The organism is Vibrio clamense (assembly GCF_050337905.1).
GTDB classification, from domain to species: domain Bacteria; phylum Pseudomonadota; class Gammaproteobacteria; order Enterobacterales; family Vibrionaceae; genus Vibrio; species Vibrio cortegadensis.
Window position 1 is genome coordinate 115,343 of the sequence record NZ_JAKJTJ010000020.1, and the last position, 57,671, is coordinate 173,013.

At 43.6% G+C, this 57,671-nt stretch carries 52 protein-coding genes and 1 pseudogene (2 of these 53 running past the window's edge); 8 read left to right on the top strand and 45 right to left on the bottom strand.

Annotated features, from left to right (window positions below):
• The 4 genes and pseudogenes from L4C39_RS05630 to fabB form a co-directional block, all read right to left on the bottom strand.
• A pseudogene (locus L4C39_RS05630) lies at positions 1-3,849 on the bottom strand (FimV/HubP family polar landmark protein); it reaches 851 nt to the left of the window's first position.
• 199 nt (positions 3,850-4,048) lie between these two features.
• A complete protein-coding gene (locus tag L4C39_RS05635; RefSeq protein ID WP_017052450.1) occupies positions 4,049-5,062 on the bottom strand; it encodes an aspartate-semialdehyde dehydrogenase in 1,014 nt (337 codons plus the stop codon).
• A gap of 8 nt (positions 5,063-5,070) precedes the next feature.
• A complete protein-coding gene (locus L4C39_RS05640) occupies positions 5,071-6,213 on the bottom strand; it encodes a 4-phosphoerythronate dehydrogenase (protein ID WP_429744932.1) in 1,143 nt (380 codons plus the stop codon).
• Between the two features lie 271 nt (positions 6,214-6,484).
• Positions 6,485-7,696 carry a beta-ketoacyl-ACP synthase I gene (gene fabB / locus L4C39_RS05645; protein WP_429744934.1) on the bottom strand — a complete coding sequence of 404 codons (1,212 nt, stop codon included), beginning with the start codon at positions 7,694-7,696 and terminating at the stop codon, positions 6,485-6,487.
• Between the two features lie 56 nt (positions 7,697-7,752).
• Here fabB and mnmC point away from each other — a divergent pair, with 56 nt between their 5' ends.
• Positions 7,753-9,900, top strand: a complete 2,148-nt coding sequence (mnmC, locus tag L4C39_RS05650) for a bifunctional tRNA (5-methylaminomethyl-2-thiouridine)(34)-methyltransferase MnmC2/FAD-dependent 5-carboxymethylaminomethyl-2-thiouridine(34) oxidoreductase MnmC1 (protein WP_429744935.1) — start codon at positions 7,753-7,755, stop codon at positions 9,898-9,900.
• Positions 9,901-10,056: 156 nt separating this feature from the next.
• Here mnmC and L4C39_RS05655 read toward each other — a convergent pair whose 3' ends face one another.
• The 3 genes from L4C39_RS05655 to L4C39_RS05665 all read right to left on the bottom strand — a co-directional run bounded on the left by L4C39_RS05655 (position 10,057) and on the right by L4C39_RS05665 (position 11,561).
• Entirely contained in the window at positions 10,057-10,587 is a 531-nt protein-coding gene (locus L4C39_RS05655) for an NADPH-dependent FMN reductase (protein WP_017052455.1), read from the bottom strand.
• A gap of 166 nt (positions 10,588-10,753) precedes the next feature.
• On the bottom strand, positions 10,754-11,017 hold the full coding sequence (locus tag L4C39_RS05660) for a YfcL family protein (protein WP_017052456.1): 264 nt from the start codon (positions 11,015-11,017) through the stop codon (positions 10,754-10,756).
• A 13-nt stretch (positions 11,018-11,030) separates the two neighbouring features.
• A complete protein-coding gene (locus L4C39_RS05665; protein ID WP_017052457.1) occupies positions 11,031-11,561 on the bottom strand; it encodes an elongation factor P hydroxylase in 531 nt (176 codons plus the stop codon).
• 230 nt (positions 11,562-11,791) lie between these two features.
• Here L4C39_RS05665 and L4C39_RS05670 point away from each other — a divergent pair, with 230 nt between their 5' ends.
• Complete coding sequence (locus L4C39_RS05670; protein ID WP_017052458.1) at positions 11,792-12,415, top strand: trimeric intracellular cation channel family protein; 624 nt, start codon at positions 11,792-11,794, stop codon at positions 12,413-12,415.
• A 258-nt stretch (positions 12,416-12,673) separates the two neighbouring features.
• Here the strand turns inward: L4C39_RS05670 and aroC are convergent, their stop codons facing one another.
• Entirely contained in the window at positions 12,674-13,759 is a 1,086-nt protein-coding gene (gene aroC / locus L4C39_RS05675) for a chorismate synthase (protein WP_429744938.1), read from the bottom strand.
• A 255-nt stretch (positions 13,760-14,014) separates the two neighbouring features.
• A complete protein-coding gene (gene prmB, locus L4C39_RS05680; RefSeq protein WP_113796817.1) occupies positions 14,015-14,947 on the bottom strand; it encodes a 50S ribosomal protein L3 N(5)-glutamine methyltransferase in 933 nt (310 codons plus the stop codon).
• Positions 14,948-15,009: 62 nt separating this feature from the next.
• On the opposite strand from prmB, the gene smrB reads away from it, so the two are divergent.
• Complete coding sequence (gene smrB, locus L4C39_RS05685) at positions 15,010-15,540, top strand: endonuclease SmrB (RefSeq protein ID WP_017052461.1); 531 nt, start codon at positions 15,010-15,012, stop codon at positions 15,538-15,540.
• 6 nt (positions 15,541-15,546) lie between these two features.
• Here smrB and sixA read toward each other — a convergent pair whose 3' ends face one another.
• Positions 15,547-16,011, bottom strand: a complete 465-nt coding sequence (gene sixA, locus L4C39_RS05690; RefSeq protein WP_017052462.1) for a phosphohistidine phosphatase SixA — start codon at positions 16,009-16,011, stop codon at positions 15,547-15,549.
• A 320-nt stretch (positions 16,012-16,331) separates the two neighbouring features.
• Between sixA and L4C39_RS05695 the strand changes: the two genes are divergently transcribed.
• Positions 16,332-19,109 carry an insulinase family protein gene (locus L4C39_RS05695; protein WP_429744941.1) on the top strand — a complete coding sequence of 926 codons (2,778 nt, stop codon included), beginning with the start codon at positions 16,332-16,334 and terminating at the stop codon, positions 19,107-19,109.
• Positions 19,110-19,269: 160 nt separating this feature from the next.
• Here the strand turns inward: L4C39_RS05695 and fadJ are convergent, their stop codons facing one another.
• A complete protein-coding gene (gene fadJ / locus L4C39_RS05700) occupies positions 19,270-21,387 on the bottom strand; it encodes a fatty acid oxidation complex subunit alpha FadJ (RefSeq protein ID WP_371712400.1) in 2,118 nt (705 codons plus the stop codon).
• On the bottom strand, positions 21,387-22,694 hold the full coding sequence (fadI, locus tag L4C39_RS05705; RefSeq protein ID WP_017052465.1) for an acetyl-CoA C-acyltransferase FadI: 1,308 nt from the start codon (positions 22,692-22,694) through the stop codon (positions 21,387-21,389). Before fadI ends, fadJ begins: the two co-directional genes overlap by 1 nt.
• A gap of 478 nt (positions 22,695-23,172) precedes the next feature.
• Between fadI and L4C39_RS05710 the strand changes: the two genes are divergently transcribed.
• From L4C39_RS05710 to L4C39_RS05725, 4 genes are all read left to right on the top strand, one after another.
• Positions 23,173-23,721, top strand: a complete 549-nt coding sequence (locus tag L4C39_RS05710) for a sigma-70 family RNA polymerase sigma factor (RefSeq protein WP_017052466.1) — start codon at positions 23,173-23,175, stop codon at positions 23,719-23,721.
• Positions 23,714-24,439: a DUF3379 domain-containing protein gene (locus L4C39_RS05715; protein WP_429744944.1), complete on the top strand. Its 726-nt coding sequence runs from the start codon at positions 23,714-23,716 to the stop codon at positions 24,437-24,439. The genes L4C39_RS05710 and L4C39_RS05715 overlap by 8 nt, the downstream gene beginning before the upstream one ends.
• Positions 24,440-24,717: 278 nt before the next feature.
• Positions 24,718-25,998 carry an outer membrane protein transport protein gene (locus L4C39_RS05720; RefSeq protein WP_429744946.1) on the top strand — a complete coding sequence of 427 codons (1,281 nt, stop codon included), beginning with the start codon at positions 24,718-24,720 and terminating at the stop codon, positions 25,996-25,998.
• 296 nt (positions 25,999-26,294) lie between these two features.
• The gene (locus tag L4C39_RS05725) at positions 26,295-27,560 is read left to right on the top strand and encodes an outer membrane protein transport protein (RefSeq protein WP_429744948.1); all 1,266 of its coding nucleotides are present in this window, start codon (positions 26,295-26,297) and stop codon (positions 27,558-27,560) included.
• A gap of 159 nt (positions 27,561-27,719) precedes the next feature.
• Here L4C39_RS05725 and L4C39_RS05730 read toward each other — a convergent pair whose 3' ends face one another.
• The 33 genes from L4C39_RS05730 to fliI form a co-directional block, all read right to left on the bottom strand.
• Positions 27,720-28,526, bottom strand: coding sequence for an MlaA family lipoprotein (locus tag L4C39_RS05730; RefSeq protein ID WP_429744950.1), 807 nt, complete (start codon positions 28,524-28,526; stop codon positions 27,720-27,722).
• 117 nt (positions 28,527-28,643) lie between these two features.
• The gene (gene ccmI, locus L4C39_RS05735) at positions 28,644-29,864 is read right to left on the bottom strand and encodes a c-type cytochrome biogenesis protein CcmI (protein ID WP_429744952.1); all 1,221 of its coding nucleotides are present in this window, start codon (positions 29,862-29,864) and stop codon (positions 28,644-28,646) included.
• Positions 29,864-30,349, bottom strand: coding sequence for a cytochrome c-type biogenesis protein (locus L4C39_RS05740; RefSeq protein WP_017052472.1), 486 nt, complete (start codon positions 30,347-30,349; stop codon positions 29,864-29,866). The genes ccmI and L4C39_RS05740 overlap by 1 nt, the downstream gene beginning before the upstream one ends.
• Complete coding sequence (locus L4C39_RS05745; protein WP_113796801.1) at positions 30,346-30,897, bottom strand: DsbE family thiol:disulfide interchange protein; 552 nt, start codon at positions 30,895-30,897, stop codon at positions 30,346-30,348. The genes L4C39_RS05740 and L4C39_RS05745 overlap by 4 nt, the downstream gene beginning before the upstream one ends.
• The gene (locus L4C39_RS05750) at positions 30,898-32,880 is read right to left on the bottom strand and encodes a heme lyase CcmF/NrfE family subunit (RefSeq protein WP_017052474.1); all 1,983 of its coding nucleotides are present in this window, start codon (positions 32,878-32,880) and stop codon (positions 30,898-30,900) included.
• Positions 32,877-33,362, bottom strand: coding sequence for a cytochrome c maturation protein CcmE (ccmE, locus tag L4C39_RS05755; protein ID WP_113796798.1), 486 nt, complete (start codon positions 33,360-33,362; stop codon positions 32,877-32,879). Before ccmE ends, L4C39_RS05750 begins: the two co-directional genes overlap by 4 nt.
• Positions 33,359-33,565 carry a heme exporter protein CcmD gene (gene ccmD, locus L4C39_RS05760; protein WP_017052476.1) on the bottom strand — a complete coding sequence of 69 codons (207 nt, stop codon included), beginning with the start codon at positions 33,563-33,565 and terminating at the stop codon, positions 33,359-33,361. The genes ccmE and ccmD overlap by 4 nt, the downstream gene beginning before the upstream one ends.
• Position 33,566: 1 nt before the next feature.
• Positions 33,567-34,319, bottom strand: a complete 753-nt coding sequence (locus tag L4C39_RS05765; protein ID WP_017052477.1) for a heme ABC transporter permease — start codon at positions 34,317-34,319, stop codon at positions 33,567-33,569.
• Between the two features lie 97 nt (positions 34,320-34,416).
• Positions 34,417-35,085 (bottom strand): heme exporter protein CcmB, encoded by a 669-nt coding sequence (gene ccmB, locus L4C39_RS05770; RefSeq protein WP_017052478.1) that lies wholly within the window; start codon positions 35,083-35,085, stop codon positions 34,417-34,419.
• 1 nt (position 35,086) lies between these two features.
• Complete coding sequence (gene ccmA, locus L4C39_RS05775) at positions 35,087-35,704, bottom strand: cytochrome c biogenesis heme-transporting ATPase CcmA (RefSeq protein WP_017052479.1); 618 nt, start codon at positions 35,702-35,704, stop codon at positions 35,087-35,089.
• 233 nt (positions 35,705-35,937) lie between these two features.
• Positions 35,938-36,444 carry a DUF2802 domain-containing protein gene (locus L4C39_RS05780; RefSeq protein WP_017052480.1) on the bottom strand — a complete coding sequence of 169 codons (507 nt, stop codon included), beginning with the start codon at positions 36,442-36,444 and terminating at the stop codon, positions 35,938-35,940.
• Entirely contained in the window at positions 36,444-36,938 is a 495-nt protein-coding gene (locus L4C39_RS05785) for a chemotaxis protein CheW (protein ID WP_017052481.1), read from the bottom strand. The genes L4C39_RS05780 and L4C39_RS05785 overlap by 1 nt, the downstream gene beginning before the upstream one ends.
• A 39-nt stretch (positions 36,939-36,977) precedes the next feature.
• Positions 36,978-38,060 carry a chemotaxis protein CheW gene (locus tag L4C39_RS05790; RefSeq protein ID WP_429744957.1) on the bottom strand — a complete coding sequence of 361 codons (1,083 nt, stop codon included), beginning with the start codon at positions 38,058-38,060 and terminating at the stop codon, positions 36,978-36,980.
• Complete coding sequence (locus tag L4C39_RS05795) at positions 38,050-38,829, bottom strand: ParA family protein (RefSeq protein WP_017052483.1); 780 nt, start codon at positions 38,827-38,829, stop codon at positions 38,050-38,052. Before L4C39_RS05795 ends, L4C39_RS05790 begins: the two co-directional genes overlap by 11 nt.
• A gap of 11 nt (positions 38,830-38,840) precedes the next feature.
• The gene (locus L4C39_RS05800) at positions 38,841-39,959 is read right to left on the bottom strand and encodes a protein-glutamate methylesterase/protein-glutamine glutaminase (protein WP_017052484.1); all 1,119 of its coding nucleotides are present in this window, start codon (positions 39,957-39,959) and stop codon (positions 38,841-38,843) included.
• A gap of 13 nt (positions 39,960-39,972) precedes the next feature.
• Positions 39,973-42,219, bottom strand: coding sequence for a chemotaxis protein CheA (locus tag L4C39_RS05805; RefSeq protein WP_429744960.1), 2,247 nt, complete (start codon positions 42,217-42,219; stop codon positions 39,973-39,975).
• Between the two features lie 9 nt (positions 42,220-42,228).
• Positions 42,229-42,948, bottom strand: coding sequence for a protein phosphatase CheZ (locus L4C39_RS05810; protein ID WP_017052486.1), 720 nt, complete (start codon positions 42,946-42,948; stop codon positions 42,229-42,231).
• 123 nt (positions 42,949-43,071) lie between these two features.
• Positions 43,072-43,440 (bottom strand): chemotaxis response regulator CheY, encoded by a 369-nt coding sequence (cheY, locus tag L4C39_RS05815; protein WP_017052487.1) that lies wholly within the window; start codon positions 43,438-43,440, stop codon positions 43,072-43,074.
• 44 nt (positions 43,441-43,484) lie between these two features.
• On the bottom strand, positions 43,485-44,219 hold the full coding sequence (locus tag L4C39_RS05820) for an RNA polymerase sigma factor FliA (protein WP_429744962.1): 735 nt from the start codon (positions 44,217-44,219) through the stop codon (positions 43,485-43,487).
• Positions 44,212-45,099 (bottom strand): MinD/ParA family protein, encoded by an 888-nt coding sequence (locus tag L4C39_RS05825; RefSeq protein ID WP_017052489.1) that lies wholly within the window; start codon positions 45,097-45,099, stop codon positions 44,212-44,214. Before L4C39_RS05825 ends, L4C39_RS05820 begins: the two co-directional genes overlap by 8 nt.
• Before the next feature lie 14 nt (positions 45,100-45,113).
• Positions 45,114-46,598, bottom strand: a complete 1,485-nt coding sequence (gene flhF, locus L4C39_RS05830) for a flagellar biosynthesis GTPase FlhF (protein ID WP_017052490.1) — start codon at positions 46,596-46,598, stop codon at positions 45,114-45,116.
• A gap of 32 nt (positions 46,599-46,630) precedes the next feature.
• Positions 46,631-48,724: a flagellar biosynthesis protein FlhA gene (gene flhA, locus L4C39_RS05835; RefSeq protein ID WP_429744965.1), complete on the bottom strand. Its 2,094-nt coding sequence runs from the start codon at positions 48,722-48,724 to the stop codon at positions 46,631-46,633.
• A gap of 309 nt (positions 48,725-49,033) precedes the next feature.
• The gene (flhB, locus tag L4C39_RS05840) at positions 49,034-50,164 is read right to left on the bottom strand and encodes a flagellar biosynthesis protein FlhB (protein WP_017052492.1); all 1,131 of its coding nucleotides are present in this window, start codon (positions 50,162-50,164) and stop codon (positions 49,034-49,036) included.
• Positions 50,165-50,173: 9 nt separating this feature from the next.
• Entirely contained in the window at positions 50,174-50,956 is a 783-nt protein-coding gene (gene fliR / locus L4C39_RS05845) for a flagellar biosynthetic protein FliR (protein WP_171757016.1), read from the bottom strand.
• A gap of 8 nt (positions 50,957-50,964) precedes the next feature.
• Positions 50,965-51,234: a flagellar biosynthesis protein FliQ gene (gene fliQ / locus L4C39_RS05850; protein ID WP_017052494.1), complete on the bottom strand. Its 270-nt coding sequence runs from the start codon at positions 51,232-51,234 to the stop codon at positions 50,965-50,967.
• 13 nt (positions 51,235-51,247) lie between these two features.
• Positions 51,248-52,123, bottom strand: coding sequence for a flagellar type III secretion system pore protein FliP (fliP, locus tag L4C39_RS05855; protein ID WP_113796788.1), 876 nt, complete (start codon positions 52,121-52,123; stop codon positions 51,248-51,250).
• Entirely contained in the window at positions 52,110-52,511 is a 402-nt protein-coding gene (gene fliO, locus L4C39_RS05860) for a flagellar biosynthetic protein FliO (RefSeq protein WP_113796786.1), read from the bottom strand. Before fliO ends, fliP begins: the two co-directional genes overlap by 14 nt.
• A 7-nt stretch (positions 52,512-52,518) precedes the next feature.
• Positions 52,519-52,929, bottom strand: a complete 411-nt coding sequence (gene fliN, locus L4C39_RS05865; RefSeq protein WP_017052497.1) for a flagellar motor switch protein FliN — start codon at positions 52,927-52,929, stop codon at positions 52,519-52,521.
• Positions 52,930-52,946: 17 nt separating this feature from the next.
• Positions 52,947-53,996, bottom strand: a complete 1,050-nt coding sequence (gene fliM, locus L4C39_RS05870) for a flagellar motor switch protein FliM (protein WP_017052498.1) — start codon at positions 53,994-53,996, stop codon at positions 52,947-52,949.
• Between the two features lie 7 nt (positions 53,997-54,003).
• Positions 54,004-54,501 (bottom strand): flagellar basal body-associated protein FliL, encoded by a 498-nt coding sequence (gene fliL, locus L4C39_RS05875; protein WP_017052499.1) that lies wholly within the window; start codon positions 54,499-54,501, stop codon positions 54,004-54,006.
• Between the two features lie 32 nt (positions 54,502-54,533).
• The gene (locus tag L4C39_RS05880; RefSeq protein WP_429744969.1) at positions 54,534-56,618 is read right to left on the bottom strand and encodes a flagellar hook-length control protein FliK; all 2,085 of its coding nucleotides are present in this window, start codon (positions 56,616-56,618) and stop codon (positions 54,534-54,536) included.
• A 247-nt stretch (positions 56,619-56,865) separates the two neighbouring features.
• Complete coding sequence (gene fliJ, locus L4C39_RS05885; RefSeq protein ID WP_017052501.1) at positions 56,866-57,309, bottom strand: flagellar export protein FliJ; 444 nt, start codon at positions 57,307-57,309, stop codon at positions 56,866-56,868.
• A 6-nt stretch (positions 57,310-57,315) separates the two neighbouring features.
• Positions 57,316-57,671, bottom strand: the final stretch of a protein-coding gene (fliI, locus tag L4C39_RS05890) for a flagellar protein export ATPase FliI (RefSeq protein WP_017052502.1). 964 nt of this gene lie beyond the right edge of the window; 356 of the gene's 1,320 nt are visible here — the last part of the coding sequence; its start codon lies off the right edge, out of view; it ends in the stop codon at positions 57,316-57,318.

Consider the following 57,671-nt stretch of genomic DNA (forward strand, 5'->3'; position numbering starts at 1 on the left):
CTAACTCATCGAGTTCTTGTGCTAAAGTCGCAGGTTCAGGTTCTTGAGCGATATCCGCATCTGAACTTGGCTCTGAAAAAGCATCCGCAAGGGCATCTTCTTCACCGTATTCAGGAAGCTCTAACTCATCGAACTCTTGCACTGATGGTTGTGCTGGTACTTCTGACTCAGAATCTTCAGTAACAGGTTCATTGCTCATTGCCTCATCGACAAGCTGTTCGTCTATAAGCGGTTCATCTAGAAGCGGCTCTTGAGCGATATCCGCATCTGAACTTGGTTCTGCAAATGCATCCGCAAGGGCATCTTCTTCACCATATTCAGGAAGTTCTAACTCATCGAACTCTTGCACTGATGGTTGTACGGGTACTTCTGGCTCAGAATCTTCAGTAACAGGTTCATTGCTYATTGSCTCATCGACAAGCTGTTCGTCTATAAACGGCTCATCTAGAAGCGGCTCTTGAGCKATATCCGYATCYGAAYTTGGTTCTGCAAATGCATCCGCAAGGGCATCTTCTTCGCCGTATTCAGGAAGCTCTAGCTCATCGAACTCTTGCTCTGATGGTTGTGCTGGAGCTTCTGGCTCAGAGACTTCAGCAGCAGGTTCATTGCTTATTGGCTCATCGACAAGCTGTTCGTCTAGAAGCGGCTCTTGAGCKATATCCGYATCTGAATTTGGTTCTGCAAATGCATCCGCAAGRGCATCTTCTTCRCCRTATTCAGGAAGYTCTARCTCATCGAACTCTTGTGCTGTTGGTTGTACGGGTGCTTCTGGTGCTGGAGCTTCTGGTTCAGAGGCTACAATTTCTTGCTCTGAAACAACAGGTGCACTTTCCGGCTCAGCTTCGGTAACAAGTTCGTCGTCATCAGTGAGCCAATCATCATCTTGAGGCATTCCAAACTCATTTGGAATCGACTCTGGCATGTTCGGCTGTTTCATTTCTTCCGGTTTATCAGCCAAGCTTTCATCAGTGGTTGAAGGGGGAGCCGACAGTTGGTCATCTTCTAAATCAATGGATGATTCACTCTCAACACCTTCATCTTCCGAGTCGATACTGTCTGAAACGCCTTCAATGGTAGGCGCAAAGTCAAAGTCTGATTCTGTCTCATCTTGAGTCGATTCGACATCATCAATAGCAGCAGATAACCAATCTTCTTCAGCATCGCTGCTCTCTGACGTGAAAATATCATCAATATCTTGCGCTGCAATATCTTCGAAACGAGAAACTTCACTCTGATGATCGTCATCCGATGATATTCCGGTTTCATTTTCTGGCTCTGGCTCTGGCTCTGGCTCTGGCTCTGGCTCTGGCTCTGGCTCTGGCTCTGGCTCTGGCTCTGGCTCTGGCTCAGCTCAGTACTATTTTCATCTAGCTCAGAATCAGACGACACTTCATTAGAAACAACTGGAGCCTCATGTTCTGGCTGTTCGTTTGTTTCAATGGCGCTATTGAAAATCTCATCAAACGAAGGTTCAGTGACATCTGATGCTTTCTCACCGACGCTTGGTTCTGCATTCGCACTAACAGAATCCTCGCTCAAGTCCGTCAATTCAGAACTAAGAAGTTCATCTAAAGTATCGCTATCGTCTTGATCTACGTCGATATCACCAGCAAGGAGTTCGTCGAATAGATCAGTGCTATCTTCATCAAGTTCAAGCTCTGGTGTTTCATCGTTCGAATCCGTACCCAGTAACTCATCCAGAGTTTCTGTACTGTTCTCATCAAGGTCAAGAAGCTCATCATCGGAAAGACCTGAAAGAGACTCTAACTCAGCGATAGGGTCAAACTCTTCGTTTTCTAACTCAGCTTCCGTAGTTCCATTACTTGGCTCATCTTCACTAAGTAAGTCATCCAATAAGTCGCTACTGTCTTGCAGATCGAGATCTTGCTCATCGTCGTCACTCAGAAGTTCATCAAGTAAGTCTGTACTTTCAGCTTCAAGCGGAGCCTCGTCGTCAAGCATTTCGTCAAGTAGAGTGACATCATCACTATCCGAATCGTCTAAGTTTAAATCGTCGGAGGCTTCTGTGCTGAACTGAGCAAAAATGTCGTCAATATCATCAGACGCTAAACTTTCTGGTTCCGCACTTTTTTCCGCTGCAACTTGAGCAAAGATGTCATCGATATCATCAATAGATGCATCAGCATTGCTTGTAGGGGCTGGAGTGCTATCGGTATCATCATCTAGGTTAAATTCATCTGATGACGCTTCTTCAGCGGCGACTTGTGCAAAGATATCATCAATATCATCGGGATCAGGTGTACTACTTGGGCTTGGAGCCTGTTCAGCAATGAGACTATCAATGTCAAAATCGTCGTCATCGTCGTCTCCATTTCCGGCAAGTAGGTCATCTAAGAACGACTGATCAACCGCATCGTCTTCTAGCTCTTCTGTTGGCTCATCGCTTGCGAGAAGTTTTTCAATCTCATCTTGAGACATTCCGCCTTCATCTGATAAGTCGAAAGCGGCTTCTTCTTCCTCTGATAACTCAGGCTCAACTTCATCGAGTGCTCGTTCCATCTCTTCTAAGCCAAGCGCTTTTTCATCACCGTTAACGCTGATGCCATTGCTGCTTGAGTCAAATTCGCTGAAACTCTCATCGAGATCACCATCATCACCAATACCTGCAAATGGATCCTCTTCATCTTCACCTTCAAGGTTAAAATCAAGATCATCGTCATCTAGACTGGCAAAAATATCGTCGTCATCAGATGTCGTATCATCACCAAATAGAGCATCAGGATCGCTGCCATCACCGAATAGGTCATCATCCAATGAGAGATCATCAGACAGCTCATCCGCATCTTCACCTAAGATAATCGGTGCATCTTCAGCAACCGACTCTTCTACTGGTTTCGCTTCAGTTTCTTCACTCTTCGAACGACGGCCAAGCAGCAATACGACGATCAGACCAAGCAGTAAACCTGGAATAATGGCTAATAACGCCACTAACCATCCATTAGAAAGCAATGTATCTAATGATGTTGGCGCTAGTTTTTGCTCTTCGAGTTCTTTTGCACGTTCTTCAGCAAGAAGTTTTTCCACTTCTGACCGAATACGGCTTTCATCCCCAAGCTCACCTTTTAGTCCATCGACTTCAGATTGCACATCTGCCAGCATCAATCTTAATTGGTGGTTTTTCTCTTCAAGTGACGTTAATTCGGTTTCAGAGCTACTTAGATCCTGCTCTAATTTAACGATGTCTTGATTGCTAGGTAGCGGGTTACTAGATACTGGTGAAACGGTTTTCGAAGGCGTAGGTTTGGCAGCTGACTTTGGCGTCACCGCTTTTTCCATAACTGGTTTTTCAGCGGCTAAAGATGCACTCGGTGCACTTACGTTCGAAGATGCGGTTCGAGGGATCGGTTGCACCGCTTTCGTAACAGGCCGAACCGTTGGAGTATTGGCTAATTTGGCGGTATGCGCATCCATGATGGCAATGGCTTGCTGAGTGGTACTCGCACTGACTTGCTCTAAAGAAGGGACTCTCAAATTTTGATTAGGGAGCAAGCTGTGAATATTTTGATTTTCGAATGCTTGAGGATTCAGGCGATAAATAGCAAGAAGCGTCTGTTGGACAGAAACTCGATTCGATGGACGCAGGTTTGAAGCGATAGACCAAAGGGTCTCTCGGGCACCTGTTGGGCCATAAAAACGCGAAGGTTCATCAGGCACAACTCTACTTGCAACAGGAGCTTGAGCTCTTTGCACTTGTTCAGAGTATTGTGGAGATGTCTGAACTTCACCATTCGGCCCTAAAAGACGAATTGAATCTGCATGGACGTTTGAAACCTGAGTCGCGGCTATCAATGTGAGTGACGTTAATAATCGCTTATAAATTTGACGCATATAAGGCTCAGCTATGTGCTTAGGTATGAAAAATTATGATCTATTAAATATATCGGATAAATGCCGTAAAACTATAGAGATGAAGGCAAAAAATGTGTGGCAGGCATGATAATCGCAGCAATCTCACATAAATAGTCGATGGTATAAACGATATGATGAAAAAAGCCTCACACTGGGTGAGGCTTTATTGAATCGCTAGTTAGAAGTAATCACGAATCAAAACTTCTGCGATTTGCACGGCATTGGTTGCTGCACCTTTGCGAACGTTGTCTGCGACAACCCAAAGGTTGATACCACTATGGTGGCTAATATCATTACGAATTCGGCCAACCATTACATGGTCTTTACCACCAGCATCACGAACTTGAGTTGGGAAATCCAAATCTGGATACACTTCAACCCCATCCGTCGCGTTAAGTAATTCTGTTACTTGTTCAGCCCCGATTGGAGAGCATGTTTCAACATGTAATGATTCTGCGTGGCCGTAGAAAACAGGCACTCGTACACAAGTCGGGTTTACGGTGATTGAAGAATCATTAAAGATTTTTTGAGTTTCCCAAACCATCTTCATCTCTTCTCGTGTGTAACCATTTTCCGTAAATTCGTCAATTTGAGGCACACAGTTAAATGCGATCTGTTGGCTGAACACTTCGCTATCTGCTGGGTGACCATTTAAAAGTTTTGCAGTTTGTCCTGCTAACTCATCAATACCGGCTTTACCCGCACCAGAAACCGATTGGTAAGTCGACACGTTAATACGCTCTAAACCAACAGCATCATGAATTGGCTTAAGCGCCACTAACATTTGAATGGTTGAGCAATTTGGGTTTGCGATGATGTTACGGTTACGAAACTCTGCAATCGCTTCTGGGTTCACTTCAGGAACAACTAGAGGCACATCGTATTCATAACGGTATTGTGATGTGTTATCAATCACAACCACACCTTCATCTGCCGCAACAGGAGCCCACTTAGCAGACTGCTCAGCACCCGCAGAGAAGAATGCAATATGCGCTTGAGACCAATCAAACTCTTCTACATTTTGAACACTGATCGTTTTGCCATTGAATCGGTAGCTTTTACCTTCACTACGCTCACTTGCAAGCAAGAAGATTTCACCTACAGGGAATTTACGATCTTTTAGTACTTCAATGATGGTCTCGCCAACCGCACCTGTCGCACCTAAAATAGCAATATTAAATTCTTGGCTCATTGTCTCTCTCATTCATTCTGAAAATTGGGCTTTGTCTTAAAGCCTAACTTAGCTAGGGGCTCTAGATTGCATGAATCATCCCCAACTAATTGGATTGCACTGTACTCCCTTCTATCCCAATATTGCTTACGCATCTGATCAAAAGAGTCAGGTTTGGCAATTTCGCGACGGAACAATGCATCATCTTGGCGCACATCATAAATCAACTGAGTCAAATTGTGCAGTGTTGCTTCATCCCATTCTCTATCTAAATGCACTTTAGGGATAGGCGCGATAGGTAATAAGCGGTTTGGATCGGCTCGCTGTTCACTATTGATGAACTCACAATAAGAGTTGAAAATCATGGTTGTCCCACGAGCTTTGCCTTCTAAACCATAGCCCGCGACGTGTGGCGTCGCAAAAGCAAGATAAGGTAGCAGTTCCATATCCACTTGTGGTTCAAATTCAAATACATCCAGCGCGGCAATAAAACCATCTTGTTTTTCAAGCCGTTGCTTCAGGGCTTGGTTATCCACGACTGGACCGCGCGCGGCATTTATTAATATCTGATCAGCACGTAAAGCACTCAACCGAGTACCGTCAAGCAAATGATGACTTGGGTGTTCACCCTCTTTGGTGATCGGTGTATGCAAACTGATAATGTCGGCCTGCTCTAATAATTTATCTAATGGTGTAAAAGAACGAGCATCGCCTGCTTGCTCTTTCGGCGGATCATTCAGCAAAACTTTGATTCCAATACCGGATAAGCACTTAGCTAAGTAACTCCCCACCTGGCCTGCACCAACAATTCCGACGGTTTTATCAAAAACGGAGAAACCATGTTGCTGCGCAAGTACCATCATCACGCTAAAGACGTATTCAGCCACACCGACTTTGTTACAACCTGGGGCTGCGGTAAAAAAAATACCTTTCTGCGCTAATAACGGCTGATCGACGTGATCCATTCCTGCGGTTGCCGTACCAACGAACTTTAGCTTATTCGCTTTTTCTAACAGTGCCGAGTTTACTTTCGTCACTGAGCGAATCATCAAGGCATCAACGTCAATTAAATCATCTGCGGTTAGAGTGCGACCTGGCTTTAGTACAACATCCCCTAGCTGGCTAAAGAGTTGTTCAGCATAAGGCATGTTTTCATCAATTAGGATTTTCATAGGGAGTCATATCAATGGTATGAAAAGAGAAAATAGATTTTGCAGTAAACAGGGGCTATCTGTCGAGCAAATAAAAATGCCCAGTGGCGTAAACCACTGGGCAAAATCCAGAACAAAAGGATCCGGTCCCGCTCTCCAGGGGACAGGGTCTGCGTCTGTTCGATCAGTTAGCCTGATCAAGCTCTGGAAACCTTAAAATCTATTCCTTGATATCAGCGTTAAACGTTTACTGATTTAACGCTGAAAGGTATCGAGATGGCTAGGAACGCTCCTAGTCTTGGTATTTCTTAATCACTAGCGTAGCGTTTGTACCGCCAAAGCCAAAGCTGTTAGACATTACTGTCATCAACTCTTGTTCGCGCATTTCTGTCACGATATCTAGGCCTTCAGCCGCTTCATCTAAATTCGCAATGTTAATGCTTGGCGCTACGAAACCATTATCAAGCATCAAAGTAGAGTAAATCGCTTCATGAACACCAGCAGCACCGAGAGCGTGACCTGTCATCGCTTTTGTTGCTGAAATAGCAGGGCTGTCGCCGCCAAAGATCTCTTGGATTGCGCCAAGCTCTTTTACGTCACCAACAGGAGTTGAAGTACCGTGAGTGTTCACGTAATCAACACTATCAACATTTTGCATTGCCATCTTCATGCAACGTACTGCGCCTTCGCCTGAAGGAGCAACCATGTCGTAGCCATCTGATGTCGCACCGTAACCTACGATTTCACCGTAAATTTTTGCGCCACGAGCTTTTGCGTGCTCTAGCTCTTCGATAACCAACATACCGCCGCCACCAGAGATAACGAAACCATCACGGTCTGCATCGTATGTACGAGAAGCTTGATCTGGAGAATCATTGTACTTAGTCGACAGTGCGCCCATTGCATCGAACATCATAGTCAAAGACCAATCAAGTTCTTCACCGCCACCAGCAAATACGACATCTTGCTTGCCTAGTTGGATCAGCTCCATTGCGTGGCCGATACAGTGTGCAGACGTTGCACAAGCTGAACTCATTGAGTAGTTCACGCCACGGATTTTAAACGGTGTTGCAAGACATGCAGAAACCGTTGACGCCATAGTACGTGGAACCATGTATGGACCAACACGCTTAACGCCTTTGTTACGTAGAATATCAACCGCATTTACTTGGTTCAGTGATGATGCACCACCAGAACCCGCAACGATACCAGTACGGTCATTTGAAACTTGGTCTTCAGCTAGACCAGAGTCTGCGATTGCTTGTTCCATTGAAAGGTAAGCAAAGGCTGCCGCATCACCCATAAAGCGCACTTTTTTGCGATCAATATGGTCAGCAGGGTTCATTTTCAGGTTACCCCAAACTTGAGAACGAAGTCCGTTTTCCTTGAACTGTTCTGAAGCTGTGATACCTGATTTACCCGCTTTTAGTGAAGCTAAAACTTCTTCGACGTTGTTACCGATACTTGAAACAATACCCATACCGGTGATTACGACTCGTTTCATGTGACATTCCTATAATTCAAAATACAGCTAGATGATAACTAAGAAGCATAACAAAAGTGGTCAGCTTTCCCAGAAATTCGTACAATCAACTCTTACAGACCGTCCCATATCACAAAAACAAAGGCAATATGACTTCAATAACCAATGCTGAACTCGGCTGGAACGAGGCTGGAACACCCGTATCTGATCAATTTGATGATGTTTATTTCTCTAATGTAAACGGCTTAGAGGAAACACGCTATGTGTTCTTGCAACAAAATCACCTTCCTCAACGGTGGCAAGGGCATCAACAAAGGCGCTTTACCATTGGCGAAACAGGGTTTGGCACTGGTCTCAATTTTCTAGCGGTATGGCAATGGTTTGATCAGTTTCTTAAAGAAAACCCAGACGCTGAGCTGAAAGAGCTGCATTTTGTCAGTTTCGAAAAATTCCCACTGAACAAAGATGACCTAATTAAAGCGCATCAAGCTTGGCCTGAACTTGCTCAATACGCAGAACAGTTACAGCAGCACTACCCGATTGCCGTTCCTGAGTGCCACCGGATCGTTTTAGCTGACGGCGCTATCACTCTTGATTTGTGGTTTGGGGACATAAAAGATTGCATGCCTTTAGTTCCGACTTACTCAGAAGGCATTATTGACGCTTGGTTCCTTGATGGTTTTGCACCAAGTAAAAATCCTGAGATGTGGAATCAAGACCTGTTTGATGGCATGGCAAAATTAGCAAAACAAGATTGCACTTGCGCGACCTTCACCGCAGCCGGCTTTGTTCGACGTGGCTTGATAGACGCTGGCTTTGAGATGAAAAAGGTCAAAGGCTTTGGCATTAAACGCGAAATGATCGCGGGAACACTCAAAAACAAAGTCCCTTACACCAATACAAAACCTTGGTATGGTCTGTCTCCCCATTCGGATTCTAACGATATCGCAATTATCGGTGGTGGTATCGCGAGTGCAGCTTTAGCCAAAACGCTATCTCGTCGCGGTAAAAACATTACAGTCTATTGCGAACACGAACAGGCCGCAGGCAACGCTTCTGGCAACAACCAAGGAGCAATTTACCCTCTTTTGAGTGATGAAAAATCGAATGTTTCACGAGTATTTAGCCCAGGAATGCTGTTCGCACGTCAATTTATCGAGCAAGCAGCAGAGAGCATTCCGTTTGACCATGATTGGTGTGGCGTTAACATTCTGATGTGGGATGAAGCCTCGAAGAAAAAACTGAACCGAATGCTCGAAGGGAACTTTCATCACGATCTTATTCAACGATTATCCCAAGAAGAAGCAAATAAGAAAATCGGCCTCAATGTTGATAAAGAGAGTGTCTACTTCCCACTTGGTGGCTGGTTAAGCCCGTTACAACTCACCCAAGGTTTGTTCAAAAAGCTAGAAGAGGCATCCGCCGTAACCACTCACTACCAGCATCAAGTCACCGATTTGAAGTGGTTAGTCGACACAAACCAGTGGCAATTAACGATAGAGACACCTAACGGTGAAGTCATCACTCATCATGATCAAGTCGTGGTGGCAAATGGGCATAAATTTACTCAATTTGAACAAACTCAGCGGATCCCGCTGACTCCGGTCAAAGGGCAAGTGAGCCATATCCCAACCACTGAAAACTTAAGTAAGTTGAAAACGGTATTGTGCTTTGATGGCTATTTAACTCCTCAAAATCTCAATAATGGTCACCACTGCATTGGTGCGAACTACGATAAAAGTAATATTGACCAAGAGTTTGATCCTGAAGTGCAACAGCACAATGGGGTAAGGCTCGCAGGCTCACTACCTGCTCAAGATTGGGCAAAAGAGACCGATACGAGCGGTAACTTATCTCGCCAGGGTATTCGCAGTGTCAGTCGAGATCACCTGCCTTTTGTCGGAAATGTAGGGGATTTCGAAGCAATTACCACCCAGTACCAAAATCTGCATAACTTTAATCCTAAGCGCGATTCACTGGATGACATTAAGCCGGTGTCAAGCTACCCGAATCTTTACTGCTTTATTGGTTTAGGCTCACGCGGATTAAGCTCTGCCTCTTTATTGGCAGAAGTGTTGGCCTCTCAAATTTGCGGCGACCCGCTCCCACTTCCTGCGGATGTCTTAGAAGCCATTCACCCAAGCAGAATGTGGGTAAGACGACTGCGCAAAGGCAAAGCATTGACTAACGGTTACGTGGCAGACAAAAACCAACAGCCTCAATAATACGTAATACGGCCCGGTTGAGTTGAGTTAAGAGCCGGTGAGCTGTTGAGCTAAATAAAGTTGAGTTATCCTCAAACAAAAAAGCCAGAACGGCATGGCTGTTCTGGCTTTTTTAAAATTAATCGCTCAGTGCGAACGTGATCATTATGCTGAATGTTATGACTGCGCTAACTGGGCAACCGCCTCTTTTAGTTGAGCAGTGATCTCATCGTTACTGATTGAGCCAGTCGCAAAATCGAAGTTATCATAGAAACTAGGCACAGAAACCGAAGCTTTAACGTTGCCGCCAAAGAATGGAGCAGAGCCCGTTGCTGCCGCTAGTGCAGATTGTGCACCACCCGGACCTGGCGATGTAGCTAAAAAGACCGCTGGCTTATCCTGAAAAACAGAGCGCTCAATACGTGTCGTCCAATCAAATAGGTTTTTGTAAGCCGCAGGGAAGTAACCGTTATGCTCAGCAAATGAAATAACAAAGGCATCCGCTTGAGAAAGATCACGTAAGAATGCTTGCGCCCCTTCCGCTTGACCGATCTCTTTTTCTTTATCTTCGCTAAACATCGGAACTTGATAGTCATTGATATCTAAAACGATAACTTCAGCATCTTCAATCAAATTAGCTGTATAAGTTGCGAGAGCTTTATTAATAGAAGTTGAGCTGGTGCTTGCGCCAAATGCGATAATTTTCATGATGATACCCTTTCGTTTCTGTCATCTCGTTAAGTGCTAATAAGATTACAGCAGGGCAATATTTCAACAACTACAAAAATTGTACGGACTCATTCAAATTATTCGAACGAGTCTTATCTATATCTTATCTATAGCTTATATATAGGTGCGCAGCACTGTGAATGAGCTACGCTTGACTTTGTAGCTCCTGCCATAAATCGCTAACAATAGTACGATCGGCTGGACTGAGTTCTGAACGCGCATCATCGAGGCTTTTTTCAATACGCTCTTTTACTACAGCGACGTCGTTGATTCCCTCTTCTTCGCATGATGCAATAGAAAGAGAAATATGACCACGCAAGTAACCACCGGCAAACAATTCATCATCAGACGCAGTTTCAATTCGGCTATCAATCAACTCAAGTAACTTCTCTTCAAATTCAATAATCATTTCGTTCTCTTTTTTATTTCACGACAAATTGGCAAGGGGTTAATGCTGGTGTCTTATAAAAGTCACTCAAAGCGTCTGCAAGCATTTTGACTCTTTCTGGTAACCCAGCGTCTAAAATGCTCATCACTTCCTGATGAACTTTACTCATAAACGCTAATCTATCCGGTTCAAAATCGCCGTGTAGATTGTCACAGCTAACACTAAAAGGAAAGCCTGCGCTTTGTGACAAAATCCACTCATAAGCTTGTGGTCTGATTTCGACTTTCTCGAATTCAGCTTGAACTTCGGCAGTACGCCCATCAGGCTCGTACCAGTAACCAAAATCTTCCAGTAATCGGCGCTTTGGACCAGCCACACACCAGTGAGCAATTTCATGCATGGCCGACGCATAGAAACCACGAGCAAAAATAATCCGATGGTGTTCATTATTATCATCAGCGGGTAAGTAAATAGGTTCATCTCCGCCAAGCTCTAATTGGGTATTAAAGCTGTTGGAAAATGTGGTATTAAAAATGGCGATGATGTCTGGATAGTGATGGCTCATAGTTTATTTAGGTCTATTAGGAACAACACGATACATTCTCCATTTTTTATCTTCCTAGGTAAAGGATTTAGCTGAGTTATATCATCACCCTAGAATTAGTTAATCTAATCAATAAGCTCTGTTCACAGTACAAAATCTCATTCGTCAGATTGCCGCTTAAGCACTAGAATCGCGCTTTCATTTTTTATAACCAAGCACTTCCTGCTAGGTAATTTATAGAGTTTAAGACGATGCTATTAAGTGTTTTATATATCGTAGGGATCACAGCAGAAGCAATGACAGGTGCGCTCAGTGCTGGTCGAAAAAAAATGGATTGGTTTGGTGTCATGCTGGTAGCAAGTGCGACAGCAATTGGGGGTGGGACGGTTCGCGATATTCTCCTAGGGCACTACCCTCTCGGCTGGGTTAAAAACCCTGAATACTTGATGATCACCTGCGTTGCTGGCGTGGTGACGACTGGTTTGGCAAAGTGGGTCATTAAATTTAAAGGGCTATTTATTCGTCTGGATGCACTGGGGCTCATTGTATTCAGTATCATCGGAACAAAAGTCGCCATGACAATGGGGCTTCATCCTGCTATCTGTATGGTTTCAGGCTTAGTCACGGGTGTATTTGGTGGGCTACTTCGCGATATGATTTGTCGACAAACACCACTCGTACTGCATGAAGAGCTTTATGCCTCTGTCGCGCTCGTCGCATCTGGGCTCTATTTAGCTTTGCTTGAATATGGCATCAGTGATGTAACCAGCACAGTTGTGACACTCAGTGTCGGCTATTTACTGCGAATGGCAGCCGTTCGATTTAAATGGCGATTGCCCTCTTTCCACTTGGAAACTGAAGGCTCCATTCATTAATCCATCCATATCTACTATTAAGCTATTTCTGTGAGTAAACTATGTTCTGCGATTAAGCTAGTTCTTCGATAAGACTATGTTCTGAAATTAAGCTATTGACATTAAGCTATTGAAATAAGACGACTCTTGATCATTAGCTATGCTTTACACAAAGCGATAACCGACCTAATAAAAACGCCCTCATAATATATGAGGGCGTTTTTCGTTGAAGCTATTTTACCTTGGACGCGGTTTTATTTTAAACACTCGACTTGAACTCTATATCTGTGGAGTCGTCGTCTGCACGCCAAAGTTCTGACCACGGTGGCGCAGCAGATGATCGAGCAACACAATCGCCAGCATAGCTTCAGCAATTGGTACCGCACGAATACCCACACATGGATCGTGCCGCCCTTTAGTAATTAACTGAGTCGGTTCACCATCTTTCGTGATCGTTTCACCGGGAACGGTAATGCTCGATGTCGGTTTAAGCGCAATACTCGCAACAATATCTTGTCCAGTCGAAATGCCGCCCAAAATACCACCAGCATGATTACTTGAGAAACCTTCAGGAGTTAATGGATCACGATGCTCACTTCCCTTTTGGTTCACTACACCAAAGCCATCGCCAATTTCAACGCCTTTGACTGCGTTGATACTCATCAGCGCATGAGCAATGTCAGCATCCAATCGGTCAAATATTGGCTCACCCAACCCTACTGGAATTTTCGTTGCCACCACTTGAATCTTTGCACCAATGGAGTTGCCTTCTTTGAGTAAATCACGAATCAATTGATCAAATTCAGGCACTTTATCAGCATCAGGGCAAAAGAAAGCGTTATTCTCTATCTCATTCCAATCGACTTTATCAATTGAAATATCGCCCATTTGCGATAAATAAGCTTGGATTTCTACACCAAATTCTTGTCTAAGGTATTTTTTTGCAATGGCTCCGGCAGCCACACGCATTGCCGTTTCACGCGCAGAAGAGCGACCACCGCCACGATAATCACGAACCCCATATTTTTGATGGTAAGTATAGTCAGCATGGCCTGGACGGAATTTATCTTTGATTTCAGAATAATCTTTAGAACGCTGATCGGTGTTTTCAATCAACAGGCCAATTGACGTTCCTGTTGTTTGCCCTTCAAAGACACCAGATAGAATTTTCACTTCATCGGCTTCACGACGAGCCGTTGTATAGCGAGAGGTACCCGGACGGCGGCGGTCCAAGTCCTTTTGTAAATCTGATTCGGTAAGCTCTAATCCCGGAGGGCATCCATCGACGATACATCCTAGTGCGATACCGTGACTCTCCCCGAATGTTGTTACTCGAAAGTGTTGCCCGATACTATTTCCTGCCATTACATCCTCTGTGTAGAAGTGGGGATAAGATTTGGGGCATCTTGCCAACCAATTTTACTCATCACCGCGTTCAATCATCAATTCTTCGTGATTTCATAGTGGCTTTAATAGCAATTCTTGTAAACCAAAAAATACACTAAATTCTAACAATTAATGACATGCTTTCCTTGCTTATCGAAAAACATAAAAAAACGCCAGCGTTAAAAGCTGACGTTTTCAGATACAAATAGAACAAAATCTATCTATACGAATGGTTTAATCTTTGTAGAGTGCAAACTCTTCTGCACACTCAACCAACTGAGCGCGAGTGATCATGAATACACCATGACCACCATTAGAGAACTCAATCCAAGTGAATGGAATGTCTGGGTACTGTTCCATCATATGCACCATTGAATTGCCTACTTCACAGATCAAGATACCGTCATCGGTTAAATAGTCAGGGGCATTAGACAAAATACGACGAACCAGTTTAAGGCCATCAGTACCCGCAGCTAAACCAAGTTCAGGCTCATGGGTAAACTCTTCAGGCAAGCTACCCATGTCTTCTTCATCCACATAAGGTGGGTTCGATACAATTAGGTTGTACTTTTCTTTTGGTAAATCGCGGAATAGATCAGAACGAATTGGGAACACTTGCTGCTCCATTCCGTGATCTTGTACATTCTGCTCAGCAACTTGTAGTGCATCGGTTGAGATATCGATAGCATCCACTTCCGCATCAGGGAATGCATGTGCACAAGCGATCGCAATACAACCACTGCCGGTACATAAGTCCATAATGCGTACTGGCTCTTCAACTAACCACGGTTGGAATTGCGCTTCAATAAGTTCACCAATTGGAGAACGAGGCACAAGAACGCGCTCATCAACAAAGAACTCTAAACCACAGAACCAAGCTTTATTGGTCAAGTAAGCGGTTGGCGTTCGGTCATTAATACGATGAATTACTCGTTCCACAATACGTAAACGCTCACTATTAGTTAAGCGAGAATTCAAAACATGAGGAGGCACATCAATCGGTAAATAAAGAGTTGGTAGGATTAATTGAACTGCTTCATCCCATGCGTTATCGGTTCCATGACCATAGAATAAACCTGCTGCATTAAAGCGGCTAACCGTCCAACGAATCATATCTTGAAGAGTGTGAAGTTCAGACACGGCCTCTTCTACAAAAATCTTATCCAAAATTGCCTCCGAAAAGCGCTACAATACTGCTAATTTAGTTTCTGTTTAGAATTGATAACCTGATGAGCAAAAAAAACACCGATATCGATGATGATTTCGCCTTATTCAAGGATGCAGTACAGGGCGTTAAAAAGTTGCAACAGGATACCATAATCCAGCAGCCAAAAAGAGATACAACACAAAAAGAAATAAAACGTACGGCCCGCCAAGCGAGTGATACAGAATTTTATTTCTCTGATGAGTTTGTACCGCTATTAAATGAAGACGGACCAACACGCTACGCCCGTGATGATGTCTCAAAATATGAGGTCAAACGCCTTCGTCGAGGCGTCTATGTCCCTGATGTCTATCTAGATATGCACGGCATGACTCAACAAGAAGCCAAACGCGAACTTGGTGCCATGATCGCTCACTGTGTAAAAGAGAGTGTACATTGTGCTTGTGTGCAACATGGTATTGGCAAACACATTCTGAAAAAGAAAGTGCCGCTCTGGCTCGCCCAACACCCTGATGTCATGGCGTTTCACCAAGCACCACTCGAATTTGGCGGAAATGGTGCCTTATTGATTCTGCTATCGATTCCAGAAAAGTAGGCGTGGTTACGGATTAATATTCCATAACAAATCTCCGGTTTGGGTTTCTGGATCAAATTCAATACACACTAAACCTGATGTGGGGAACATTGGCGGCATCATGTCTGTGACAAAATCAGCCGTTAAGTAACCCACTAATGGAAGGTGAGATACAAAAAGTAGTGACTCTAATTGCTCTGTTTCGATGAGAGCCGTTGCGTAATCACGCACATAGTCAGATTGGCCATAAGGCGTGATGTCGTCACATGTTTCAACACTTTTCGCGTTATAATATTCGCTAATCGTTTGCCATGTTTGCTGCGCACGTAAGTAAGGACTAACTAGCACTTTATCAAATTGGCTGAAACCTTGCTCTTTACATGCTTTAGCGACAGCCGCTGAGCTACGTTGACCTCGCTCAGTAAGCGCTCTTTCTGCATCACTCGCAGCATAGTGCTCCGCTTCCCCGTGGCGCATAATAAAAATTTTCATGTTCTATCCTATTTTACCAAGCATTAGACACTTCTTGGCATTTGCGCTAATTGATAAAACAGTCTTATTGCTGTTTATCTCTTATACGTCAGTTTTGTATTCAAGCGAATGCCGCTCATGCTAACTGACTATTATTTTCCGACACTTAATTATATCAATTCACGAATGAAAGACTTCGATACTCTTAACAGTCTATTAAATTCTAGTAAATACAACCCACTTGGGCTAGCTTGGGGATATATCCCAAAATCTAAAATCAAGATTTGCACCTGCTCATATCAGAGTCATAATTAATACATCGCTTTTTTTGGAGATGCTCTGTGCACCTAAGTCCAAATGATACCAATCAATATCGTTATTTAACGTTATCGAACGGATTACGTGTTTTGTTGATTCAAGAAATCGACGCACAAAAATCTGCCGCCGCTCTTGCCGTGAATGTTGGCCACTTTGACGATCCTCTCGATCGTGAAGGGCTCGCTCACTATCTTGAACACATGCTTTTTTTGGGTACGGAAAAATACCCTAAAGTGGGTGAGTTTCAAAGCTATATTAGCCAACATGGTGGTAGAAATAATGCTTGGACTGGAACTGAACATACTTGCTTTTTCTTTGATATATCGCCGAACGTCTTCGAAAAAGCACTCGATCGCTTCGCCCAATTTTTTGAAGCACCTCTCTTTAATGAAGAAGCATTAGATAAAGAACGCCAAGCCGTCGAGTCGGAATACAAACTGAAACTCGCCGATGACTCTAGGCGTTTGTATCAAGTTCAGAAAGAAGTAGCCAACCCCAAACACCCTTTTGCTAAATTTTCGGTGGGCAATCTTGAAACCCTCAATGATCGTGGCGGGCAATCCATTCGCCAAGAGATTTTAAATTTCCACCAGCAGTGCTACTCGTCTGATCTAATGACGCTCGCAGTAACAGGCCCTCAATCATTAGATGAGTTGCAACAGTGGGTCGAAGACAAATTTTCCGCTATCCAAAATAAAAATCTCAATCAAAAGTCCATTTCAGAACCGATGACAGACGACAATAGCGCTGGTATCACTATCTGTATCGAACCTGTAAAAGAGATCCGCAAACTAATTCTCGCGTTCCCTCTTCCCTCAATGGATGAATATTATGGCAGCAAGCCTTTATCCTACTTTGCTCACCTATTAGGTTACGAAGGGAAAGGGAGCCTAATGATGCAGCTGAAAAATAAAGGTTGGATCACCTCGCTTTCCGCTGGAGGAGGCGCAAGCGGCAGTAACTATCGAGAGTTTACCCTCAGTTGCTCACTAACCGATGAAGGGTTAGCGCATACCGATCAAATCACTCAAGCCGTTTTCCAATACTTCAAGCTTATAGAGTTTCAAGGGATGGATGAGTGGCGTTACATTGAGAAACAAGCCGTTCTTGAATCAGCGTTCCTTTTCCAAGAACCAACACGCTCTATGGATTTAGTCAGCCATCTCGTCATCAACATGCAGCACTATTCACCAGAAGATGTGATCTATGGGGATTATAAAATGTCTCATTACGATGAGACGTTCCTGCGCTCCCTCTTCTCCTATTTTTGCCCACTCAATCTAAAAGCAACAGTGATAGGTAAAGGGCTAAGCTATGATAAGACCGCTAAGTGGTATTTTACCCCCTACTCCGTCACACCGTTTAGCCAACAACAACTTGCCCATTTCCAGCAGATCGATCCTAGTTGGGATTTTCAACTTCCAGATAAAAACCCCTTTATCTGCTACGACTTAGACCCAACGCCACTGGAAAAAGAAGCAGAGACTCCTGAGCTGATTGAAGATCTTGAGGGTTTCCGATTGTGGCATTTGCAAGATGCTCAATTCCGAGTACCAAAAGGGGTCGTCTATGTGGCAATAGACAGCCCTCATGCCGTTGAAACGCCCATTAACATCGTTAAAACTCGGCTGTGTGTTGAGATGTTCCTAGACTCACTGGCCGAAGAGACATATCAGGCTGAAATTGCTGGTATGGGCTATAACATGTACGCTCATCAAGGTGGAGTCACACTGACATTATCGGGCTTTAGTCAGAAACAACCTCAACTGCTCGATATGATCCTATCGCGTTTCTCACAACGAGATTTTAGCCAGGAAAGATTTGATTCGATTAAGAATCAACTTTTGCGTAGTTGGCGAAATTCAGCTCAAGATCGCCCAATTTCACAGCTTTTTAATGCTATGTCTGGAGTTCTTCAACCAAACAACCCTCCATACACGGTATTAATCGAAGCATTAGAACAGATTAAAATAGATGAATTATCTACTTTTGTTGACGCTATTCTCGCAGAACTTCATGTAGAGACCTTTGTTTATGGTGATTGGACTCAGCAACAAGCTCACGATATTGCCACGACATTAAAAAACGCATTACGAGTAAAAAACCAAGCATACGAAGAGTCACTAAGACCATTAATCATGTTGGGCAACAGTGGTACTTTCCAGCATGAGGTTGTGTGCGATCAGCAAGATTCTGCGGTGGTCGTTTATTACCAATGCGATGACATTTTGCCACGCAGCATCGCGCTATATTCGCTAGCTAATCATCTTATGTCGGCAACATTCTTTCATGAGATCCGCACCAAACAGCAATTAGGCTATATGGTGGGAACGGGTAACATGCCTCTAAACCGCCACCCGGGGATCGTCCTCTATGTTCAATCGCCTAATGCGGCTCCAACAGAGTTAGTTGCGTCGATTGACGAGTTCTTAAATGCTTTCTACTTAGTGCTACTTGAGCTGAATGAGTACCAATGGCACAGCAGTAAAAAAGGATTATGGAATCAAATGGCGACACCAGACGTGACTTTACGCGGACGCTCTCAGCGCTTATGGGTTGCCATTGGGAATAAAGATGTAGAGTTCAATCAGCGAGAGAAAGTGTTAGAGGAACTAAAAGCCCTTAGCCGTTCAGACATGATTCGTTTTGTTATTAATGAATTAAAACCTCGGACATCAAATCGACTGATCATGCACAGTTTAGGTAACGCTCACCTAGAAGAGGAAAGGCTGGATCTAGGGCACGATATTGATTCAATTGATCAATTTCAGCTCAGAGCTAAAGATTGTGATTTAGGCTAATCGATAAATTGGACTAAGTTTCTAATTTAGGGTCAGTGATTGGCGAAATGTAAAAGCAAGTAATAAAAACGCCCGCAAATAGTTAGCGGGCGTTTTTGTATCTAGTGAATAAACGATAACCATAAAGCAATGGCTACCATTTATCCCCTGCGACTAAATATCAGTAGAAGCTTTCATCTAAACCCGCGCGAGTGAGCAAACCATCACACGGAGCATATCGGTCACCATATTTTTCCGCGTATTCATTCATCATTTCAACGAGGGCTTTGATTCCAATCTGATCCATATATCGGAATGGGCCACCGAGAAAAGGAGGGAAACCGATACCGAAGATCGCACCAATATCACCATCTCTTGGGCTACGGATAATACCTTCATCCAAGCAGCGAACCGCTTCATTCAACATAGGAAGCACGCAGCGAAGTGAAATATCTTTTTCTGTTAGCTTAGCTTCTGGCTGTAATTTCAGTAGTTTATAAACGGATTTATCGACTTCCTTTTTCTTGCCTTTGTAACTGTAGAAGCCTTTACCACTCTTACGACCTTTACGATCATCATTAAGCAAAATATCGAAAACATCCGGGCCTTTAAAACGAGGGCCTAATTCATCCACAAGAATCGGCATAATTTTCGCCCCAATATCCACACCAACTTCGTCTAATAACGTAATCGGCCCAACTGGGAAACCAAAATTAAGCAGCGCTTTATCTAGTGCATCAATAGGCTCACCACCTATCAACACCTGAGCTGACTCATTCATGTATGGCGCTAAGATTCGGTTTACGTAGAAACCCGCACAATCTTTTACAACAATTGGCGTTTTCCCTTGTTTACGAGCAAAAGCAACCACTGTCGCAATAGTCTCGTCAGAGGTTGTTGCGTGCGGAATCACTTCCACTAGCGGCATTTTTTCAACCGGACTGAAGTAGTGCAGACCCACAATATTTTCAGGGCGCTGTGCTTTTTCTGCAATTTTATGGATTGGCAACGATGACGTATTGGTAGCAAAAACAGTATCTCGTTTTGCGTTTGCTTCGATATCCGCAACCATGCTCTGTTTAAGGTCAAGATCCTCAAATACCGCTTCAACGACGACATCAAGAGTATTAAAGCTCGTGAAATCAATGCCCCCAGAAAGCTGTAACATCTTACTTTCCAGACCAGATTTAGTAATGATCCGGCGCTTAAACTGCTTGTTGAACAACTTGTAGTTATAGTTCAACGCATTTAATACACCGTCATTAGACACATCTTTAATCCGAACTGGGACTTTCGCTTTAGCGACACTAACGTGACTGATTCCCGCTCCCATCAAACCGCCACCAAGCACACCAACACGGTTAACGGGCAATGGCGTAGAATCTGAGCCGTTGTCTTTTTTCATTTCCGTCGTTGCAAAGAAAATCGAACGCAGCGATTTAGATTCTGGCGTCATCACCAGTTCACTAAATTTTTTCGCTTCTAATTGCTGGCCTTTCTCAAACCCATTTTCTAATCCGTTGCGAATAACCTCAAGGATGGCATCAATCGCAGGGTAATTTCCGCGAGTCTTCTCATATGATTTCTTTGCCGCTTGTTCGAAGATGACTTTGCGTCCAAGTCCACTATGAGCAATCAACTTCTCTTTGGTTGATACTTTACGTTTTGCTTTTTTCTTACCTGAATACTTTTCTACAAAATCTTTGGCGACGTCGAGTAACACCGAATTAGGCACACAAGCATCCACCACTCCGAGTTTCTTCGCTTTTTTAGCTCTAAGTTGCTTACCCGTCATAATAAGATCAAGAGACGGAAGCAAGCCAATCAAGCGAGGCAGACGCTGAGTACCACCGGAACCCGGAAGCAGTCCTAATTGAACTTCCGGTAAACCTAAGCGCGTTTTATCAGAATCACTACACACTCGATAGTCACAAGCGAGCGCTAACTCAAGTCCACCACCTAAACATGGGCCGTGAATCGCAGCCACAACAGGGTATGGCAAGTCAGACAGCGTCTGGAACATCTCTTGGCCTTGTGTCGCTAAGGCTTCGGCTTGTTCTGCTGTCGTGCAATCATCTAGCATGCGAATATCAGCACCTGCGATGAAGTTGTCCGGTTTCAGTGAGTGAACAATCAACCCTTTAATTGTCGATTTTTTCTCTTCTAACTGAACAAAGATGGCTTTCATGTCATCTGCAAACGCCGCTTGAAGGGTGTTCATTTTTTCATTGGGTACATCGATGGCGAGCCAAGCTAGGTTTTGCTCATCAATCGTTAAATTAAATGCTTGCTCACTCATTACTCAACCTCCAAAATCATTGCCGCGCCCAAACCACCAGCTGCACATGCTGTATTTAAACCAATTCCGCCACCTCTGCGTTTTAATTCACGTAGAGTTTGCGTCATCATTCTTGCGCCTGTTGCTGCAAATGGGTGCCCATAAGCAATAGAACCACCAAGTACATTAAATTTGTCCATATCGATCTCCCCCATCGCTTTTGAACGACCGAGATTTTCTTGTGCAAATTTGTCACTTGCAAACATCTTCACATTCGCGAGAGCTTGTGCGGCAAAGGCTTCATGCATATCAATTAAGGTTAAATCTGACAGTTCTAGACCCGCCTTTTGTAACGCCATTGACGTCGCATAAGATGGCCCCATTAACATATCTGTCTCAACGCCAATCGCAGAAAAGGCATACGACCGAATGTAACCCATGATTTCTAAACCGAGCTCCTTCGCTTTTCCTTCACGCATAAGCATTACCGCAGCGCCACCATCGGTTAAAGGCGTACTATTTGCAGCAGTGACACTTCCGTATTGGCGGTCAAAAGCAGGTCTAAGCTTAGCGTAACCCTCTAGAGTCGAGTCATGTCGAATATTGTTATCTTGAGAGATCCACTTCTTATATGGCGCAGGAAATGCAGTCATGACTTCATCTTGGATCTTACCCTCGTTCCAAGCAATTGATGCTAAGGAGTGCGAGCGATGAGCCAAGGCATCTTGTTCGGCTCGAGTGATACCGTGAGTTTTTGCCATCTGCTCAGCCGTCTGCCCCATCGATAGCCCTGTGGAATATTCAGCCACCGCAGGAGGTACTGGCATCAAATCTTTCAGTGATAGGCTTTTGAGGATTTTAAGTTTCTGCCCGACAGTTTTGGTTTTACTTAAAGCAAGTAAATTTGCCGCCAGTTTTTTCGTCACACCAATAGGCAAAACAGAAGAGGAGTCTGCACCGCCAGCGATACCGATATCAATAGAGCCAGCCATAATGCTCTCTGCAACATTAACAGAAGCTTGGAAGCTCGTCGCACAAGCGCGAGTAACACTATAAGCGTCAGTATGGATATTCATTCCTGTTCCAAGGACAATCTCACGGGCAATATTCGGCGCTTCAGGCATTTGAACCACCTGACCAAACACGACTTGTTCAATTAAAGCAGGATCGATATCGGTACGAGCAAGCATTTCACTCACCACCATTTTTCCAAGATCGACGGCTGGTACTTGGCTAAATTCAGTGCTTTGACGTGCAAATGGTGTTCGCAGCCCCGCAACGATTGCTACACGTTCACCTGAACGCGTGGTGACTTCCTGTTTGCCCATTGTTTCTCCTTAGAATAAGAGGTCTGACCTGATTGTATTGTAACGAAGTTGTTAAAAGAATCAAACGCTCGTTTAACTAAACGTGAACTACAATCGTGTTCTGGATTAACAATTTACTACTTAATCTAGGGAACTATTGGGAAGGAGTAGGTTCGAACCACTTGAATTTAAAGCAAAAAAAAACCACACAAAGCTGTGTGGTTGGAATGTATATAAAGCAATTAACTTGCGCCAATTGAAATAATCAGTTTCCTGATTAGGAGAAAGTAAAGTCAGCCTTCAAAAGGAAGTTGTTGTCTTGCTCAACACGCTAGTCATAAATGACTAACTAGACAACAATGTGTACTATAACGGCTTGAGAGCGCGATATTTTGAAGTAGATCAATTTTAGTGTGATTTGCAACTTTCGAAACTGGACATAAATAAAAAAAATGCTATCCGCAGAGCAAAAATGGAGGCTCATGTGTCGATATTAAAAATGTTTGGAAATAAAAAGCCAGATCGTCCGGTCAACTCTGATATGGACAAACAAAGAAAATACGAAGCGCTTGTAAGGGCCTACCATCGAGATCTATTCCGCTACGCTTATTGGCTATGTAAAGATAAGAGCGTTGCTGAAGATCTTGTGCAAGAGACCTGCTTAAGGGCATGGAAATCTCTCGATAGCCTACAAGACGAAAAAGCGGCAAAATCTTGGCTCATTACTATCTTGAGACGAGAAAATGCACGACGCTTTGAACGAAAACAGCTTGATCTCGTCGATATTGATGATCACGGCCATGAAGCCAAGATCAATGATGACCCACATCATCAACAAGAGTGGCTTCAAGCACAAATAATGAAACTAGAGGTCGATTACCGAGAACCCCTCTTCCTACAAGTTGTAGGTGGATTCAGTGGTGAAGAGATTGGAGATATTTTAGATCTCAACAAAAATACGGTAATGACTCGCTTATTCCGAGCCCGCAATCAATTAAAAGAGATGTTGGATTCGGATGAGAAACAGAGAGGGCAGCAAAATGGATGATTTAGAATTTCGCCGCCGCGTTTTGTCTGACCCAAAACGGCGAGATCAACAGCTATTAGACGCATTAACAAATAATGAAGCTAACGGGAAGTTTCTTGATGACGTTTTAAATTTAGATACACAAATATCTAACGCAATGAACGTTGATGTTCCGGATGATTTAGCCGATCGAATTCTATTTAAGCAAACATCGAATGAACAGAATATCATCAGACCGACTTTTGCTAAGCGTGCCATGGCGATGGCGGCATCTGTGGCTTTTGCATTTGGTTTATTAGTTGGGCAAGTCAATTGGGGTAATATTGTGGTTTCCCCAGCACAAGCAAGTTTAGCCGATACCGCGATGAAGCATGTCGTCGATGAAAGCAGCTTTGTAAACGTACTGGATGAAAAAGTCACTTCTCAGCAAATCAATGCCAAGATGTCACCTTTTGCTTACCAGTTCGATCAGAACTTTCCTTACCATGTTTACTACTTAAATCATTGTGGCTTTGGTAAATCTAATGCGATGCATATGGTTTTTCAGGGTGAAAAAGGCAAAGTCACGCTGTTCCTAACAAGCATTAAAAGCGAGCAGCCTATCGACTTTAATGAAAAAGGTATGTCAGGCGTTGTTACTCCAATTGGCAACGCCAGTATGATCATCGTCGGGGGAAATGGAGAAGATGTCGCTAAGATCGCCGAAAACCTAACACCAATGATACAACCTGCAAGTTAATTCAATTTTCAGCCCAGCATTCGTGCTGGGCTGCTTTATTTTAATCTATCATTCAATTTCCTCCTGCATCGGCAATTCAACTTAGAGTTAAAACTCTAAAACCATGCATTTACAACCAATATCGTGCCAGATAGCCATCATTTCTGTAATTTTGTCGACATTTAATTCAATGGTCGGATTTCTATACCTTATACTAACCGCTATTATCCGTTCCCAACTGAGTATTAACTCAAATTAAATCGCCCTATTAGAGGCGGGACATCTCAAGGAAAACACTAATGACTAATAAAACGCGTCTGTTTAAAAAGTCTCTTTTAGCAGTGACAATTACTTTAGCCTCTAGCCAAGCAATGGCGGCAGGTTTCCAAATTAACGCACAATCAGCAACCGGTATTGGCCGTGCATTTGCTGGTGATGCGGTAATTGCTGATAACGCTTCTGTCATGGCGCGTAACCCAGCAGCAATGGCACTATTCGATGAAACCGCTTTCTCCATCGGTTTCGAAAGCATCACTTCAATGATTGAAGTAAAAGATGCACAATACACTGGTTTCGATGGCGCGACTCATAATGCAAATTATGATGACGCTGGTGATACATCTATAGCACCAAATATTCACTTAATTGTCCCAATTAACGACAAGTTTGCAGTTGGTGTGAATGCTTACTCTAACTTTGGTACCAAAACTGAATTTAGCGACAGCTATGTCGGTGGGGAGTATGCAGGTTTAACAGATGTAAAAAGTGTCAACGTTGGTGTTGCAGGTTCATACCGAGTGAATGAACAGTGGAGTTTTGGTGCTGGATTAGATTTCATTTATGGTAAAGGTACTCTTGAGCGAACTATGAGTTCAGCAGTTGCAACTCCTGGTTTTGCTCCATTTCCACAACCAGGTTCTACAGCTTTAGATGCAGAAGCGGACGGTTGGGCGGTTGGTTTCAACTTAGGTTCTGTTTACGAATTAGATGAAAATAACCGTTTTGGCTTAGCTTATCATTACGCTCCAAGATTAGAAGCTGAAGGTGATATCAATTACCTAGGTCAGACAAGCGATACGCTATACATTCCATTGCCTGATATTGCAGAGTTTTCTGGTTTCCACAAAATCGAAAATACTAAATTTGCATTACATTACAGCGTACAGCTAATCACTTGGGGTGAGTTTGATGTATTAGAAGCTGATGGCATTGGTACTCTTAATGAATATCAATGGCAAGATGGATGGCACTACTCAATTGGCGGTACATACTACCTCAATAATAAGTGGACTCTGCGTGCTGGTTACATGTACGACACAAGTGCTCAAGATCAGGTAACTTCAATTTCAGTACCTGATTCAGATCGCCAATGGTTCTCTACAGGTTTCACTTACCACATCACTGAAAAGTCCAATATCGATTTCGGTTTCACTTACCTACTAGGCAAAGATGTGAAAGTTAATGAATCCACAGAAAACCCAGCAGCAGGCATCATTGGTGGGGATAACATCTCATCGATCAGTGCCACAACTCATGCAGATGCAATCTTAGTCGGCTTACAGTACAGCCGTACTTTCTAAGCACAAGCTATTTAGCACTCTATGTAAAAGGCTGGTTTTCCAGCCTTTTTTTGTGGCTGCTATACTTCAATATCATATTTTCAGTGTACAGTTGTTAGCGAAACTGCCTATTCCATACCACATGTGTTCGCTCAAAAATCAAAACCTTCTCGCAACAATTAGCATAAACATCTATATAAAAATTAAATCTAGCCATTTATCCTCAAAACATGCTTTTCATCGAATTACATTTTTAAAGTAATCACTCTAACATTAGAATCACGCTACTAAATTTTATCAGTTCAGCGAACATTATAATGAAATCAAATAAAACTCTTCTATCTTTAGCGGTCGCTTTTAGCCTCGCATCTGTATCAAGCGCCACTAACGCGGCAGGTTTTCAGCTTGCTGAATATTCAGCAACCGGTCTTGGCCGTGCTTATGCTGGTGAAGCGGCAATGGCCGACAATGCAAGTGCACAGTGGCGCAACCCTGCAATGTTGACTTATTTAGAAGGGACACAGATCTCAACTGGTGCTATTTATGTAAACCCAAATATTGACGTTGACGGCACAAGTGCTGGCAGCATTAAAGCTGAATCACACGACTTTGCTCACGATGCGATCATCCCGAACCTTTATATTTCCCACAAATATAATGACCAATTTGCCGTTGGTGTTGCACTAAGCACTAACTACGGCATGGAAACGGATCTTGGTACTGACTTTGCTGGTGCTAACCACGGCAACGAAGCAAGCGTGATCAGTAAAGAACTAAACCTCAACGTTGCTTACCAATTAAATGAACAAGTAAGTGTCGGTGGCGGTGTTCGCTATGTAATCGCAGAAGGCAGCTTTGGCGCTGTTTCTACCGAAAACTCATTAATCCCAGTACCAGCAGGCACCACTCTAAAATACATGGAAGGGGATGATAAAGCATGGGCTTGGCAAATAGGTACCGCTTGGCAGATTAATGATGAACATCGTATTGGTTTTGCTTATAAATCTGAAGTTGCACTGACACTTGAAGGACATGCGGAAGGTTTCGGTTTTAATCCGGCGAACCCTGCTGCTAAGAAAAATGGTTCTATGGAGCTAGCCCTTCCGGCAACTGCAGAACTTGCAAGCTTCCATCAATTAACAGAAAAAGTAGCCGTTCACGCAAGTTTAAACTGGACTGATTGGAGCAGCTTCGAAAAATTAGTCGCTGATTTCCCTGGTGAGAACAGCGTTGAGATTAAAAAAGAGAACTGGAAAGACAACTATCGTTTCGCCATTGGTTCAACTTATCAAGCTACGCCAAAATTAGCATTACGCACAGGTGTTGCTTACGACACTTCAGCAGTAGACGAAGCCGACCGTACGGCAACCATCCCAGAAACCGACCGTACATGGTTAAGTGTTGGTGCAAGCTACCAATGGTCTAACCAACTTTCTCTAGACGCTGGCTACACCTATATTTTAGCAAAAGATGCGGATATGCATGAAGATGATGGGGCAGCGAACCTTTTTGGTGGCTCATTCGAAGGCGAAGTAACGGGTAATGTTTGGTTGATCGGTGTTCAAGCTAACTACGTTTTCTAATTCCGTTTCTGAATCAAAAGTTTTTGAATAAAGAATTTCTTAATAAAAGGTTTCTTAATAAAGAGCTTCTGAATAAAGAGTTTCTTAGCAAAAAGCTTCTTAGTACAAAAAAGGCTTGGTTTCATACCAAGCCTTTTTTATCAATAATGACAAAAACTATTAAAACTCTTCATCTAGATATTCATCAAGATAAGCTTCTTCATCTTCATCAAATTCAGCCGTGGTGTTAATTTCAGCCTTAAAATCTTGGCGCTGCAAGAATACCTCACGAGACAATGCATATGGATCTGGCGACGTTTTTAGCTGTCCCTCTTGAGGAATCAACTGCACTCGTTTTTCCATCCCCTCTAACGCCCACTTACCTAGCCCAGCCCAAACATTCAAATAACTAAGCGGCACATACATTCCATCAACGGTATCGGTGACTTCTCGAACCGTATAAGGTCCGTAACCAGGGAGCATCAAATACGGGCCGTTGCCGACACCATAATGACCAAGCGCATCACTGAACGCTTTATCATCGTTTTTAGGTATTCCTGCTTCTGATGCAATATCAATTAAGCCCACCAAACCAAACGTAGTGTTAATCCAAAAGCGGTTAAAGTGATTGACCGCTTGCTCTCCATTACCCATTACGAGGTTATTCACCATGCTAGAAGGTTCATCTAAATTGGCAAGCACGTTAATAATACCTAAGCGTATTGGGTGCGGAACATATTCAACATAGGCGACAGATACAGGACGCACTAAATAGGGGTCAAGGTAGTCGTAGTTGATATCCCACATTGCTCGGTTAAAGCTTTCAAAGGGATCGTTAGGGTGTGTTTCATCGATATTAGCTGTAGAGTCAGTTCCATTCACAGCATTACTTTCATCAATGACTTGCTTTTCCGGTGCGCTAGAACAACCCACCGTCATCAAAGCTAAAAACAGACTTAAATGTAATTGTAATCCGCGTGTTAGCATTTTATCTTCCATAAATAAGGCCAGCGATGCTGGCCTAAGTAGCAATATACTTATTATACTGATATTCAATACCATAGAAATAAGTATATTTAATATGTAATCAACCGTTTAACTACATCAGTATTGCTGCTCAATCTTCAACGATGCAGGTTCACCAAGAGAAACGACTGAGCTTTCACCATACCAATCACCATCTCGCGTTGAAACATTTCCGTCACTATCCAGTCTAGCTCGAACAATTAAGCTCTCTAGATCCGATAGTTTACGACCTTGCATCATACTATTGCCGTCATCCAATACGATCGTTCTTGGGAATGAACCTAAAGGATATCGAGCAGCAGCAATTGGCATTGGCGCGCCATCAGCACTATGCACTGAAACGACCAAAACGGCGTTACTTGATGGATTAACTTGAGCACCTAATGAGATAGTAACCGCGACATTTTTACCACTTGGAGTCGCTTCAACGCCCATTTTCTTCTTAGCATTCTCAATACTACGAGCCAACATAGTATAACGGCTATCATCAGGGCCAATCATTTGCTGCATAATACTCCAGTATTTAACCGCAGCCGGATAATCCTGACGCTCAAAAGCATCAAAACCAAGTAGAGAAAAGACTCGCAAATCGACATAGTCTTCCTGAACGAGGCTACCGAGCAATCGACGCGCTTTGTCTTGATCAGCTTCATCTTGAGACAACATCAGAGCTTGAGCATAACCCAATTTAACATCTTCATTCTCTGGTTCGAATCTATACGCCTTGCGCATAGAGTTAATGGCAGTTTCAACATCACGGTTCGCTAACCCAATTCGCCCAAGTAGCAACCACCCTGTAGAATCTTCAGGTTGATAATGTAAGCGAGTACGAAGTGCTAACGTCAGGTCTTGCATCTCATCATCAGTTAATGCATCGCCTTCTGGAGACATCAATTTCTTCGTTAATGCCGGTAAATTGGCTGAAACGTCTTGCCATTGCTGCACTTTATCTATCGCACCAAACTTCATATACATGGCATAAGAGAGTGCAATCACCAATAAAAACGATGGTAGTAAAATAACGGCCGCCGGTATTTCGCTACCACGACTGTTTTTTTGCTCCGTAGGGATGTCATCCAAAAGCGACTGCTTCAGGTCTGAAATCAGATCTTGTTGATCATCCACAAGCCCTTCATCGGCTTCTTCTTCAAGTTCAGATAAACGATCTTTGTAGAGAGCTTTGTTTAATTCATCGCGTAGTGCTTCATCATTATTTGCCTTTTTTTTAATGAAAGGCATCGCAATAAAGAGGCAACTAATAAGAGTAAGAACTAGACTCGATATCCAAAATAACGTCATTACTGTTTATCTCCGTCTTTTTCTTCATTAAGCAACGATTTCAAACGTGCTTCTTTCTCTTCATCCCACTCTTTAGATTCTGCCGTTTTTACCACTTTAGATTTGCGGCTGCGTACCACAATCAGAGCAAAACCTAGAACGATGACAAACAGTGGTCCACCCCATAACACCGATGTTGCTAGAGTCAACGGCGGGTTATAAGTAACGAAATTGCCATAGCGAGCGATCATATAGTCAATGATCTCCTGCTCCGACTTTCCTGCTTTCGTCATTTCATATACTTTTTGGCGAAGATCTTGTGCTAATTCTGCGTTAGAGTCACCAATCGTATTATTTTGACACTTAGGGCAACGCAACGTGTTACTTAGCTCTTTGAATTGCTGCTCTTGTTCAAAGTTATCAAACTCATGAACTTCAATTGTGGCATAAGCTGAAATTGACAGAAGCATGCTCGTCATAAAAGCAACGAAGATACGTTTCATCATTTCGCCTCCTCCAGAAGAGCTTGATACATTGGTTGCAATGTCTCTTTCCAGTTAGCTGGATTAACATCACCAACATGGCGATAGCGGACTACGCCATTTGCATCAATTAAAAAAGTTTCAGGTGCGCCATACACGCCAAGATCTAGCCCTAACATACCATCACCATCAAACAGGCTAATCAGGTATGGGTTGCCTAATTCAGTTAACCACTGCACCGCTTTATCACGCTGATCTTTATAGTTAAGACCAATGATTTTCACACCATCTGACGACAATTCATTAAGGTATTGATGCTCGGCATAACATGTCGGACACCAGGTAGCCCAAACATTCAACAGCAATGGTTCGCCCTTGAAAATAGCTTGATCATGCAACTTTCCTGGTTGAGCTAAGTCTTCTAAACGAAACTCTGGAACTTGTTTACCAATCAATACCGATTCCAATTTGGTCGGGTCATCACCTGAAGAGTTTCGAACAAGCTGCGATGCAAAAACCGCCGCTAGAACCATAAACATAACCAGTGGGACAAATAATATTTTCTTGTTCATCTACGCGACCTTCTCTTGTTCACTGCTGGTTGTTTTTGATGATGACGATTTACGGAAGCGGTAGCGTCTATCACTAATTGCGATTAAACCACCTAGTGCCATCAATATTGAACCAGCCCAGATCCAACGAATAAAGGGTTTATAGTAAATTCGAACAGCCCATGAGCGGTTATCATCCAGTCTCTCACCCATTGCAATGTATAAATCACGAGTGAAACCGCTGTCGATAGCAGCTTCTGTCATCATTGAACGAGTTGTTGTGTAGAAACGTTTTTCAGCGTGTAGCGTATTAACGTACTTACCTTGTTGCGTGATTTCAAAATCAGCGATGTAACCATCATAGTTTGGTCCATCTTCATCTCGTACGCCGGAGAAGTAGAAATTGTAATCTTCTATTTGGAAGTGCTCACCTGGCGCAAGACGAACATCACGTTCAATGCTGTAGTTCTGCACCATTGCGATACCAATCACAGTAACAGCCAAACCAATATGTGCGAACATCATCGCCCAGTGACTGCGCTGAAGTTTTCTTAACCCTGTGAAAAAATCGTGACGGTGAGTTGCACGTTCATACAGCTCAAAGCTGTGCATGAACACAATCCATAACGCCATAACCCAGCCCATGTAGGCCATTCCAGTGAATCGGTCTGCCAATAGCCAAACCATAGCTGCGGCTAAAGTGAATGACCCAACACCAGAGATCAACATTGGTTTGATCAGTGCTGACATATTGTCACGCTTCCAACGAACCAAAGGACCAATACCTAAGAGGAACGAGAAAGGAATCATTAACCAGCTAAACAACATGTTAAAGAATGGAGCACCGATTGAAACTGAGCCTAAGCCAATCTGTTTGTGCACTAGCGGAAGCAGTGTCCCAACCAGTACCACAACCAAAGCTGCAATCAATAAAATGTTATTTGAAAGCAATGCGTTTTCGCGTGAAATAAGACTGAAGTTGCCGCGAACTCGTACCGATGCACCTTTCACTGCAAACAGCAGTAATGAACCGCCAATCACAAAGACTAAGAAGCCGAGAATGAACATGCCACGAGCCGGATCTGAGGCAAACGCATGAACAGAGACTAAAATCCCCGAACGAACAAGGAAGGTACCTAGTAAGCTTAAAGAGAACGCTGAAATAGCGAGTAGCACTGTCCAAGCTTTAAATGTGCCACGCTTTTCTGTTACAGCAAGAGAGTGCATTAATGCTGTACCCGCTAACCACGGCATAAACGAAGCATTTTCTACTGGATCCCAGAACCACCAGCCGCCCCAACCAAGTTCGTAATAAGCCCACCATGAACCTAGCGCGATACCAACCGTTAAAAATGACCACGCAGCGATAGTCCAAGGACGAGACCAACGTGCCCAAGCCGTATCTAAACGACCAGTCATCAAAGAAGCGATAGCAAATGAGAACGCCACTGAAAAACCAACATAACCCATATATAGCATTGGTGGGTGGATGATCAAACCAGGGTCTTGTAATAGAGGGTTTAGATCTCGGCCATCAATTGGGAAGAATGGCAGTGTTCTCAGGAATGGGTTCGAAGTGACGATGATAAACAGTAAGAAACCAACGGAAATCATCCCCATAACCGCGAGTACCCGCGCAACGGACTCTTGCGGCATGCCTCGGCTAAATGTCGCTACTGCAACCGTCCATCCTGCTTGAATGAGAACCCATAAAAGCAAAGAGCCTTCATGAGCACCCCAAACAGCGGTAATGCGGTAGTACCAAGGAAGTAAGCTATTCGAGTTACTCGCCACATATTGCAGCGTAAAATCGTTTTTGTAAAAAGCCCAACATAGAATAAAAAATGATAGGCAAAGCATGATGAACATACCCCAAGACAAAGGTCTCGCAGTATTCATCAATGTGGTGTTATTTCTCGATGCTCCCACCAGTGGAAGCAGACTGAGTAACACTGCCAACCCTAACGATAGGATTAAAGCAAAGTGACCAATTTCAGCAATCATTGATTACTTCCTTGAGTTTGTTCGTCTGTGTACGTTAATGGCTCATGGGTTTTCTTCATTGCTTCAGCCACTTCAGGCGGCATGTACTCTTCATCATGCTTAGCAAGCACTTCAAATGCTTCAATTGTTGTTGCGTCAAGTAGAACCCCTTGAGCAACAATACCTTGGCCTTCACGGAAAAGGTCTGGAAGAATACCATCGTAAACAATCGTCACTTTTGGACCAACATCCGCAAGATCGAAGCTTACTTGTAAAGATTCAACATCACGCTTCACTGACCCAACCACGACCATACCACCGATACGAAGTCTTTGGCCGACTTCTGGTTTCGTCCCATCATCTTTGCCATTGACCAATTCCGTTGGCGTGTAGAACAGATCCATGTTTTGATTCAGTGCATATAGCATTAAACCTACTGTGGCACCAATACCAATGAAAAGAGCGAGAATAATACCAAGTCTCTTTTTGCGTCTTGGGGTCATAGTGTGTTCTCCATATTTTTTGCAGCATCGATTCGAGCTTGACGATCGATTTTAGCTTGTACATCGCGAAGTAAGGTTTTACCACGCTTAATGCTTGAGATAAGCAAAATAAACATTGATAAGAAGGTAATCCCGAAAGCACTCCATACGTAAGCCGCATAGCCGCCCATGTTCAACATCGCGCTGAATGATTCAAAATGCATGTTAATTACCTCTCTTAGCGTTATCTAATGCTAATTGTTGTACCCAAGGACGATGGCTTTCTTTACTGATGATTTCATTTCTAAAGCGCAGCATTGTCACCGCTCCAAAGAAAAATGCAAAACCAAATATATTCAATAATAGTGGCCATAGCATATCTGAAGAGATAGATGGTTTATCGAATTTAGTAATTGAGGCACCTTGATGAAGGGTATTCCACCACTCAACTGAGAAGTGAATAATAGGTAGATTAATCACACCAACAATAGCCAAAATACCTGCCGCTTTAGCCGCCGTTTTCTGATCGTCAAATGCGTGATAAAGCGCAATTACTCCTAAATATAAGAATAAAAGAATAAGCTCAGATGTTAAACGAGCATCCCAAACCCACCAAGCGCCCCACATAGGCTTACCCCATACCGCTCCAGTCAACAAAGCGATGAAGGTAAAAACAGCACCGATTGGAGCCATTGCCGCTGCTGCCATATTCGACAATCTAACTTGCCAAACAAGACCAATAAATGCTGCGATTGCCATTGACATATAAGCGCCCATAGACCAAATAGCCGATGGCACATGAATATAGATAATTCTGAAGCTATCGCCTTGTTGATAGTCTGAAGGAGCGAATGCTAACCCCCAAACACTACCGCTAAACAAACACAATAAAGCTAATACAGAAAACCACGGAAGAAGTGTGCCGCTTAGGCGATAAGCGGTTTCCGGTTTGGCATAGGGATGGAGCCATTTCCACATGTTCACTCTCACTTTTACTTCAAATTGCTAACAATGCTTTTACGCGTTGTTGATTATTATATTTATAATTAACTCAATTAGAGCTGTCGAAAATCAATTAGTTCACACTGACTCTTAATGCCGCACTAATCGCAAATGGTGTCAGCGTCATTGCTCCCATAAACATGGCACCTAAAACGGCAAGTTGTCCATTATAAGCCACCCCTAAAGATGCCGCATCAATTGCTGAGGTAGCAAAAATTAGGATTGGAATATACAGAGGTAAAATCAATAGGCTCAGCAGCACGCCACCTTTTTGCAGCCCGACAGTCAAAGCGACACCAATTGCACCGATAAAACTTAACGTAGGTGTTCCGACAAAGAGGGTTAGAACGACCGCTAACCAAGTATCGAAATCAAGCGATAGCAACACCGCCAGTAACGGACTGATTAAGATAAGAGGCAACCCCGTTAACAACCAATGCGCGATGACTTTTGACATCACAACTAATTGTAATGGGATGGGCATTAGCATCATCTGCTCTAAAGAGCCGTCTTGAAAATCATCACGGAATAGTCGTTCTAATGATAATAAAGCAGATAGCAGCGCCGCTACCCAGACAATACCTGCCGCAATTCGCGCTAATAAATTAGGCTCCGGCCCAATACTCAGCGGGAATAAAGTAATAACAATAATAAAAAACCACAGAGGGTTAAAAATGTCAGCTTGCCTGCGAAATGCAATTAGCAATTCGCGGCGTACAATCGTGCTCATCGCTGAGATCATGTTAACCACCCAACTTAATTTTTCGAAGTATCGGATTATCAGCAAACATGTCTTGGTGGGTCGTGAGCAATACTATGCCCCCACTTTGCGCATGCTTTAGAAAAAGCGCTTCTAACACTTTCACCCCTTGCTTATCAATTGCCGTTAAAGGCTCATCAAGGATCCATAAAATCTGTTCACTCAACCATAGACGAGCCAGCGCGACTCGTCGCTGTTGACCAGCGGAAAGCTGTCCGACGGGTACATCCTCTCTACCAGCAAGCCCAACTTGAGTGAGCGCTTGGAAAATGTCTTCTCTAGAGGTGTTATTACCATGAATAGATTGGTAAAAATTCAGGTTCTCAAATGCGGTGAGCTCGCGCTTCACTCCTGTTTGATGGCCTAAAAAGAGCAAGTCTTGATGGTAGGTATCGCGGCTAGATTCAATTTGTTCACCTTTCCACGAAATCGTACCTTCGTCTCTCTCGCCTAAGCCAGAAATAATGCGTAAAAGTGTTGTTTTACCCGTGCCATTTCTACCTTCAACTTGAACAAGTTCACCCGGTTGAATATTAAAGGAAAGAGATTCAAACAAAACTCTCTCATCGCGAATTGCAGTTAAATTAGATACTTCGAGCATAAATTTTTTCGGCACAAAAACATAACAGTTATCTTAACACAGCAAGCCGAATACAAAACAGGAGTAGACCTTTACGAATCACGAAACTACGTAAGAAACTGTTAATGTTCTATCACAATTTCACAATTAATATTGGATATGGCTAAATTTCCATCCCTCTATTTTGCATTTTATTCCTAAAAACAAAAAAAGAAGCCGAGGCTTCTTTTTTCTTCTTCTGTTTTGTACACCGTTTACCGTCGAACATTTTTAGGCGATTGAGGCGATGCTCGATGTTCACCAGTAGAGCGAGGGGTCCCTCTCAATGGCGGCAATTTCTCTTTTCCTGTAAGCTTATTTTGTAGAGACATCATAAGCTCAGCTTCCGCTTTAGGGATTTCGCACTCTTCAATCAATTCATTGACACTCGCGCCTAACTGAACCATTTTACTGGCTCTCGTATACAAACGACCATCAGTATCTACGTGTTCAAGCTCCACTACTCGCTCATTTAGATGCTTGATAATATCCTGCTGCTCAGTCACTCGCTGACCAAGACCAACCACTACAGATCTCACTTCTAGCAACTGCTTATTGGCTTTTTGAAGCTCTTTCTCAAGGTGCCGTGTTTGCAAGCGAGATGCGTCAAAAAGCTTTTGTGATGCTTGTTTTGTTCGAAACAAGGCAAGCACAAACAGAAGAGCAATTAAAACACCCCCACCAATCAGGAAGGGGATATTTTGTGACAAAACATCAGTCATTATAGGTGAGCCATGTCATCCCATTCTTCATCGGTAAGCAGCTTATCTAGATCAACCAAGATAAGAAGTTTACCGTCACGGTTGCTTACACCTTGAATGAACTTAGCACTTTCATCCGTACCAACACTTGGTGTGGTATCAATTTCTGAAGAACGTAGGTAAACCACTTCAGCAACGCTATCAACTAAGATACCAATCACTTGACGCTCAGATTCAATAACAATAATACGGGTATTGTCCGTCGTTTCACCTTGCATCAGACCAAAGCGAGAGCGCGTATCAATAACAGTAACCACATTACCACGAAGATTAATGATACCTAAAACGTAATCTGGAGCACCCGGTACTGGAGCAATTTCGGTATAACGCAATACTTCACGAACTTGCATTACATTAATACCATATGTTTCTTGTTCTAATTGGAACGTCACCCACTGAAGAACTTCGTCATTACCTTGTTCTTTTCTTACTTCAACTTCGTTAGCTTGAGACATAGTCAATCCTCTTAATGTCGTTCCCGACTAAAATTTTTATCAATCTAATGCTTTTACATCTAGCCCTGCATTTAGCATAGCTACCATTGCCTCAACATGGATCAAGGCACACATTTTTTCTTTTACCATACCGGCAAGCCAAGGGCGTTTTCCTGCCTGTTCACGCCAACGAACTTTGTCAGTATTTAACAATTCGGTTCCCATGAGTTCTGTACTTGCCAGCCCCCACGAACTCTCACCCAACATCACGATATATTGATAATTATCTTTATAATCGTCATTGGCTAATTTTTCAGCCATCACCCATTTAGCACTGTCTACGACATCTAACTGGTGCTCTTTATTCATTTGCAAACCTAAATACCAGCTTGGTTTACCAATGATATGACTAAGTTCAGTTACCTGGTGAATACCGCCTAGCTCATCGAGAGGCACAGCAAACGTCACACCATTAACGTCAAAGTATAGTACTTGAAAGTCTTCTGTTCTGCTTGTAGTTTGCCAGTTATCAAATTGATGCCCACCAGCCTGAGTCTCTAACTCATTTTCGGTCACAACATTGGCATTGTCCGATGTACCAACTTCAGGTTGTTCAGCCTCAACAATGGGGCTTGTATCTAAGCCTGTATCTAAGCTTTCATCTGATTTTCCAACATTTTCAACTGTCTCATCTTGAACTGAAACATCAACGCTAGGCTCTTCTGGAATATCCCAGCTTTGGATCTCATCAACAACTTCAACACTTGGCTCAAGGTCTAGTTTGATATTGTTATTTTGAATCAGAATATCATCCTGAAGCGTTGCGATCTCGACTGTGTTTTGTTCAAGAATACTGTCGATATCAAGCTCACCAACAATATCAGTGGACTCTAATTGACTCAGTAGTTTCTGAACATCTTCAAGGTTTGGTACGTCAAAATCTTCTGTTTGAATCTCAGCGTATGAAAGAGACTGGCTACTTTCAGCCTCATCCTTCAACGGCTGGGTCTTCAGTTCAGGTTTAATATCGAGTTCCGTTATCGGCAAAGAGGGAGAGACTTCAGCCTCTGTATCTTCCCCCAACAACGCACTAAAGTAATCATCTAGAGCTTGTTCACTCGACAGTACGTAATCACTGCTCATCAATTGTTAACCTCTCAAGGAAAATCAACAACTGCTTATAAGCAAAAACGCCACGACTACCAGAAGCAAAATGCGAAGCTGGCAATCGCTTCAAACTTGCATCTCTAAATTTAGTATCAATGGGTACCGCCGAGTTCCAAACTTGATCAGGGTAGTCCTGCTTAAGCTGTGTCAGTGTCTGCAAAGATGCCCGAGTCCGTTTGTCATACATTGTCGGCACAACGGTAACTTTAAATGGTGTATTACGCGACTTCTGCATAATTGCGAGGGTTCGAACCATGCGCTCTAGCCCTTTCATCGCTAAAAATTCAGTTTGAACAGGAATCAATATCCTATCGCTGGCAGCAAGCGCATTAACCATCATTACCCCCAAAATCGGAGGACAATCTATCAGTACGTAGTCATACTCATTTTCAATCGAAGCTAATGCTCGTTTTAAAATGAGTCCCATACCACCTCTGTTGCCCATGACACGATCTAACGTTGCCAGTGACATATGTGCGGGAATAATATCGATACCTTCAACTTCTGTTTTTAAAATTAAAGGCTCAACAGATTGCTTGGTAAACTCTTTAAGTTGAAACAGTTCAAACAAACTTGCAGGCACCGCATCAGAGTCAAACCCAAGATAGGTAGTTAAAGACGCGTGAGGATCGGTATCAACAAGTAACACTCGATGGCCTTGCTTACTCAGCAGACCCGCTAATGTTACGGTTGTGGTTGTTTTCCCAACACCACCTTTTTGGTTTGCTACACTCCAAACAATCATTAATATAATTCCTAGGCTAGGCCAACTTCCACTAGCATACGTTCTGAAATTCGTTCTAAAGGTAGATCTTCTGTTGATATACCAGCTTTAGCGACGGCCTGAGGCATTCCATATACCACACAGCTCTCTTCATTTTGAGCCCAAATCGTTGCACCCGCAGATTTCAACATCCGCGCGCCTTCACGACCATCAGCACCCATTCCAGTGAGGACCATAGATAATACTTTATCGCCATATATTTTCGCCGCAGAGCCAAATGTTACATCAACACAAGGTTTGTAGTTCATGCGTTCACCGCCATCAATAATGCGCAGTTTCGCCGTACCTGGACGTCCATCAATCATCATTTGCTTTCCACCTGGAGCGAGATAAGCAACGCCAGGTTTCAAAATATCTCCATCTTCAGCTTCCTTTACTTGTATCTTGCAAAGTGAGTTAAGACGGCTCGCAAAGGCCGCGGTAAATGTCGCTGGCATATGCTGAATTAGCACGATTGGATGTGGGTAATGTGCTGGTAGTTTCGTTAATATTTTCTGTAGCGCAACCGGTCCACCAGTAGACGTTCCGATTGCGGTTAACTGATATTTTTTACCCGACGCTCTAAACTTGCTCGCTACGCTAGACGCAACAGGACGCGCAGAACGCTCTTGAAGAGTGGTTCTTTGTCCCGCTGCAGGTGATGTTGGAGCCGGAGCTGGTGTTGATCTCACCGCTTGACGACGCATAAACACGCGCTTCGCGGCAATCTCAATAACACGCTGCTGTAATAGCGAAACGGCGTCGTCTCGATTACGCGCAATATCTTCAAACTTTTTCGGTAAGAAATCCAATGCACCAGCATCTAACGCATCTAACGTCGCTTTTGCCCCGTCATGGGTAAGCGAAGAGAACATTAGAATCGGTGTTGGGCAAGCTGCCATGATTTGACGGACGGCTGTAATGCCATCCATCACCGGCATCTCGATATCCATCGTGATCACATCAGGCTTGAGTCGCTTCGCCTTCTCGACCGCTTCCTTACCATTTACAGCTACATCTATAACTTCTAGGCGTGCGTCTGAATTGATGATCTCGCTTACACGACGACGAAAAAAACTCGAATCATCAACGACTAGTACTTTAATCGCCATACCTTTCCTTATCTTAAATTCGTGATGCTGCTGCGTACTGCTTTAACAAATCTGGCACATCAAGAATCAGTGCAATGTGACCATCACTTGTGATTGTCGCACCTGCCATACCTGGCGTACCTTGTAGAAGGTTATCAAGGGGTTTAATAACAACCTCTTCTTGGCCAATTAATGCATCAACAACAAAGCCAACTCGCTGACTACCGATTTGGACAATAACAACGTGCCCATGTCCTTTACGTAGCTCTGCCATTCCATCTTTAGGCGCAAGCCAGTTTTGCAGATAGAAAAGTGGTATTGATTTTTCACGAACGATAATGGTTAGCTGACCATCAACAACGTTAGTTCTGCTTAAATCTAGGTGGAAAATCTCATTTACAGAAGCCAATGGCAACGCAAATGGATGACCCGCAACACCAACCATCAACGTAGGAAGAATGGCTAAGGTCAGGGGAACTTTGATGGTTATCTTAGTCCCTTTGTTTTTCTCTGAATCAATGTCAATCGAACCGTTTAATGTATTGATGGCTGTTTTTACAACGTCCATACCAACACCACGACCAGAGATATCTGAAATTTTCTCTTTGCTTGAGAAACCAGGAGCAAAAATCAGATTGAAACACTCTTTATCAGATAAACGAGACGCTGCATCTTCGTCCATAATACCACGCTTAACGGCGATACCACGTAATACATCTGGGTCCATACCACCGCCATCATCAACGATAGCAAGTTCAATATGATCACCTTCTTGTGATGCTGATAAAATTACCTTACCTGTACGAGGCTTACCGGCTTTCACACGGTCTTCCGGCATTTCAACACCGTGATCGACAGAGTTTCTCACTAAGTGAATAAGCGGATCGGCAAGTGCTTCCACAAGGTTTTTATCTAAATCCGTCTCTTCACCGCGCATTTCTAGCACGATATCTTTCTTCAAGCTTCTTGCTAAGTCACGGACCACGCGAGGGAAACGGCCAAATACTTTCTTGATTGGCTGCATGCGCGTTTTCATCACTGCGCCTTGCAAGTCAGCAGTAACAACATCTAGATTCGAGACAGCTTTAGCCATCTCTTCATCGTTACTATTTAAGCCTAAGCTCACTAAACGGTTACGGACTAATACTAACTCACCGACCATATTCATAATGGTGTCTAATGTTGACGTATCAACACGAACGGTCGCTTCAGCCTGTGGTTTCTTTTGTCCTCCCTTGGCAGGAGTTTTTGCTGCTTGTTCTTTCGCTACTGGCGTAGGAGCCGATTTTGCTGGTGCTGCTACTTTTGGTTCTGCTGGCTTAGGAGCTGGAGCCGCTGCAGGCGCTGGTGGTGCAACATTCTCAATCGCAGGCTTCGTTGCCGCTTCCAATTCTTCAGCTGTCGGGCCATTACCTGAACCGTGCAGTTGGTCAAGAAGGTTTTCAAACTCTTCATCTGACATTAAGTCATCTGCATTACTGAAGCTTGATGTAGCCACCGGAGCTGGTGTTGGCGCTGGCGGAGGTGTAACAGGAGCTGCACTTTCCGACGCGGCAGAAGGACTTTGTCCAGCACCATGTAATTCATCTAGTAACTTTTCAAATTCATCGTCAGTAATATCACCATCAGATGCTAACACTGAAGCGGTCGAACTTGGGGCCGAGGCAACTGGAGCTGAAGCTATTGACGAAGAAGTGACTGGTGCAGAAGGTGTAGCCGCACTTGGTGCTGTACCTTTCCCATGTAATTCATCAAGTAACTTTTCAAATTCATCTTGAGAGATTTCATCCAGGGAGCTAGAAATCGTAGAACTTTCAGCAGGAGCTTTAATAACTTCAGGCTCTTTTACTGGTTCAACAACTTCTGCTTCAGCAGGAGCAGCATCTTCAGATTCAGGTCGGCATAAACGGTGTAACTCATCGAGTAGAGCTTGATCCGCAGGTTCAGGTTTTTCGCGATCCTGAACAGCACTAAATTGAATGTTGATGGTATCCAATGCTCGAAGCATCGTATCCATTAATCCAGCAGTTACGCTTCTTTGGCCGTTACGCAAAATATCAAACACATTCTCAGCACCATGACATGTGTCAACCAGTTCTGAAAGTGCCAAAAAGCCTGCTCCACCTTTTACAGTGTGGAACCCGCGGAAGATTGCATTAAGTAAATCTCTATCGTCAGGGTTATTTTCAAGCTCTACTAACTGCTCAGATAGGAGCTCAATTATTTCCCCGGCTTCTACTAAAAAGTCCTGAAGAATATCTTCGTCTAACTCGTAGCTCATACGTTTCCCTTAAAATCCAAGACTGGATAATAAATCATCAACATCATCTTGTGATGCGACTGCATCTTCACGCTCTTCAGGGTTCAATATTGGCCCTTCAGCTTCTGTTGATGATTTCTTCTCTTTATTAGGTTCTTCTGTTGTTGGACTCGTACCAAATACCGTCAATATTTCAACAAGTCTTCCTTCGACTTCAGCAACAAGCGTAATCACTCTGCGAATGATCTGCCCAGTAAGATCTTGGAAGTCTTGTGCCATCAAGATCTCGGTGAGTTGCCCGCGTAATTCAGTACTGTCACCTTCAACTTGAACGAGCAAAGAATCAATGCGGTGACATAGAGCTTTAAACTCGCTTAACTCTATTCGCCCATGCATCAATTCGTTCCATTGCGGCCTTACCTGAACAAGACATTCATGAAGATTATCTGCAATAGGTAAGCAACGATCAACGGCGTCCATTGTTTTATTCGCAGCTACTTCAGTTTTATCAATGACATATTGAAGGCGATCCCTTGCATCAGGAATTTCGTCATTGGCAATTTCACTCATTCTCTCATCAAGGTTGAATTGAGTTAATGAGCTATGAAGATCACGAGTCAGTGAACCTATTTGTTGCAGCATTAAGTTATCACTGCCTTCATAGATATTTTTGACAAGAAGGTTCGCTTCTTGCTGCTCGTCATTTTCAAGCAACTGAACGAGTTGCTTCGCTTGTTCTAATGAAATCATCCGGGCCTAGCCTTTATAAACTCAACGTTCGTATTAATAAGTCACTTAGTCTAATGTCGCTCTTTTTATATTTGGCGATCACTAAATAGACAAAAACCAAGTGCAGACATTACGTATTCTGGCTTATAAGCGTTCGAATATTTTGTCGAGTTTTTCTTTCAGCGTTGCTGCGGTAAATGGCTTAACAATATAACCGTTTACACCAGCTTGAGCCGCTTCAATAATTTGTTCACGTTTCGCTTCAGCCGTAATCATCAATACAGGCAAATGCTTAAGCTCAGCATCAGCACGGATGTTTTTCAGCAAATCAATACCTTGCATTCCCGGCATATTCCAGTCGGTTACAACAAAGTCAAAATCACCTTTCTTGAGCATCGGCAATGCTGTTAATCCATCATCAGCTTCTTGTGTGTTATTAAAACCTAGGTCTCTTAGTAGGTTTTTTACAATACGGCGCATCGTTGAAAAGTCATCAACAATGAGGATTTTCATGTTTTTGTTCAAAATTGCCTCCACTGAACTCGAAATCAGTGTTGTTAGTCGTTTTGTGTCCACGCACTTAATTTAGTACGTAAACGCTGCATTGATTGGCTTAATATTTGGCTGACACGAGATTCGCTGACACCTAAAACTTCACCAATTTCTTTTAAGTTTAACTCTTCATCATAGTAGAGCGAAAGTACTAATGCCTCACGCTCAGGAAGTTGTTTGATCGAATCAACTAGAGCGACTCTAAAATTCTCATCTACAACCCCCTGAAATGGTGCATTATCTTTATCATCTTCATTAGGTGATAAAGCATCATCAGATACACCGAGATCTTCAATGCCTACAATTCTTGAGCTGTTTATATCAGTTAGCGCACTATGATACTGCTCTAGGGATAACCCCATATGTTTTGCCACTTCTGCATCAGATGGGTCTCTATTTAGTATCCCCTCTAATTCTGATATCGCTTGAGTAATTTCTCGATTGTTTCGATGAACAGAACGAGGAACCCAATCCCCTTTGCGAATATCATCAAGCATAGCACCGCGGATCCTGATGCCAGCATAAGTTTCAAAACTTGCGCCTTTGGACCCATCGTAGTTCTTCTGAGCTTCAAGCAGACCAATCATGCCTGCTTGAATGAGGTCTTCGACCAATACATTCGGTGGCAAACGACCGAGCAGATGATGAGCGATACGTTTAACCAACACCGAGTATTTCTCTATAAAAGCCTGGGGGCTACTTAGATTTGCATGTTGGTCGTAAGTAAGCGCCTTATTCACCAAATGGTTCCTCTGAAATTTCTGGGCGATTTAGTAGCCGTTCGACAAAAAACTCTAAATGACCACTCGGGGTCTTAGGAATAGGCCATGTTAAGGCTTTATTCGCTAGCGAACTAATAGCAAGAGCTGCTGGAGAGCGTGGAAATGCGTCTACAACAATTTTTTGTCTCTTAACTGCTTGTCGTACTTTATCATCTAAAGGAATACATGCGACAAGTTCAAGGCTTACATTTAGAAATCTCTCTGTGACCAATGTCAATTTTGCAAATAATTCTCGCCCTTCTCGATAACTTCTGACCATATTTGCAACAACTTTAAAGCGTTGCACTTGGTGTTCACGGCTAAGTAATTTGATCAGAGCATATGCATCTGTTATCGATGTTGGTTCATCACAAACCACAACCACGACATCCTGAGCTGCGCGAGAAAAGCTCACGACCATGTCAGAGATGCCAGCTGCGGTGTCGATTAATAGCACATCCATGTCATCTTCTAAGCTACCAAACGCTCGGATTAAACCGACATGCTGCGCATGAGAAAGCTCTGTCATGCTTTGAGTGCCTGAAGTCGCAGGGATAATTTTCACCCCGTGAGGCCCTTCAACAATGGCATCTTTGAGCTCACATTCTCCGGCTAGGACATGCCCTAAGTTACGCTTAGTTCTAATTCCTAGCATAACATCGACATTGGCGAGCCCTAAATCGGCATCTAAAACGGTCACTTTCTTACCCTGTCTAGCCATACAAATAGCCAAACCAAGAGTTACGTTTGATTTCCCTACACCGCCTTTGCCACCAGTAACCGAAATCACTTTAGTCAATGAAGGTTGGGTTAAGCGACGGAGGCCGCTTGCTTGATCATATATCATATTATCAGTCATATTTATCCGCCGCCCTAGAATTCTTCCGAATCACTGTTCCAGTAGTGTGGTTCATTCTCTGTCGACTTCTCTAGTAACTCATTCGCTTTAGCTATCATGTATTTAGGCTGAGCGATGACGATGTCTTCGGGTACGCGTTGTCCATTTGCAATATACGCAATGGGTAACGCATTTTGAACAACTACGCTAATAAATTCCCCCAAACTTAATGACTCATCAAGCTTGGTCAAAATGCATCCCGAAAGTGGGATACGTCTAAAGTGTTCGATTGTTTCTTGTAGTACTTTTCGCTGAGCGGTCGCGGGTAACACCAAGTAACTGTGTATGACTTCGCCACTCTCTTGCATCAGTGTGTCTAACTGTTCTGATAGACGTACATCACGCTGACCCATACCCGCAGTATCGACCAAAATCAGACGTCGATTCCGTAACTGATATATTACATCGGCTAACTCACTGGAATCTTTAGCAACTCTTACTGGACAACCCATAATTCTGCCATAAATCGACAGTTGTTCATGAGCACCGATACGGTAAGTATCCGTTGTAACCAATGCAACGTTGTCTGCGCCGTACTCCATTGCAGCTCTTGCGGCAAGTTTTGCTACAGTTGTGGTTTTCCCCACTCCTGTAGGGCCGAGTAGAGCCACGATGCCACCACGCTTCAAGATATCTTGCTTAGTGACGGAAATTTGGTCTGACACTAATGCTAGCAAGGCTTTCCAAGCTCGGGCAGGTGGCGTGTCTTCAGGGATGTAGCATGCCATTTGATCGGCGAACTCTGAAGAAACACCCATCCGCTCTAGTCTTTTTATCAGCATAGCTCTGAGTGGTTCCCGACGCTCAACTTCTTGCCACATAAGGCCAGAAACTTGATGTTCAAGCAGGCGACGTATTGAGGTCATCTCCTCGCGCATCGACTCCATATCTTTTTCTGATGTGGGCGGTGATTGAGGCTCGCGATGACGATCGTAGCGGGTAGGATCGAGTTTTGGTTTTGGCCTTTCGACACGGCGATCTTCGGCAATTAATTTTGCCAAGCCCGATTCTTGTTGGTATCGACTACCGGAATTTGGCTCCCCTCGCCCATTATTCTGACGATTGAGCAGTGCTGACAATGAATCTTCGTTTTCAGCGCGATGTTCACTCTCGTCATCCGCTCCGGCACTATACTGTTTCAGCATATTCGCAAAACGCTTAGTCATAGACGAGCCATTACCAGCCGCAGGGTTCGATTGTAAGCTCACCCTATCATCATCTAACTGACGCTTCGTTTTTGGTTGTACTTGAGGAGAAACTTGTGTGTATTCATTTCGTGATGGTTTAGGACTCACGTTGCGCTGTGCCGTGCCATTTGGCTCGCCATCAATTGCCGCAACAATTTCTACCCCACCAGCGACTTTTTTGTTAGACATGATCACAGCTTCAGCACCAAGTTCTTCTTTGACTTGGAGCAGAGCTGATCGCATATCTTTGGCAAAAAATCGTTTAATTTTCAAAGCAATTGTCCATATTTAGGGTATACCACGAGCTAGTTTCCAACCGCTTGTACAATGCGGATCTGTTTCTCATCTGGAATTTCTTGATAAGACAGCACCCTTAAATTCGGTATGGTATTTTTGACAAACTTAGCCAGAGTAGAGCGTAATACTCCAGATGTGAGTAGAACTGAAGGCTCACCTTTTAATTCTTGTTCTTGTGTCGCCTGGCTTAAAGACATCTGTAATCGTTCAGCTAAACCAGGTTCAATACCTGCTGATTCTCCACCTGACGACTGCATAGTTTGATGCAATAATTGTTCCAGTTCCGGTATCAGTGTAATTACTGGCAATTCAGGCTCTATGCCATTGATTTCTTGAACAATTAGTCGTTTCAGTGATATACGAACCGCCGCAGTAAGAATGTCAGGTTCTTGACTCTTACCCGCATACTCGGACAAGGTTTGTACAATAGTACGAATATCTCGAATTGGTATCGCCTCATTGAGCAAGTTTTGCAGCACTTTGACCACGGTTCCTAGCGGAATGAGATCAGGCACAAACCCTTCAACTAGTTTAGGCGCAGATCGACTGAGCATCTCTAACAAATTCTGAACTTCTTCATGGCCGAGCAACTGAGATGCGTTATTCGTGAGCAATTGACTTAAATGCGTCGCCAAAACGGTGGAAGAGTCGACCACTGTGTAGCCTAGTGCCTGAGCATGTTCTCGCTGTTCAACTCGAATCCAAGTCGCTTCAAGTCCAAATGCGGGGTCAATGGTTGGTTCACCATCGATCATTCCATACACTTGCCCCGGGTTGATCGCAAGTTCTAAGTCAGGACGAATTTCAGCCTCACCGACAGCCACCCCCATTAATGTTATGCGGTAGCTATTGGGAGTGAGTTCCAAATTATCTCGAATATGAACAGCAGGGATAAGAAAACCAAAGTCTTGCGAAAGCTTCTTACGAACCCCTTTCACTCGCTCTAATAGTTCCCCACCCTGATCTCTATCGACCAAGGGGATTAAGCGATAGCCCACCTCTAGGCCGATAATATCAACGGGTTGTACATCATCCCATGAGAGTTCTTTCTGAGCAGGAGCCTCCCCACTTGGTGTAACTGGTAGCTTAGGCTCTTGTTTGGCCTTCTTCGCTTTCTTATCAATCAAATAAGCCCCTCCTCCCGCAAGGATGGCAAGAGATAAGAACGAGAAATGTGGCATTCCAGGTACGATACCCATGACGCCTAAAATACCCGCGGTGATCATCAAGGCCTTAGGGTTATCAAACAGTTGAAAGACGAGCTGTTGCCCCATGTCTTCATCTGTATTTTGACGAGTAACCATCATGGCAGCGCCAATAGACAGTAAAAGAGACGGTATCTGTGCAACCAAGCCATCACCAATAGTTAACAGCGTATAGATTTCAATCGCTTCTACGAAACCTAAATCGTACTGCACCATACCAATACTTAATCCGCCAATAATGTTAATGAACAGGATTAAAATACCGGCGATCGCATCACCTTTTACAAATTTTGACGCACCATCCATTGAACCGTAAAAGTCAGCTTCCTTGGTTACTTCAAAGCGACGTAAACGAGCTTGATCCTGATCGATTAATCCGGCATTCAAATCCGCGTCGATAGCCATTTGCTTACCTGGTAAGGCATCAAGAGTAAAGCGGGCACTTACTTCAGAGATACGCCCTGCACCTTTTGTCACAACCATAAAGTTAATGATCATCAAGATAAGGAATACCACAAGACCAACGGCATAGTTACCGCCGATAACGACATTACCAAACGCTTCGATTACGTTACCGGCGGCACCAGAGCCTTCATGACCATAAAGTAATACGACACGTGTTGAAGCAACATTCAGTGCCAACCTTAATAAAGTGGCAATCAGTAGAACCGTTGGGAAGGCCGCAAAATCTAGCGGACGGCGAGTATAGATAGTCACCAATAATACGACCATTGCAAGGGCGATATTAAAGGTAAAAAACATATCCAGTAGAAAAGCTGGAATAGGCAAAACAACCATCGCTAGCGTCGCTAGCACCATAACCGGTGCGCCTATCGCAGGCATCGCACGGTTTGGTATTGAAGGCAATTTATCCGCAAATGGTAGGGTAAATTTCATATAAAAATTGGTTATCTATCTCGGCGTAAGAACACGTCATTTAAACAGTTTTTGGCACTAATTTCACTGACTAAGCAATTATCAGTCCAAGGTATTTGTCAAAATTATGGCAACTATCTCTAAATCCTCACCATTGACTTGAATTTGCTCGCTTGAAAATCAGCTTGTCAGTTACTCACTTCTCAAAGAACACTAGCTCTAAATTAGTCAGTCTCTGTTTAACTATAGCCCGTTAATAGTCCTTTCGTTTAGTTGGTCGCTATTTGCTTCAATATTAAGTCAGCGATAGAACTTAATCCGCATTCACCGTTAATGTCGAAGTTCTGGAGGGATCGTAATATTTTTAGGGTCGAGCTTCGGTCGCTGTCCACCACGTTTACGGTACTGCTTTAGTTGAAAGACATAAGCAAGGATCTGCGCAACTGCGGTAAAGAGGCCATCTGGGATTTCTTGTTCTAGCTCTGTGGTGTGATAAAGCGCACGGGCAAGGGGCGGAGCTGGAATAATATAAATATCATGCTCACGAGCTACTTCTCGTATCTTCATTGCCATATGGTCAACCCCTTTCGCGACCACGACGGGCGTTCTATCTTTGTCTTGTTTATAGCGTAATGCTACTGAGAAGTGCTCTGGGTTGGTTACGATGACATCCGCATCGGGAATATCTGCCATCATACGACGCTGCGCCGCCTCTCTCTGCAACATCCGGATCCGCCCTTTTACTTCAGGCTTACCTTCGGTGTCCTTATACTCATCTTTGACTTCTTGCTTGGTCATTTTCAGTTGATCAGCGTGTTGCCATATTTGAAAAGGAATATCGATGGCGACGACAATCAACAATGAACAACTAATAAGCAGAACAAAGTTCAATAGAATATCAAGGGCGTGGAATATATTTTGTGGATAGACGTCCATGCTCAATTGCATTAGATCAGCTTGTGATTTTTGGATCAGATAAACGGCTACACCTGACACTAATCCAACTTTGAGTATCGATTTAACCAGCTCTACCCAACTTTGCATTCCGACCATGCGCTTAAGACCGCTCATCGGGTTCATTTTTGATGCTTTAGGCATGGCAGCTTCAACAGAAAAACTGACACCGCCAACACCCGCAGCTCCAATTATTGCAGCGACAAACAAGATAAATATGATGAGCAGCAGTGGAAATATCAACCCTCCGACCGCTCCTGCTGCTATTTCGAGGAGCTTAGAGGCATTGAAAATCTCTTCACGGCTAAGTGTGAACATTCTACCCATCGCTTCGAAGAGAGCTTTCGCTAGCCCATCTCCGAACCACATGAGAGATATCGCCCCAACGATAAGGACTGATGCTGACGCTAATTCTTTTGACCTTGCAACCTGCCCTTTCTCTTTTGCCTGTTGCAAGCGTTTGGGCGTGGCGTCTTCTGTGCGTTCTTGACCATCGGATTCTGACAAATCGGCCCCCTAACAATTCAACCGGATCAGGCGGCAAATTTGTTGCTCACCTTCCATCCAGAATAGTTCATAGTGGCTAAACAAGCCGCCAAGAATGTACCAACAGAGCATTAAACCAACCAACAATGCGAAGGCAAAACCCAAAGAGAAAATGTTTAACTGAGGAGCGGCACGCGTCATTACACCAAATGAGAGGTTGATGGTCAGCAGTGCGATAATGCCTGACAGAGACATGCTCAGTGCCGTTTTGAACATGATGCCGAGCCACAACGCTAACTCTCTAAAATCAACCGTCGTCAACGAACCGGAACCAATCGGCAATGTTGTAAAACTGAAAATAACTAATTGAAGCATCTTTAAATGCCCATTAGTCGAGAGGAAAAACATGGTCGCTAAAAACATAAATAACTGACCAAGTACTGGCGTATTTTGCCCGTTCGCTGGGTCAACCATAGAGGCGAAACCCAAGCTCGATTGCATACCCAATATTTGACCAAGCATAACAAATGTCTGAATCATAAATTGAGTCACCATCCCCATGGCAACACCGATAATCAACTGTTCGAGAACCGTGATAAACCCTTTAAATGAGAGCAGTTCGATATTGGTTGGTACAGCAGGTATTGCAGGCATCACAGCTAAGGTGATCGCTAACCCCAAATAGAGGCGTATTCTAGGCGAAACAAACCTTGCCCCTGTCACCGTCATTACCATTAACATGGCAGATATTCGGGTATAGGGCCAAAAGTAGTTGGCTAACCAATCTAATACAACCGTTGTGGGGTATTCCATCGTCGTTCCTAGTAAAGAACTTGTGGTAATCGTTCGACGATACTAAAAAAGAACTCCATCATCATCTGTGTCATCCAGTGTGCGAATAGCATCAACGATAATAAGGTCACAATCAAACGGGGTAAGAAACTCAGTGTTTGTTCGTTAATTGACGTGGCGGCTTGGAAAATCGCCACCACTAAACCGATCATCAAACTCGGTATGATAATCGCACACACCATGATCAGAACCATCCACAGTGCGTCTCTAAAGAGTTCGACAAACATTTCAGGAGTCATAGGTTGCTCCTCGTCACAATGCAAAGCTGCTGGCTAAGGTGGATAAAATAAGGTTCCAACCATCAACCAATACAAACAACATGAGTTTAAAGGGCAAAGAGACAATCATCGGAGATAGCATCATCATACCCATTGCCATCAAAATGGAGGCCACTACCAAATCGATAATCAAGAATGGTAAGAACAGCATAAACCCTATTTGGAAAGCCGTTTTTAACTCGGAAGTAATGAACGCCGGAATCAACACTGCTAACGAGACATCTTCAGGGTTTCTCACTTCTGCCCCAGATATCTCAACAAACGTCTCCAGATCTTTTACTCTGGTTTGTTTCAGCATGAAAGTTTTCATCGGTTCTTGTGCTGCATCAAAGGCTGCACGAGCGGTTATCTGCTCATTTAAGTAGGGTTGAATCGCCTGTTCGTTCACTTGATCAAGTACTGGGGACATAATAAAGAATGTTAAAAAGATCGAAATCCCAATAATAACTTGATTTGAAGGTGTTTGCTGTAGGCCCATCGCCTGCCGCAGAATAGACATGACCACCACAATACGCGTAAATGAGGTCATCAAAATCACCATCGCAGGCAAGAAGCCTAGCATGGTCATTAAGGCTAAAATTTGTAAGTTTACCGAATAATCCTCACTTCCATCGGGATTACTGGTCATGGTAAAGGCTGGAATACCTGCGCCATTTACGCTACTCATTGAGCTGCGTGATGCTCCTTGCTCTTTCTCCATCGCAGAGACAGTCACACTTTCTGAGGTCGCAGCTGAATTAGGAAGAACCGTTTCAAGCTCTTCTTGGGCAAGTGAGAATGGAGAGAGTAGCAATGCACCGAGGATCGCCACGTATACCAATAGGGTATTCAACGCGCTATTTCTTTTCATTTTTTGTTAATAGCTGGCTTAGCTGATTTGAAAACTGGCTTTTCTCCAGCTCCTCCTGTTTTATAGGGGTATCTAGTTTCGAAATTAGCTGGATCGATTGAGACGTAATCCCCACTAAAAACTGCTCTTCTCCGGCCTGCACCACTGCGATTCTTTCTTTCGTCCCCACTGCAATTTGGCGAACAATACTTAAATCTTTTTGGTTAATCAGTGAAGGCACTTTCATGCGTTTCAGCATAAAGGCGAGAAAAAAGATAAAAGCAAGAACCAACAAAAGCGACCCAAATGTGGTCGCTAAATCCAGTTGAGTTGGTGGCGCCGCCATCGCTTGGCTAGAAAACAGCCCACAGCCCACCAACAAATATTGAACACCTAACTTACGTGGCATTAATGATCTACCTAAGCTTCTTAATACGTTCGGTCTGGCTGATAACATCCGTCAGGCGAATACCAAACTTATCATTCACGACAACCACTTCGCCGTGAGCAATCAAGGTGCCATTAACCATCACATCCAAAGATTCACCGGCAACACGGTCTAACTCAACCACTGAACCTTGGTTTAATTGCAAAAGATTTCGAATGCTAATTTGAGAGCGTCCAACCTCCATAGAGATGGTCACTGGAATATCCATTATCGTATCGAGCTTACGTCGCTCATCTTCGGATATTGGTGCTGACGAATCTTGTAACTCTTCAAGAGGCGCAGCCATGATCTCATCAACATCTATACTTGGTGCACTTGGATCTTCACCCAATGCGGCAGCCCACTCATCCGCTAGCTTTTGGTCGTCACTTGGTTCCATTCTCAATACCTATTATTTTATTCTTCACTTTGCTCTTCAGCATCAAGATCAGACATGATGTCTTTACCCAAGAATGCTAGATCCGTTTTCACTACATGTGGTCTGCTAATTTTCTCAGACACTTGAACTGCAAGTTTTTCACCTGAACGCCCCATCTTAACTCGGTAAGTGGGTAGCTCTTCAACAAACATGGTGGCATGTTTAGGCATTTCCATCGGGATCACATCACCCGGTTGCAGTTCCATCAAATCTCTTAATGAAATGTCTTGTTCCAATAGATTAACTCTGAAGTTGACCGGAACATCCATAATTTCGTCACGAAGTGCGGTGCTCCAACGAACGTCAGTTTCCATTTTGTCGGATTGGACACCAGCATCAAGCAATTCTCGGATTGGCTCTACCATCGAATACGGCATAACGACGTGGAAATCACCACCACCACCATCCACTTCAATATGGAATGAACTAACGACGATCACTTCCGTCGGGCTCACAATGTTTGCCATACTTGGGTTTACTTCTGAATCAAGATACTCAAACTCAACGCCCATTACTGGCGACCATGCTTCCTTGTAATCTTCAAATACGATTTTCAGAAGTAGTTGTATAATACGGCGCTCTGTGGGAGTAAACTCTCGGCCTTCAATTTTCGCATGAAAACGTCCATCGCCACCAAAAAAGTTTTCTACCAAAATAAACACTAATCGCGCTTCCATGGTAACCAGAGCCGTGCCTTTTAGAGGCCGGAAACGTACCATATTCAAACTGGTTGGCACGTATAGTGTATTTTGATACTCACCAAACTTCATCATCTGAACGCCGTTTATCGACACTTCAGCTGTTTTTCTCAGCATGTTGAATAAGCTGACTCGCATATGCCGAGCAAAACGCTCATTGATAAGTTCCAAGGTCGGCATTCGACCACGAACAATTCTGTCTTGAGATGAAAAATCAAAACTCGTGGCACCTTCAACCTCGGCACCAATATCGTCATCATCAATATCATCAACATCATCAACGCCGTGTAACAGCGCATCAATTTCGTCTTGGCTTAATAGATCAGTCACGTAACACCTATTGAATTACGAAATCAGTGAAAAGTACCTTCTCAATAACAGGTTTCCCTACCGCTTTGGTCAAACTTGCTTTTACGTCTTCTGTCGCTTTGTTTCGCAATTCCACACGACCTGTTGCCGAACGTAATTGATTCACTGTGGCGGAAGCAAAAGTAGCAAGCAGTGCACTTTCGATTAAAGGAGAGTGGTAGCGTGCTGCATTTTCATTTTCGCTGCCTCGAACCATCAACTGAACTTTAATTTGTACTAAACGATCTCTTTTGTCCCCAGTAACATTAAATAAGAAAGGCTGAGGAATATTTACGTAAGCGGCGAGATTTTCTACTGCAATTGGCGCCGCTTCTTGCGTTCCGCTTTGTTCAGGTGAGCTATCTGACCCCATAAAGAAAAAGGCAGCACCACCGCCACCAGCTAATAGTACGACCACGGCAATAATTATGATTAAGAGCTTACTCTTTCCTTTTGGCGCTTCGCCTGTTTCTACTTCGTCAGCCATAATTGTCTCTAGGTTATTATTTTATTGTTAGTTTAAGCGTAATAACTGATTCCATCACGCTTTGTAGCGACATTCAAATCAAGTTTGACATCTGCATCAAAATTTTCACCATTTTGATCATTATTTGAACCAAAACCTGATGATGCCCCTTCACTTGCAGACGATCCAAATTGCCCCTGTTGTTGACCCGAGCTTTGTTGCTGTACTGATGAGTCTGCAAGTTGCAACCCTTGTTGAGCTAACATTTCACGCAGACGAGGTAATGTTTGCTCAATTATTTCCCTAGCTTGTGGGTTTGATACCGTAAAATGCACATTCGCTAAATCATTATTCATCGTCATACGAATTTGCATTCGACCAAGCTCTGGCGGGTCGAGTCGAATGTCTAAGTTTTTAAGGTTTTTAGACATCATCATCTGTATTTTTTCTTGAACCTGCTCATTCGCTAACTCTTTTGTTAGCTGCAGCGGGGCTTGTTGTGCTGCTTGAATTTCAGCACGAGCTTGTGCTGGAGTCGGCGTTCCAGGCTGACCAGATGCAGACGCTATTTGCTGAGCTAATGTATCTGAAGCTTCATTGCCCGATGACTTGCGCGTTGCCCCTATTGCTCCAGCCCCTAACGCACTTGCTAATGCCGCTTGGCTTGCCGCATTTTTACTGCTCATTCCAGAAGCCTGTGCCGCGATGTTTAAAGCGTTAGCATCAGTGTTCATCGCTTGCTGTGCTGAAAATTGTCCCATTATCGCTTTATCTGCTGCACTTTTGTCTAGGGCCGCCTTTTCAGTCAACACTTTTTCTGTAATGTCATTCTCAGTTAACATCGCTTGAGCAGCTTGCTGCTGATTCAATGCATTATGAACGGATGTGGCTAATGCACCTTGAGCCCCTTTTGCTGCGATCTGCCCGTCTATTTTCGGCTCCATTGCTGCCACGCTTCCCCACTGAATTTCTTGAGGATTAGCAGCAACGTTGTTGCTAGAGAATTCGTTATTGTTCGAAAGTTCACTACTGGCAGACGTTTTATTTGATAACGAGTTCGTGTCGACTTTATTTGGTGACACAGCAGAACTGTTAGCCGCAGATTGGTTAGACAGCGGCTGTTTTGCCAAAAGATCAGTAGCCGGAAGCTCGTTCGATAATAAAATCTGCTCTTCAGCCGCGATCTTACTTTTTAATACAGCGACCGCTTCTAGCTCTTGTTCAGATAAAGGAACCGTCTCACTTTTCGCAATCAAGGCGTCGAGTTGTTTTTGATCCGCGAATTTAGCGTCTGTGATAAAAGCTCGTTCTTGCTCTGTTAACTGTACATGTTGTGGTGCCAACTCTTCAGCGACACTCTCTTGCCCACCCGAAGCGGGCACTTTACTGACATCCGATACCGTAAGCGTAGGATCTAGCTCTTTCGATATTTCAGATGTGCCACTCTTCATTAAATCTGAATGATTAGGACGTGGATTCTGGGTGCTCGTTTGCGCACTCACCGTTTCAGAAGCACCTTTTGACTGAGGCAATGTTTTGCCGTCTTCTGGTTGAAGCGTTTTATTTGCCTCATCCAGTCGACCAAGCAATTCGTTTCCTTCATCCATCACCGCCGACACTTTCGATGGATCCGCGCTCTCACCTGCTTTCTGTGCTGGGTTTTGTTCGCTGTTTTTTCCTTGCTGCGCGCTCATTACCTGATGTTTTGAGCTATCAGACTGCTCAGCCTGAACCGAGTCACCGCTCGTATTAGATGTCTGTTTTACTCCTGGCTCTTCACCAGTAACTGACTTTTCATTTGAAGTAAGAGGCGCTTCACTATCAGCAGTGATCTCGCCCTCTTCAGAGGAGACCTCTTTGCTCGCGTTGTCACCGCTCGCTTTACTGCTATCGACTTTTTTCTCGCCATCAATTTCAGTGTCTGAATCTGAGTCATTAGACGATTTCTCTGACTTCACTTTTGTTTTTTCTACATCCGATACTTTTGCCTCTTCACCTTGGCCAAACGCTTCTTTTAGCGTAGCAAAGAAACCTTTCGACTCTGCCGCCTCACTGGAAGAAGATGCGGAACTGCCGCTGCCCTTTTGCAGAAGGGAAGACTTTGAGCTATCGGAAGTTGATTGAATATTAAGGTTCATGTCAAAGGCTCTCACAAAAAAGTTTTCTGATTGAAATCGTTCTATTTCACACCAAGTGAAGGACCACACGTACTGAGCCAAGAGCAGAAGCAGCTAAAACATTGACAAAATACAATTGCAACTGAAAACTTTGCAAAAAATGAGCCAGTTAACGGAAAGCTTCGCTATTAAATTGATAAGGAGGGAGAACCATTATCAAAATGGTTCATCAAATAGGGTATCGGTGTGGTGACATGAAAGAAAAATATCAGAAATGCGATTTCTTTCGGCTATACAGCAGTGTAGAGAACTCATCCATCTGTTTTTGGTCTCTTTTCTCTTCGAGTTGTCGCTTCTCTGTCTCTTTCTTCTCCATCAACCACTCGTAGGATTTGCATTGCTTTCGCATTTCTAGCCAGTACTCTTGGCAATTATCCACTTGGTTTTTGAAGTGAGATTCTGCGTCTCTCTGTTTTGATAAGGTTTCATCAAGCTGAGTTAAGAAGCGATTCAAGTGCCCATATTGGCTTGCGGTAAGGCCGTTTTTGCCACGCTCAATCAACTGCTGACAATAATCCAATCGATACTGTTCTATCTGGGCCACTTGCTTGTAGTAATCTTCCAGCTCGATATTGGCTTGATTCAGTGCCATTTGAGCTTGATTTTGCTTCTCTTTCGCCTGCTCAAGTAAGAAATCTAGTGCATTATCCATAACTTACTACCCTCCGAGAACATGCTTCAACATGTTGACACACATATCGTAAGGTACGCTCTCTTTCATTTTCTGCTGCAAATACTCATCAAGTTTAGGTTTCAATGTAAAGGCACCATCAATGGCGGGATCGGTCCCTGGTTTATAGGCACCAATCGACACTAAATCTTGGTTTTTACGGCAAATTGAGAGTACTTGTCTCACCGCTTTTGACATCAACATATGTTCATCAGTGGTGATTTGCGGCATCACACGACTCACAGATCGTTCAACATCAATCGCAGGGTAGTGACCTGCATCCGCCATTTCACGAGACAGTACAATGTGTCCATCAAGGATTGCTCGTGAAGCATCTGCAATTG

Excerpts from the sequence above, each read along its gene's own strand:
- L4C39_RS05635 (WP_017052450.1), bottom strand. The coding sequence starts at position 5,062 with ATGAGCCAAGAATTTAATATTGCTATTTTAGGTGCGACAGGTGCGGTT.
- L4C39_RS05640 (WP_429744932.1), bottom strand. The coding sequence starts at position 6,213 with ATGAAAATCCTAATTGATGAAAACATGCCTTATGCTGAACAACTCTTT.
- fabB (WP_429744934.1), bottom strand. The coding sequence starts at position 7,696 with ATGAAACGAGTCGTAATCACCGGTATGGGTATTGTTTCAAGTATCGGT.
- L4C39_RS05655 (WP_017052455.1), bottom strand. The coding sequence starts at position 10,587 with ATGAAAATTATCGCATTTGGCGCAAGCACCAGCTCAACTTCTATTAAT.
- L4C39_RS05660 (WP_017052456.1), bottom strand. The coding sequence starts at position 11,017 with ATGATTATTGAATTTGAAGAGAAGTTACTTGAGTTGATTGATAGCCGA.
- L4C39_RS05665 (WP_017052457.1), bottom strand. The coding sequence starts at position 11,561 with ATGAGCCATCACTATCCAGACATCATCGCCATTTTTAATACCACATTT.
- L4C39_RS05670 (WP_017052458.1), top strand. The coding sequence starts at position 11,792 with ATGCTATTAAGTGTTTTATATATCGTAGGGATCACAGCAGAAGCAATG.
- aroC (WP_429744938.1), bottom strand. The coding sequence starts at position 13,759 with ATGGCAGGAAATAGTATCGGGCAACACTTTCGAGTAACAACATTCGGG.
- smrB (WP_017052461.1), top strand. The coding sequence starts at position 15,010 with ATGAGCAAAAAAAACACCGATATCGATGATGATTTCGCCTTATTCAAG.
- sixA (WP_017052462.1), bottom strand. The coding sequence starts at position 16,011 with ATGAAAATTTTTATTATGCGCCACGGGGAAGCGGAGCACTATGCTGCG.
- fadJ (WP_371712400.1), bottom strand. The coding sequence starts at position 21,387 with ATGAGTGAGCAAGCATTTAATTTAACGATTGATGAGCAAAACCTAGCT.
- fadI (WP_017052465.1), bottom strand. The coding sequence starts at position 22,694 with ATGGGCAAACAGGAAGTCACCACGCGTTCAGGTGAACGTGTAGCAATC.
- L4C39_RS05710 (WP_017052466.1), top strand. The coding sequence starts at position 23,173 with ATGTTTGGAAATAAAAAGCCAGATCGTCCGGTCAACTCTGATATGGAC.
- L4C39_RS05715 (WP_429744944.1), top strand. The coding sequence starts at position 23,714 with ATGGATGATTTAGAATTTCGCCGCCGCGTTTTGTCTGACCCAAAACGG.
- L4C39_RS05720 (WP_429744946.1), top strand. The coding sequence starts at position 24,718 with ATGACTAATAAAACGCGTCTGTTTAAAAAGTCTCTTTTAGCAGTGACA.
- L4C39_RS05725 (WP_429744948.1), top strand. The coding sequence starts at position 26,295 with ATGAAATCAAATAAAACTCTTCTATCTTTAGCGGTCGCTTTTAGCCTC.
- L4C39_RS05730 (WP_429744950.1), bottom strand. The coding sequence starts at position 28,526 with ATGCTAACACGCGGATTACAATTACATTTAAGTCTGTTTTTAGCTTTG.
- ccmI (WP_429744952.1), bottom strand. The coding sequence starts at position 29,864 with ATGACGTTATTTTGGATATCGAGTCTAGTTCTTACTCTTATTAGTTGC.
- L4C39_RS05740 (WP_017052472.1), bottom strand. The coding sequence starts at position 30,349 with ATGATGAAACGTATCTTCGTTGCTTTTATGACGAGCATGCTTCTGTCA.
- L4C39_RS05745 (WP_113796801.1), bottom strand. The coding sequence starts at position 30,897 with ATGAACAAGAAAATATTATTTGTCCCACTGGTTATGTTTATGGTTCTA.
- L4C39_RS05750 (WP_017052474.1), bottom strand. The coding sequence starts at position 32,880 with ATGATTGCTGAAATTGGTCACTTTGCTTTAATCCTATCGTTAGGGTTG.
- ccmE (WP_113796798.1), bottom strand. The coding sequence starts at position 33,362 with ATGACCCCAAGACGCAAAAAGAGACTTGGTATTATTCTCGCTCTTTTC.
- ccmD (WP_017052476.1), bottom strand. The coding sequence starts at position 33,565 with ATGCATTTTGAATCATTCAGCGCGATGTTGAACATGGGCGGCTATGCG.
- L4C39_RS05765 (WP_017052477.1), bottom strand. The coding sequence starts at position 34,319 with ATGTGGAAATGGCTCCATCCCTATGCCAAACCGGAAACCGCTTATCGC.
- ccmB (WP_017052478.1), bottom strand. The coding sequence starts at position 35,085 with ATGATCTCAGCGATGAGCACGATTGTACGCCGCGAATTGCTAATTGCA.
- ccmA (WP_017052479.1), bottom strand. The coding sequence starts at position 35,704 with ATGCTCGAAGTATCTAATTTAACTGCAATTCGCGATGAGAGAGTTTTG.
- L4C39_RS05780 (WP_017052480.1), bottom strand. The coding sequence starts at position 36,444 with ATGACTGATGTTTTGTCACAAAATATCCCCTTCCTGATTGGTGGGGGT.
- L4C39_RS05785 (WP_017052481.1), bottom strand. The coding sequence starts at position 36,938 with ATGTCTCAAGCTAACGAAGTTGAAGTAAGAAAAGAACAAGGTAATGAC.
- L4C39_RS05790 (WP_429744957.1), bottom strand. The coding sequence starts at position 38,060 with ATGAGCAGTGATTACGTACTGTCGAGTGAACAAGCTCTAGATGATTAC.
- L4C39_RS05795 (WP_017052483.1), bottom strand. The coding sequence starts at position 38,829 with ATGATTGTTTGGAGTGTAGCAAACCAAAAAGGTGGTGTTGGGAAAACA.
- L4C39_RS05800 (WP_017052484.1), bottom strand. The coding sequence starts at position 39,959 with ATGGCGATTAAAGTACTAGTCGTTGATGATTCGAGTTTTTTTCGTCGT.
- L4C39_RS05805 (WP_429744960.1), bottom strand. The coding sequence starts at position 42,219 with ATGAGCTACGAGTTAGACGAAGATATTCTTCAGGACTTTTTAGTAGAA.
- L4C39_RS05810 (WP_017052486.1), bottom strand. The coding sequence starts at position 42,948 with ATGATTTCATTAGAACAAGCGAAGCAACTCGTTCAGTTGCTTGAAAAT.
- cheY (WP_017052487.1), bottom strand. The coding sequence starts at position 43,440 with ATGAAAATCCTCATTGTTGATGACTTTTCAACGATGCGCCGTATTGTA.
- L4C39_RS05825 (WP_017052489.1), bottom strand. The coding sequence starts at position 45,099 with ATGACTGATAATATGATATATGATCAAGCAAGCGGCCTCCGTCGCTTA.
- flhA (WP_429744965.1), bottom strand. The coding sequence starts at position 48,724 with ATGAAATTTACCCTACCATTTGCGGATAAATTGCCTTCAATACCAAAC.
- fliR (WP_171757016.1), bottom strand. The coding sequence starts at position 50,956 with ATGGAATACCCCACAACGGTTGTATTAGATTGGTTAGCCAACTACTTT.
- fliQ (WP_017052494.1), bottom strand. The coding sequence starts at position 51,234 with ATGACTCCTGAAATGTTTGTCGAACTCTTTAGAGACGCACTGTGGATG.
- fliP (WP_113796788.1), bottom strand. The coding sequence starts at position 52,123 with ATGAAAAGAAATAGCGCGTTGAATACCCTATTGGTATACGTGGCGATC.
- fliO (WP_113796786.1), bottom strand. The coding sequence starts at position 52,511 with ATGCCACGTAAGTTAGGTGTTCAATATTTGTTGGTGGGCTGTGGGCTG.
- fliN (WP_017052497.1), bottom strand. The coding sequence starts at position 52,929 with ATGGAACCAAGTGACGACCAAAAGCTAGCGGATGAGTGGGCTGCCGCA.
- fliL (WP_017052499.1), bottom strand. The coding sequence starts at position 54,501 with ATGGCTGACGAAGTAGAAACAGGCGAAGCGCCAAAAGGAAAGAGTAAG.
- L4C39_RS05880 (WP_429744969.1), bottom strand. The coding sequence starts at position 56,618 with ATGAACCTTAATATTCAATCAACTTCCGATAGCTCAAAGTCTTCCCTT.
- fliJ (WP_017052501.1), bottom strand. The coding sequence starts at position 57,309 with ATGGATAATGCACTAGATTTCTTACTTGAGCAGGCGAAAGAGAAGCAA.